At 44.3% G+C, this 42,749-nt stretch carries 40 protein-coding genes; 31 read left to right on the forward strand and 9 right to left on the reverse strand.

The features are described from left to right. Positions 1 to 351: 351 nt before the first annotated feature. Complete coding sequence (locus M3205_RS16515; protein WP_251170935.1) at positions 352 to 768, reverse strand: VanZ family protein; 417 nt, start codon at positions 766 to 768, stop codon at positions 352 to 354. Between the two features lie 143 nt (positions 769 to 911). Between M3205_RS16515 and M3205_RS16520 the strand changes: the two genes are divergently transcribed. The 7 genes from M3205_RS16520 (at position 912) to M3205_RS16550 (ending at position 7,801) form a co-directional block, all read left to right on the forward strand. Then, positions 912 to 1,796, forward strand: coding sequence for a M23 family metallopeptidase (locus M3205_RS16520; protein ID WP_251170936.1), 885 nt, complete (start codon positions 912 to 914; stop codon positions 1,794 to 1,796). Between the two features lie 143 nt (positions 1,797 to 1,939). Further along, positions 1,940 to 2,545 carry a pyroglutamyl-peptidase I gene (locus M3205_RS16525; RefSeq protein ID WP_251170937.1) on the forward strand — a complete coding sequence of 202 codons (606 nt, stop codon included), beginning with the start codon at positions 1,940 to 1,942 and terminating at the stop codon, positions 2,543 to 2,545. Positions 2,546 to 2,751: 206 nt separating this feature from the next. Beyond that, entirely contained in the window at positions 2,752 to 3,024 is a 273-nt protein-coding gene (locus M3205_RS16530) for a hypothetical protein (protein ID WP_396105907.1), read from the forward strand. A 138-nt stretch (positions 3,025 to 3,162) separates the two neighbouring features. Next, positions 3,163 to 3,465 (forward strand): DUF4212 domain-containing protein, encoded by a 303-nt coding sequence (locus tag M3205_RS16535; RefSeq protein WP_251170938.1) that lies wholly within the window; start codon positions 3,163 to 3,165, stop codon positions 3,463 to 3,465. 93 nt (positions 3,466 to 3,558) lie between these two features. Further along, positions 3,559 to 5,229 carry a sodium:solute symporter family protein gene (locus M3205_RS16540; RefSeq protein WP_251170939.1) on the forward strand — a complete coding sequence of 557 codons (1,671 nt, stop codon included), beginning with the start codon at positions 3,559 to 3,561 and terminating at the stop codon, positions 5,227 to 5,229. A gap of 46 nt (positions 5,230 to 5,275) precedes the next feature. Further along, positions 5,276 to 7,117 carry a DUF294 nucleotidyltransferase-like domain-containing protein gene (locus M3205_RS16545; RefSeq protein ID WP_251170940.1) on the forward strand — a complete coding sequence of 614 codons (1,842 nt, stop codon included), beginning with the start codon at positions 5,276 to 5,278 and terminating at the stop codon, positions 7,115 to 7,117. An 18-nt stretch (positions 7,118 to 7,135) separates the two neighbouring features. Beyond that, on the forward strand, positions 7,136 to 7,801 hold the full coding sequence (locus tag M3205_RS16550) for a 3'-5' exonuclease (RefSeq protein WP_251170941.1): 666 nt from the start codon (positions 7,136 to 7,138) through the stop codon (positions 7,799 to 7,801). A gap of 89 nt (positions 7,802 to 7,890) precedes the next feature. On the opposite strand, the gene M3205_RS16555 is transcribed toward M3205_RS16550, so the two are convergent. After that, complete coding sequence (locus M3205_RS16555; protein ID WP_251170942.1) at positions 7,891 to 8,523, reverse strand: LysM peptidoglycan-binding domain-containing protein; 633 nt, start codon at positions 8,521 to 8,523, stop codon at positions 7,891 to 7,893. 687 nt (positions 8,524 to 9,210) lie between these two features. On the opposite strand from M3205_RS16555, the gene spoIIID reads away from it, so the two are divergent. From spoIIID to M3205_RS16590, 7 genes are all read left to right on the forward strand, one after another. Then, complete coding sequence (gene spoIIID / locus M3205_RS16560; protein ID WP_009332173.1) at positions 9,211 to 9,483, forward strand: sporulation transcriptional regulator SpoIIID; 273 nt, start codon at positions 9,211 to 9,213, stop codon at positions 9,481 to 9,483. Between the two features lie 519 nt (positions 9,484 to 10,002). Continuing rightward, entirely contained in the window at positions 10,003 to 11,004 is a 1,002-nt protein-coding gene (mreB, locus tag M3205_RS16565; protein WP_061793486.1) for a rod shape-determining protein, read from the forward strand. 198 nt (positions 11,005 to 11,202) lie between these two features. Continuing rightward, complete coding sequence (locus M3205_RS16570) at positions 11,203 to 12,042, forward strand: flagellar hook-basal body protein (RefSeq protein WP_251170944.1); 840 nt, start codon at positions 11,203 to 11,205, stop codon at positions 12,040 to 12,042. 34 nt (positions 12,043 to 12,076) lie between these two features. After that, positions 12,077 to 12,904, forward strand: a complete 828-nt coding sequence (locus M3205_RS16575; RefSeq protein ID WP_251170945.1) for a flagellar hook-basal body protein — start codon at positions 12,077 to 12,079, stop codon at positions 12,902 to 12,904. A gap of 18 nt (positions 12,905 to 12,922) precedes the next feature. After that, complete coding sequence (locus M3205_RS16580; RefSeq protein WP_251170946.1) at positions 12,923 to 13,192, forward strand: DNA-directed RNA polymerase subunit beta; 270 nt, start codon at positions 12,923 to 12,925, stop codon at positions 13,190 to 13,192. Positions 13,193 to 13,315: 123 nt separating this feature from the next. Continuing rightward, positions 13,316 to 13,744, forward strand: a complete 429-nt coding sequence (gene fabZ / locus M3205_RS16585; protein WP_251170947.1) for a 3-hydroxyacyl-ACP dehydratase FabZ — start codon at positions 13,316 to 13,318, stop codon at positions 13,742 to 13,744. A gap of 134 nt (positions 13,745 to 13,878) precedes the next feature. Then, positions 13,879 to 14,163, forward strand: coding sequence for a hypothetical protein (locus M3205_RS16590; RefSeq protein WP_251170948.1), 285 nt, complete (start codon positions 13,879 to 13,881; stop codon positions 14,161 to 14,163). A gap of 25 nt (positions 14,164 to 14,188) precedes the next feature. Here M3205_RS16590 and M3205_RS16595 read toward each other — a convergent pair whose 3' ends face one another. After that, positions 14,189 to 14,647: a YwpF-like family protein gene (locus M3205_RS16595; RefSeq protein WP_251170949.1), complete on the reverse strand. Its 459-nt coding sequence runs from the start codon at positions 14,645 to 14,647 to the stop codon at positions 14,189 to 14,191. A gap of 266 nt (positions 14,648 to 14,913) precedes the next feature. Here M3205_RS16595 and ssb point away from each other — a divergent pair, with 266 nt between their 5' ends. Both ssb and M3205_RS16605 read left to right on the forward strand, forming a co-directional pair. After that, positions 14,914 to 15,282 (forward strand): single-stranded DNA-binding protein, encoded by a 369-nt coding sequence (gene ssb, locus M3205_RS16600; RefSeq protein ID WP_251170950.1) that lies wholly within the window; start codon positions 14,914 to 14,916, stop codon positions 15,280 to 15,282. A gap of 5 nt (positions 15,283 to 15,287) precedes the next feature. Further along, positions 15,288 to 15,479, forward strand: a complete 192-nt coding sequence (locus tag M3205_RS16605) for a hypothetical protein (RefSeq protein ID WP_251170971.1) — start codon at positions 15,288 to 15,290, stop codon at positions 15,477 to 15,479. Positions 15,480 to 15,627: 148 nt separating this feature from the next. On the opposite strand, the gene M3205_RS16610 is transcribed toward M3205_RS16605, so the two are convergent. Then, positions 15,628 to 16,029, reverse strand: a complete 402-nt coding sequence (locus M3205_RS16610) for a helix-turn-helix domain-containing protein (protein WP_251170951.1) — start codon at positions 16,027 to 16,029, stop codon at positions 15,628 to 15,630. 203 nt (positions 16,030 to 16,232) lie between these two features. Here M3205_RS16610 and M3205_RS16615 point away from each other — a divergent pair, with 203 nt between their 5' ends. Next, a complete protein-coding gene (locus M3205_RS16615) occupies positions 16,233 to 16,619 on the forward strand; it encodes a hypothetical protein (protein WP_251170952.1) in 387 nt (128 codons plus the stop codon). Positions 16,620 to 16,626: 7 nt separating this feature from the next. Here the strand turns inward: M3205_RS16615 and M3205_RS16620 are convergent, their stop codons facing one another. Both M3205_RS16620 and M3205_RS16625 read right to left on the reverse strand, forming a co-directional pair. Further along, entirely contained in the window at positions 16,627 to 19,446 is a 2,820-nt protein-coding gene (locus M3205_RS16620) for a DEAD/DEAH box helicase (RefSeq protein ID WP_251170953.1), read from the reverse strand. Then, entirely contained in the window at positions 19,439 to 21,058 is a 1,620-nt protein-coding gene (locus M3205_RS16625; protein WP_251170954.1) for an SWIM zinc finger family protein, read from the reverse strand. Before M3205_RS16625 ends, M3205_RS16620 begins: the two co-directional genes overlap by 8 nt. A gap of 243 nt (positions 21,059 to 21,301) precedes the next feature. On the opposite strand from M3205_RS16625, the gene M3205_RS16630 reads away from it, so the two are divergent. Next, positions 21,302 to 22,531 (forward strand): MFS transporter, encoded by a 1,230-nt coding sequence (locus M3205_RS16630; RefSeq protein WP_251170955.1) that lies wholly within the window; start codon positions 21,302 to 21,304, stop codon positions 22,529 to 22,531. Positions 22,532 to 22,829: 298 nt separating this feature from the next. On the opposite strand, the gene M3205_RS16635 is transcribed toward M3205_RS16630, so the two are convergent. Next, entirely contained in the window at positions 22,830 to 24,353 is a 1,524-nt protein-coding gene (locus M3205_RS16635) for an alpha/beta hydrolase (RefSeq protein WP_251170972.1), read from the reverse strand. A gap of 166 nt (positions 24,354 to 24,519) precedes the next feature. Next, complete coding sequence (locus M3205_RS16640; protein ID WP_251170956.1) at positions 24,520 to 25,095, reverse strand: transposase; 576 nt, start codon at positions 25,093 to 25,095, stop codon at positions 24,520 to 24,522. A gap of 190 nt (positions 25,096 to 25,285) precedes the next feature. Here M3205_RS16640 and yhfZ point away from each other — a divergent pair, with 190 nt between their 5' ends. The 10 genes from yhfZ (at position 25,286) to M3205_RS16690 (ending at position 34,592) form a co-directional block, all read left to right on the forward strand. Then, positions 25,286 to 26,218, forward strand: coding sequence for a GntR family transcriptional regulator YhfZ (gene yhfZ, locus M3205_RS16645; RefSeq protein ID WP_251170957.1), 933 nt, complete (start codon positions 25,286 to 25,288; stop codon positions 26,216 to 26,218). A gap of 68 nt (positions 26,219 to 26,286) precedes the next feature. Then, complete coding sequence (locus M3205_RS16650; RefSeq protein WP_251170958.1) at positions 26,287 to 26,661, forward strand: PRD domain-containing protein; 375 nt, start codon at positions 26,287 to 26,289, stop codon at positions 26,659 to 26,661. 1 nt (position 26,662) lies between these two features. Further along, entirely contained in the window at positions 26,663 to 27,022 is a 360-nt protein-coding gene (locus M3205_RS16655; RefSeq protein ID WP_061792828.1) for a DUF2620 domain-containing protein, read from the forward strand. Between the two features lie 27 nt (positions 27,023 to 27,049). Then, the gene (locus tag M3205_RS16660) at positions 27,050 to 28,342 is read left to right on the forward strand and encodes a YhfT family protein (RefSeq protein ID WP_251170959.1); all 1,293 of its coding nucleotides are present in this window, start codon (positions 27,050 to 27,052) and stop codon (positions 28,340 to 28,342) included. 27 nt (positions 28,343 to 28,369) lie between these two features. After that, positions 28,370 to 29,287: a phosphotriesterase family protein gene (locus M3205_RS16665; RefSeq protein ID WP_251170960.1), complete on the forward strand. Its 918-nt coding sequence runs from the start codon at positions 28,370 to 28,372 to the stop codon at positions 29,285 to 29,287. Then, the gene (locus tag M3205_RS16670) at positions 29,287 to 30,429 is read left to right on the forward strand and encodes an aminotransferase class V-fold PLP-dependent enzyme (RefSeq protein ID WP_251170961.1); all 1,143 of its coding nucleotides are present in this window, start codon (positions 29,287 to 29,289) and stop codon (positions 30,427 to 30,429) included. Before M3205_RS16665 ends, M3205_RS16670 begins: the two co-directional genes overlap by 1 nt. A 27-nt stretch (positions 30,430 to 30,456) precedes the next feature. Then, complete coding sequence (locus M3205_RS16675; protein WP_251170962.1) at positions 30,457 to 31,617, forward strand: YhfX family PLP-dependent enzyme; 1,161 nt, start codon at positions 30,457 to 30,459, stop codon at positions 31,615 to 31,617. Between the two features lie 2 nt (positions 31,618 to 31,619). Continuing rightward, a complete protein-coding gene (locus M3205_RS16680; RefSeq protein ID WP_251170963.1) occupies positions 31,620 to 32,813 on the forward strand; it encodes a phosphopentomutase in 1,194 nt (397 codons plus the stop codon). A gap of 406 nt (positions 32,814 to 33,219) precedes the next feature. Then, positions 33,220 to 33,837 (forward strand): cell wall hydrolase, encoded by a 618-nt coding sequence (locus tag M3205_RS16685; protein WP_251170964.1) that lies wholly within the window; start codon positions 33,220 to 33,222, stop codon positions 33,835 to 33,837. Between the two features lie 200 nt (positions 33,838 to 34,037). Continuing rightward, on the forward strand, positions 34,038 to 34,592 hold the full coding sequence (locus M3205_RS16690) for a LysM peptidoglycan-binding domain-containing protein (protein ID WP_251170965.1): 555 nt from the start codon (positions 34,038 to 34,040) through the stop codon (positions 34,590 to 34,592). 131 nt (positions 34,593 to 34,723) lie between these two features. Here the strand turns inward: M3205_RS16690 and M3205_RS16695 are convergent, their stop codons facing one another. Continuing rightward, positions 34,724 to 35,197 (reverse strand): hypothetical protein, encoded by a 474-nt coding sequence (locus M3205_RS16695; RefSeq protein WP_251170966.1) that lies wholly within the window; start codon positions 35,195 to 35,197, stop codon positions 34,724 to 34,726. Between the two features lie 283 nt (positions 35,198 to 35,480). Between M3205_RS16695 and M3205_RS16700 the strand changes: the two genes are divergently transcribed. From M3205_RS16700 to M3205_RS25820, 3 genes are all read left to right on the forward strand, one after another. Next, positions 35,481 to 38,261, forward strand: coding sequence for a DUF6359 domain-containing protein (locus M3205_RS16700; protein ID WP_251170967.1), 2,781 nt, complete (start codon positions 35,481 to 35,483; stop codon positions 38,259 to 38,261). A gap of 61 nt (positions 38,262 to 38,322) precedes the next feature. After that, complete coding sequence (locus tag M3205_RS16705; RefSeq protein ID WP_251170968.1) at positions 38,323 to 40,302, forward strand: bifunctional metallophosphatase/5'-nucleotidase; 1,980 nt, start codon at positions 38,323 to 38,325, stop codon at positions 40,300 to 40,302. Positions 40,303 to 40,567: 265 nt separating this feature from the next. Next, positions 40,568 to 42,613, forward strand: coding sequence for a sigma-54 interaction domain-containing protein (locus tag M3205_RS25820; protein WP_251170969.1), 2,046 nt, complete (start codon positions 40,568 to 40,570; stop codon positions 42,611 to 42,613). Positions 42,614 to 42,749 lie beyond the last annotated feature (136 nt).

The raw sequence follows: 42,749 nt of genomic DNA on the forward strand, positions 1-42,749 counted from the left end.
GGTAACTTAATTGTATCAGAAGTGGTCCTTATTTTTCTCAAAAACAATCAAAGCCGGTGACATTTTACTCGTCGTAAAATGTCACCGGCTTTTTCATTTCAGAGGTGGGTTTTGTCCCAGCCTCTTTCTGTATGTATTGGCTGGTATGATCTGCTGAGTTGATCTTCGCTGTGGGCACTTGATCCCCGAAAATACTAACGTATTTCCTTCGTGTGGTGTTCTTTCGAGGAAGCCTATACAATGTCCTGCGGGAGGAGAGGGAGCCGGGAGACCCCACAGGCGAAGCAGAGGAGCTCTGTTCCTCCCTGCTGGTTCGGCTGCGTGGCTGCAGCGGAAATCAACGGGCACAATTCAAAGACGCCTTATTAACAACAAAAAATCTCCAAGCTTTTTAAACTTCCCATAAAAAAGAGCCCTGCTGATAAAATACCAGCACACCGCCACACCAGTAATATCCTTAATAACGTCAATCACAGTCGCAGAACGGTACGGTACAAATGACTGGTGTATCTCATCAAAAATCCCGTAGAAGCACGCCAAAACAGCCAAAAGAATATTCACTCCTGGTGTCAGCTTAACGGCAGTCAACACTGCCAGTACAAGCAGAACATACAAAATACCAAATTCAATCAGATGCATTGACTCTTTTATAAACCGGTCCACCGCCAAATCCGGCAGCTCCACCACAGCATCAGCAGGCATGCTGGACAGGATCCAAATTAGCACCATATATAGGAAAGGCAGCACGCGTATTATCCACTTAACCATACTTCAGTAACTCCTTTAAAAATATTTTCTCAGATCATGCATAATCCAAAAACGTTTGTCGAAAAATAAGCCCAAAAAATTTTTTTTGAGAAATGTATATAATCCTCTCAATCTGTTCAGACTGATTGCTGAGGTGATGATAAATGAGAGAGGAAGAAAAGAAACGATCTTCTCAAGATTCCAGCTTTAAACGCTTTATGAAAAAGCGGTGGGCATTCCCAGCTATCTACATTGCAAGTGCAGCCATCATTCTAACCGGTGTTCTTTGGTACCAGACTAGCGACAACGCTACAGACACTGACAGCTACGATTACGAAGCCACTGATATTACCGGCAAAAAGTACGACGAGCCAGCATTGGAAGTTAACCGTGCAATGGAAAACTTCGTAATGCCTGTCAAAGACCCAGACTCAGCTGTCATTCAAAAACAATTCTATGACTATGACGGCAAGGCGGAAGAACAGGAAGCTGCTCTAGTATTTTACAATAACACATACCATCCGAACACAGGTATTGATATTGCCACTAAGGATGGGGAAACATTTGATGTCCTTGCTGCATTAAGCGGAAAAGTTACCAAGGTAGAAGAAGATTCACTATTGGGCAATGTCATTGAAGTGGAGCATGACAAAGGAATTGTAACACAATATCAATCTGTTACAGAGATGAATGTTAAGGTTGGCGACCAGGTAGAACAAGGTGATGTCCTTGCAAAGGCAGGCGAAAGCTTGTTTAATGAAGAAGCAGGCGTACATGTACACTTTGAAATCCGTAAAGACGGAACACCGGTCAATCCGCTAGATTTCTTCAATAAGCCGCTAAGCTCTTTACAGGAGCTAGATACTGCTGACAAAGCAGATGCAGAGGAAAACAGCGGTGCAACTGAAGAAAACGATGAGGCTGCTCCATCTGAGGACAAGTCTTCCGAAGAATCCGCAGATGAAGATGCCGGAAATACGGACGAAGACGAAGGTCAAACTGACGACCAAGTTGAAGAAGACACTGCAACTGAATCAACTGACGCATAATAATAGAGAGTCTGCCGAAATGGCAGGCTCTTTTTTGGGTGACAGGCACCACCCGAATTTTGTCGAACTGATACTTTTAGACAATTCTATCTTCATCCTGTATAATATTTCGATAAACGAAGTGCTATACAGGGGGAGAAGACATGAAGAAGCTGCTGTTAACAGGTTTTGAACCTTTTCTTGATTTTCCGATCAATCCTACAGAAAAGATTGTGAATGCATTGCATGGCAAAACGATTGGAAACTATGAAATTATAGGACTTCTGCTGCCGGTGGATTTCAATCTCGCACCACAGAAAATAGTAGAGGAAGTGGCCGGTAAAAAGCCGGATGCAGTGATTTCTCTTGGGCTGGCTGCCGGACGGACAGGGATTACTCCTGAGAGAATCGCGATCAATTGCCAGGATGGTGAGCCGGATAATAGCGGAGTCGCACCTGAAGACAAACTGATAGAGGAAAATGGCCCTGATGGCTATTTTTCCACCCTGCCGATCCGGCGGATGGTTAATAGACTTAAGGAAGCAGGATACCCTGCATCCATCTCAAACACAGCGGGGACTTATCTATGCAACAATATAATGTATTCCGTGCTGCACCTGTTAAAATCGACAAACACTGAATTACCGGCGGGCTTTGTGCACATACCTGCATCCCATGCACTGGCGGCTGCAAGTAAAAGAAGCATGGCAAGCTGGTCAGATGCCGATCTGCTGGAGGCAATTACGCTGATCATTATAGAATTGGACTAAGGAGCCGGAGGGGCTCTTTTTTTCTGGGCATTTTTCATTATTACTATAGTGTTTTCCTCTAATACCCTAAAGCCTTCTCCAGCTATTTTTACTGAAAAAACCTTATATATCAAAGTCCTTCAAAAATATTTATATTTTTTCACGGCATGTACTTGACCTGAAAATGATTTTTGTACATAATAAAGTATGAATTTTCTTAAAATTAAATGAAATCAGAAAACATTACACCCATTTTAAAACTCAATGCGGAAAGCAGCGGAAAAATGACAGCGCTTTCTAAAAAGGGGGATACCGAATTGCTTCCGTTACTGGCTATGATGATCATTACAGGAACTTGCCTTTTTCTTGCTTTAAGGAAGAAAAGGCCAATCTTCCTGGCAGTCCCATTTCTATCAATTTTTGCTTACTTCCTCGTTCAAATCATTCTTGTTCCCGCACCTTTCATGGAAACAGTCAAATTTATTTTCAGTTTAAGGTAATGGTTTTATCCGGGTCCGGATAATGGGTCCGGTGAAATAGCAGCGATTCGGCTGCATACATCACAATGAAGGAGTGGTTTTGGACCAAATCGTCAGTATTTGAATGCAGATTTATTATTTTTACCGGGGGTGGAGTTTTTGAAGAAAATCGATAAAAAAGTAGCGGATAGTTATTTCCGTGAAAAGACTCGCAATATGATCATTTATTTTGCTATTGGCTTTCTTGCCTCTTTCGGCGTAGTCTTCTTTGCAGAACCATTAAGCGATATTACCATTAACGGATTCCCATTCCATTACTTTATGGGCGCACAGGGAGCTGTACTGACATTTATCATTCTGCTGTTTGTTAATGCAAAAATGGGAGATGCGATTGACCGGAAATATGGAATTGACGAAAGCAAAAATGAACAAATCAGTTCAGGGAAAGTTCTTGATCATTAATTAACGGAAAATGAGCGGCTGTTCAGGCTTCCGCTATTCAGAGAAATAAAAGGGGCTTCATAAAAAAATCAATCGAAAAAAAGGGGGATGTTCTTGGATACACAGTTTTTGGTCTCATTAGCCATCATTTTAGCTACATTTGCTTTATATATCGGCATAGCCATTTACAATAAAGCCAAAGAGACGTCTGAGTTCTATGTTGCCGGCCGCGGAGTGCCGCCTATCTTTAATGGAATGGCGATTGGTGCTGACTGGATGAGTGCCGCTTCCTTTATCGGGATGGCGGGAACCATCATGCTTCTGGGCTATGACGGCCTTGCCTATATTATGGGCTGGACGGGCGGGTATCTGCTCTTAACCTTCCTGCTGGCACCACAGCTGAGGAAGTACGGCCGCTACACAGTTCCGGAATTCATCGGCGACCGGTTTGACAGCCACACAGCACGGGTGATTGCAGCCATATGTACAATTATCATCAGTTTCACCTATTCGATTGGCCAGCTTTCCGGTTCGGGAGTGGTAATTGGCCGCCTGTTTGAAATTGATGCAAAGCTTGGAACCATGATTGGTGTCGTTCTGATTGCCTTTTATGCAGCATTCGGAGGCATGAAGGGTATAACATGGACACAGGTTGCTCAGTATGTCATTTTAATTATTGCTTACTTAATTCCGGTCATTTTCATGGCGTTGCAATTAACAGGGAACCCTCTGCCGTGGATTTCCTATGGTGATATTGTCGGGAAAATGGGCGAGCTTGACCGTGAATTGGGAATATCTGAATACTTTGCGCCATTTACCAATGGAACAAAGTGGCAGTTCCTTGCCCTAATGTTTACCCTGATGGCTGGTACTGCAGGCCTTCCGCACGTTATTGTCCGTTTCTATACGGTATCAACGATGAAGGCTGCCCGCTGGTCTGGGGCATGGGCATTGCTGTTCATCGGCTTGCTTTATCTGTCTGCACCTGCATACGCAGCATTCTCCCGTTTTATTTTAATGACACAGGTTGCCGGCAGCAAAATTACAGAACTGCCTGCCTGGACGAAGACATGGGTGGATACAGGTAAGCTGCAGGTAGCGGATGGCAATGGAGATGGAATCCTTCAATGGCAGGAACTCATTATCTCGAATGATATTGTGGTTATGGCGACACCGGAAATTGCCAATCTTGGCATGTTTGTCATCGGGCTTGTGGCAGCAGGGGCAATGGCTGCTGCATTATCAACGGCCGGAGGTCTGATGATTTCGATTTCTTCCGCATTTGCTCATGATATTTTTTACCGGGTGCTGAAACCAAATTCAACTGAAAAGACTCGCCTTTCCGTTGCCCGCTGGTCCATCGTCATCGCCACTCTTTTAGCTGGTGTGATCGCGCTTAACCCGCCGGGAGCCATTACACAAATTGTCGCTTGGGCATTTGCGCTTGCAACAGGGACATTCTTCCCGGCACTCGTTCTCGGTGTTTGGTGGAAGCGATCAAATTCACAGGGCGTTATTGCCGGCCTGCTGGTCGGTTTAGGTGTTACGCTGGCGTACATCTTTGCAGCAAAATATGGAGGCTTTACTATTCTGGGAATTATTGATACAGGTGCCGGTGTGTTTGGTGCTGCAGCTGCATTTGCAGCTAATATCATAGTTTCTCTCATGACAGCCGCTCCTTCGCAAAAAATTCAGGAGGAAGTTATGGATCTTCGCTATCCGGAGCAAATGGTATATAAAAATGGTGAAGTATGGATGAACGATGATGGATCAAAATCTGTATAACTTATACAATTTGGAGGCTGTGCGGTTTCACCCCTTTTTTCATGGGGTGGAAACTGACACGGCCCTTTCACTTCTGACCATGTGTGAAGTACGCCACTACAAAAAGAATGATATGATCCTGAAAAAAAATAAACCGCGAGAAGGCCTTCTGCTCCTTTTAGAGGGTCTTTCAGAGGTATTAGTGAAAAACGACCACAGCGGGAGGGAGGAAGTGCTCGAAGTGGTCCAAACAGGAGAGCTGATTGGTTTTTCCAGCCTTGCTGATTTTCTGGGTTTCTCCAAACCAACTTCTGCAGAGCTTGTTGAGGTCAAAGCCTCCAGTGAGGTAAGAGCGATCTTCATTCCGTTTGAAGTGGTGAGAAAAAGATGGGATGATCCTGCAGTTCATGATTATCTGCTGACTCAGGTAGCCGTCAGATTGAAGGATGTATACACGTCACTTGCAGAACAGGTCAAGCTTGCGAAAGATTATGGGGAAAACGAGGCATTCATGATCAGGGTACAGGATGTCATGAGCAGTGAGGCAGCCACTGTCAGTCCTGAAGTAACCATTCAGGAGGCTGCGCGGCTCATGCAAAAAAGAAAGATTAGCTCGGTCCTCGTTACAGAAAAGGACAGCTTAAAAGGAATTATTACGGAAAGAGACATTGTAGAGTGGGTGGCAGCCGAAGGGACCGATATTACTGCTCCGGCGAGCAATATTATGACAGCGGGTCCAGTCACGGTATCCAGGTTTGCTTATTATTATGACGCCCTTTCGCTGATTCTTTTCAAAGGAATCAAACATCTGCCGGTAATGGAAGATTCAAAGGTCGCCGGGATTGTGACCTTATCAGATTTGCTGAGAAAGAAAAATGAAAATGTGATAAAGACAGTTCAAAAAATCGAAACAGCTGATCGGAACAGCCTTCCGCAAGTGAAAACCGGCATCTATGAGATACTTGATTCCTTAATAAGAGATCGTGTTCCTATATTAAAAACACTTGAAATCATAACAAAGCTATACAATCGCCTTGCATGCAGAGTTATATCACTATCAATTTCCGAACTGAGGGAAAAGGGCTTACAGCAGCCATGCGAATTCTCTTTCTATCATATGGGCGCAAGCGGCCGGGAAGAGCAGTTCATACTCACAGATCAGGATCATTTCCTGGTTTATGAAAGCCAATCGGAGGAAGCCGACGTTTTTTTTGAAGAGCTGGGCAAAAGGGTCACTTCTAACATGGAAAGTGCCGGTTATGCACGATGCAAAGGGCTTATGATGTGCAGTGAGGAGAAATGGAGGGGGTCGCTGGCAGTATGGCAGGAGCGGCTGCGAACCTGGATGCTTCAATCCACTAATGACAATTTATTGTTAGCACAAAACTTTTTCTCCTACCGGTTCATTGCGGGGAGTGAAGGGCTGCATGAAAAATTTGAAGCAATGACTCAGGAGCAGATGAAAAGATCCAGGATTTTTTTATACCGTCTGGCACAGCTTGAAAGGGAACATCCCGTTCCCACGCTGGATCAGCCGCTCCGTTCCTTATTTAAACTGCAGCGCAAAAGCATGGATATGAAAAAAGAAGTTTTATTTCCTTATCATCATAGCCTGCAGATACTCTCTTTAATGAATGGGAAACTATCAGGCACACCGCTTGAAAAAATAGATTTTCTGCAGGAAAGGCAGGTATTTTCAAAGGAGTTTGCACACGATTTGAGAGGATCAGTAAGCACTATACTTACGTTGTATGTCACCCAGCGCTGGCAGCAGGAAAAGAGCGGTGCCTCACCATCTTCCGTTATCTCTTTTTCCAGAATGTTTACCCGTGAAAAAGAAGAATTGATTCTAAGCTTAAAGACATTAAAGGATTTACAGAGCCAGGCAATGGCAAGATTCACATTATAGCTTTAAAAGGAGGCTGGTATGTTTTTTCTCAGAAAAAACGTGTCATGTTCATTAAGATACGAAAGTATTCCATTATCCACTCCCTTTGAAGATTTGAATTTTATAGTCTTTGATACGGAAACAACAGGATTTCAGGTTTCTGCGGCAGACCGGATCATTGAAATTGGCGCCGTCCCGGTAAAAGGATTTCAAGTGCAGGAAAAGGACCTTTTTCAGACATATGTTAACCCAAAACGACAAATTTCTCGGGAAATAAAAGAACTCACCTCTATTACCGATGAGCTGGTCAAAGATGCTCCGAAGGCTTTAGAAGCTATTCAGAGCTTTTTTGAGTATGTCGAATCAAGGGAGGCTGTATGCCTGATAGGGCACTATGTTAGCTTCGATGCCTTGGCTATTAAAAGTGAATGTAAACGGGAGAAGCATGCGTTAAAAAATTTCCTGACCATTGATACTCTGGATCTGATTGGCTTTATAGCTCCATCCTTTGATATGCGCGACCTTGAACGGTATGCCATGGCATTTGGCACCCGCATATATGACCGGCATCGCGCCGCTGGTGATGCTTTGACGACTGCTTATCTATTTGTTGAACTGCTTTATCAATTTCAGCAGAGGGGACATAGAACCTGGGGTGAGTTGATTAAAGCCACTGACAGTCAAATGAGATCACTGCATTATTAAGCATCAGATTTACGTGGTTGGAATGTTGATGAGCGGGTGGGTGATGTGGTTAACGAAGAAAAGCCGGCTAAATCCGGCTTTCCATTCATTTATTGAATATTGATCAGAGCGTCGTCCTTGTAAACCACAAGGATTTCTTTTCCTGCCATTTTTTGATAAGACGTTGCTGTCCCATAGGGTACCTTCAATGTAAAATAATCATCCCCGTTTTTAAATTCGACGGTAAAATTGTCTGCAGCCCCTGTGATGATAGCCTTCGTTCTGGAAATATCACCTTTAATGATTAATTTTTGATTGATGAGGACCATGTCCTTTTTTAACTTGTTCAATGTTTTCAGTTCATTGACAGTCATGCGGTAGCGCTTTGCTATTCCCCAAAGTGTATCGCCAGGCACCACTGTATAAACGGCTGTCTCAAAGGAATCATCTGTATGTCGTTCAATTCGAACCTCTAATTTCTGGCCAGGATGGATCTTGTCAGTCTTTAAGTTGTTAACCGCTTTCAATTCTTTAACAGTCATATCATGTTCTCTGGAGATTTTGTATAAAGTATCCCCCTGCTTTACTTTATAAAATCCTGTCAAAGCATGGGCTTCTTTTGCTGAAGCGCTAAAACAGGATGACGCAATTACTGCCGCAAATACAGTACTGGCTGCCGTCATTCCTCTAGCTTTCATCTTCTTCCTTTTTTCATTTTGAATTCTTTCCTTACGTGTTTTCATTCTATACTCATCCTTTATATGGAATATTGTGGTTTTATAACCAATTAAATGAATTGTTTTCCGAGAAAATAGTACGGCAAAAAGATCCGCTTCACAATAGGGAGGAGTTCCCGGCTCTTTTCCCTTGTTTTCGAAAATCTATATAGTTCATTGAACTCTGTATTTTCTAGATATATGCATTTTCATGATAAAAATGAAACGGTTTGTTGTTTTCACGATGTATGAACAGACAATGAAGGATTTTGTCAAATCTGCGGGGAAAGTCCTGAATCTTGTGCGTAGAACATTTAAAATTAGGAAAGTTGTCTCAGGTCTTTAGGTTGCTTGTTTCTCGAATACCCTATAGATATTTTTAAAAAATTCTTATTTTGGCTTCCAGATGTCCTATTTTCAAAAAATTTAAACAAAACCTTGTCCTTATTGCGTTTTTCGTGCATATTCCCTCAACCAAGCTAATAAACTGTTACAAACCTTACAAAGAGAATGTATGAGGTGAGGGATCGTTTTACTAAACTAATGAATATGTTGAGGACATGTTTAATTATCGCAAACTGAAAACAAGATTTTCAGGCGCATGTACGATTAAATTCAATTAATCAGAAATCCATGCGGAATACAGTTGAAATCCAGACAGAAAGCGAGTCTCATTTCACGCTTCTCACATCCAAATTGGGGAGGGCGAGTGGTGTGCACGATTACATCAAAGAGAGAACTATCAAGATTGGAAAGTATATCGTGGAGACGAAAAAAACGGTTCGCGTCATCGCGAAGGAGTTTGGCGTATCCAAAAGTACAGTCCATAAAGACTTGACAGAAAGACTGCCTGAAATCAATCCTGAACTGGCAAACGAAGTGAAGGAAATCCTGGATTATCATAAATCGATCCGCCATCTGCGCGGGGGTGAAGCCACTAAAATGAAGTATAAAAAAGAAGAAATGGAAGAAGAGCCAGTTAAATGAAATGAAACAAATGGCGCCGATAAGGGCGTCAAAGGCTAACGACTGCCATTTTTAGAAGTGTCACGGCTAATTTTCAAAGCTTTACATGAAACCTCAATTGCGGCTCCGGGGGCTAAAAGCTCATAAGCTGTTTCCATAGCCTGAAACCTTGGCTTTGCTCTATGGATTTAAGCCCCTTTACAAGTCGCCTGCATCCTTTTCCCCATTTCGACAAAAACCCGCAAAAAGTCTCACAAATTCTGTCAAAATGTTACTGCTTTCACATGGAATGTGATAAAATATAAAATTAGGATAGAACTTGGTTCGTAAAGACTAGGACTCCTAAAGAGACGCCGGGCAAAATCATTTCTTTTATTAAAGAACTGATTTTTTTGCGTGGCTTGAACTGCTGTTACGAATAATAATCTGATCATCTAACTAAAAATTAATAAGCGAAGTTCGTTTTAAGAATGCCTAAATAGAGAGAGCCTTCAAAGGTGCGGACAGAAGCTGGCCATGTTGCAAGGAGGAAAAAGAGAAATGTTTGCTAGGGATATTGGGATTGATTTAGGAACAGCCAACGTGCTTATCCACGTTAAAGGCCGTGGTATTGTGCTGAATGAACCATCGGTGGTAGCAATTGACCGAAATACAAACAAGGTGCTGGCCGTAGGAGAAGAGGCACGCCGCATGGTCGGCCGTACACCGGGTAACATCGTGGCAATCCGACCGTTAAAAGACGGGGTTATTGCCGATTTTGATGTAACAGAAGCGATGCTGAAGCACTTTATCAACAAATTAAATGTTAAAGGCTTCTTATCAAAGCCTCGCATTCTGATCTGCTGCCCGACAAATGTGACAGGTGTTGAACAGAAAGCGATCAGGGAAGCGGCTGAAAAAAGCGGCGGCAAAAAGATTTACCTCGAAGAAGAGCCAAAGGTTGCAGCCATCGGAGCTGGCATGGACATCTTCCAGCCGAGCGGTAACATGGTTGTCGACATCGGCGGAGGTACAACAGATGTCGCGGTTCTATCAATGGGCGATATTGTGACGTCTTCATCCATAAAAATGGCCGGAGATAAGTTTGATAACGAAATTCTTCAATACATCAAAAAAGAGTACAAGCTTTTAATCGGCGAAAGAACAGCTGAGAACATTAAAGTAACGATTGGGACTGTGTTCCCTGGCGGCAAAAATGAAGAAATGGAAATCCGCGGCCGCGACATGGTGTCAGGTCTTCCAAGAACCATTACAGTCCGGTCCGAGGAAGTTCAGGGTGCTTTGGCAGAATCCGTTGATGTCATCGTCCAGGCTGCTAAAAGCGTGCTGGAACGCACACCGCCTGAATTGTCTGCAGACATCATTGACCGCGGGGTAATTCTAACAGGAGGCGGCGCGCTTCTTCACGGAATCGACCAGCTTCTGGCGGAAGAGCTGAAAGTCCCTGTCTTAATTGCCGAGAATCCGATGGATTGCGTAGCTGTTGGAACTGGCATCATGCTTGATAATATTGATAAGCTTCCGAAGAAGAAGCTTGTATAAAGAACGGACCTGCCAAATTGGCGGGTTTTTCTTTTTGGGTCAACTGAAAGTAAACTTTTTACCATTTCTGCCGATGAAAAAAAGGTACAGCTTTTTTCAAAATTTGACTACATTCTTCAAATTTTTAATGTTTATTGTCGGAAAGTTTTCTATAATATAGCTAGAAAAGATTGTTCGGAAAAAATAGAGGTGAAACAGATGTTTAGAGGTTTCTACACAGCTGCTTCCGGAATGCTTGCACAGCAGCGGAGAACGGAAGTACTGACAAATAATATGGCGAATGCCAATACACCCGGCTTTAAAGCAGATCAGACAAGCCTGAGAGCTTTTCCGGAAATGCTTCTCAAACGCATGGGCGAGCAGACCGTGCCGACTGAAAATGGATTAAATCTTCCTTTTAATAATGAAGTCGGCAGACTGACTACGGGGGTTTATATGCAGGAGACACTTCCGTCCTTCATGCAGGGAGATATGAAGGAAACAGGCCTAGGTACTGACCTGGCATTGCTGGATCTTAATTTGCCGATTAATCCGGAAACAGGCTTAAGAGGGACTGTTTTTTATACCGCAGCTGGAACAGATGGCGAGCCGCGTTATACGAGGAATGGGAATTTCACCGTCGATGCCGGGGGCTATTTAACGACAGCAGGCGGATTATATATTTTAGATGATGCAGGTGAGCGGATTCAGCTCTCCAGTGACCGTTTTACAGTAAGCGAAGATGGTGTGATTACCGGTGAAGCAGGTGAAACAGCCAGACTAGGCATTACTTTTGCCCAAAATCCCGAAAGCATGAGAAAAGAAGGCGACGGACTTTTTGCAGCGACAGAAGAGAGCATCCTCGAAAATGCCTATAATGCGCAGAATGTCCAATTCAAGCTACAGCAGGGTTTTTTGGAGCGATCCAATGTGGATGCTTCCCGTACAATGACAGATATGATGGCAGCCTACCGCTCTTTTGAAGCAAACCAAAAGGTTCTGCAGGCATATGACCGAAGTATGGAGAAAGCCGCAAATGAAATCGGGCGGATCGGGTAATGAACTGCAGCAGACCCGCTAAGGGGGAAAAACAATGAATCGTACGATGATCACGGCAACAAATACTCTGGCCCAGCTGCAGAAGCAGATGGATATTGTCAGCCATAATATGGCCAATATTGATACAGCTGGCTTTAAAAGACGGGAAGCCAATTTCACTGATCTGCTTTTTCAGCAGTTCAATAATCAGCGAAATCCGGCTGCAGAGGCAGGAAGGCTGACACCGGCAGGCATCAGGCAGGGCGTGGGCGCAAAGCTGGCACAGTCCCAAATCGTCATGCAGCAGGGATCATTAAAGGCAACAGACAGGGCGCTTGACTTTGCATTCACAAAGGAAGGCCAGTATTTCCGAGTGCTGGAGCAGACAGAAGACGGAGCAGCAGTGCGTTTTACCAGAGCGGGCGCTTTTTATTTAACACCAATTTCAGATAATGAGACCATGCTTGTGACAGCTGACGGACTTCCGGTTCTTGATGAAAATAATAATTCGATTATAATAAATGGACAGGCTAAAAATTTTAAAGTAACTGATACAGGGAGCCTCTTGGCAGAAGCAGCCAATGGTGGCATCCAGGAATTCAATCTTGGAGTGGTCCTGATCAACAAGCCTCAATTCCTGGAGCAAAAAGGCGAAAATCTTCTTGGCCTGCCGGAAGGGATAGACGGCGAGGGGGTTTTTACAGAGCTGAACGGTGCACTTCGCGGACAGATTGGAATGGCCCAGGGTTCCCTCGAACAGTCCAATGTGGATTTGTCCAAGGAAATGGCAGAATTGATCAACCTCCAGCGGGCTTATCAGTTTCAGTCCAGATCTGTCTCCATGGCTGATCAAATGATGGGACTGGTCAATGGAATACGTTAGACAAAAAGGGGAAATAAAATGTCAGTAAACAACAGTAATCAAGAAGCAGTCAAGACGCGTGAACAACTGAAAAGTGAACGCAGCAAAGATGAGTCACCGCGTAAAGGGCGGGTTCGCATCCGTCTCATTCCGATCTGGCTTCGGATTATTATTGTCGTGCTTTTAATTTTCCTGAGCGTTACGGCAGGAGCCGCGGTCGGGTATGGTGTCATTGGCGGCGGCGAAGTAAAGGATATTTTTTCAAAGTCCACCTGGACGCATATTGTGGATTTGGTGGAAAAAGAATAGAGATGAAAAGGAGGGCAGCAAACCCTTCTTTTTTTGTTGGCCCTTTGCGTATCACCAATTTTTTAGTAAAATGAATATAAGCTATTAGTATCTGGTACTAAATAATGCATGGGAGCGATACATATGAAATTAAATGTAGAAGAAATCAAAGAAATCATCCCTCACCGATATCCATTCCTGTTTGTGGATTCCATTGAAGAACTTGAGCCTGGAAAACGGGCTGTCGGCAAAAAGAATGTTAGTGCCAACGAGGAAGTGTTCAATGGGCATTTCCCTAATTACAATGTATTTCCGGGATGTCTGACGCTTGAAGCCTGTGCGCAGACAGGTGCTGTGGCGCTGTTGTCACTGGATGAGTATAAAGGTAAACTCGCCTTTTTTGCCGGTGTGGAGAAATGCCGCTGGAAACGCCAGGTGCGGCCGGGCGATACACTCCTCATGGAGGTAGAACTTCTTTCCGTCCGCAGAGGAATCGGAAAAGGCAAAGCTCGTGCGACCGTGGATGGCGAAGTCGTGATGGAAGCGGAAATTATGTTTGCGATTGAAAGATAATTATTGAGAATCCCGTACACAATGTGCGGGATTTTTTCTGTAAAAAAAGATGCAAGTTGTTTCGGTTTTTGGGAAATATAAAGGAAGACCAATACAGCAGGTCGACAATACACCTTTTGAAAGGAGCTTTTACGATGAATAAAAAGCTTTTAACACTTATCGGAGGATCCGTTCTTTCCGCCATGCTACTGGCAGGCTGTGCCACTGACGACCAGGAGCCGCCGCCGGAGGATGATACAATCACTGAGGAAAATGGTGATGTGGAAAATGGAGATGTGAATGATCTGAATGAAAATACAGATGATAACGACATCAATACAGATGACGACGGCGACTTGATGGAAGACCAAAACGATCCGGGCGAAGACGCTGTGGAAGATAAGCTTGATATGCAGGATGAAGATAATATTGATAGGTAATAGTTAAGATTAAGAAAAACTCCCGTCATGACTGAGCGGGAGTTTCTTTATTTTCCTTTTTAGCAGTGGCCAGGCGCGGCTTGCTATGCATCTTATCCTTGAATTCATCGAGAAGATTGTCGCCGATATAGCCCTGGGCCAAGAGGTCCTGAAGCAGCAATTCGGCGTAATCATTTTTCGTTCTTTTAAGTGATCCCTCAAAAAGGATGCTGATATGGTTTTCCAGTTCGCTGATAGAGGTAATTTTAGTTTGGAATGCGGCTGGATCGTTTTCTTTTTTGGTAATAACAACTTGGATGGTCAGCTCGTCCTCATCATCAGCGCGCTTTTTGAAGTACTCAAGATAGGATTTATCAACAAATGCCTCCAGAAGCCAGTTGCTCTTTTCATCTTCTTTATTGATAATCAATCCATCATCCAATTCAATATCAATCAGGCCATTTTCTTCCACCAATTGCAGAGAAACAAGTTTAAATGTTTTCATGGCTTACCTCCATCTCTAAAATAAGTTGTCTATAAAAAATTATAACACAGCCCAAACTGAAAGCGAATTTGACAATTTGTCGAATTTTCTTTTTATTAAGGGCGAAAATCGTATTTTCGAGGTCGTTTTTTGCTGAACAGGGACGAAAAATTAAATTTTAAGGGTGTTTTTGCTGAAAAAGCACTTTGAAAAACACATTTTCGCTTTTTTACATAGGAGAGAAGTTCCGGCTATGATTAGGCTATCAAAGAGAGGAGATGAATAGCATGATCAATCAAGTGACCCTAGTTGGACGGCTGACTAAGGATCCTGAGCTGAAAAGGACACAGGAGGGAATTCCGGTAACAAATGTGACACTGGCCGTTAACCGCCAGTACCGGAACCACAATGGTGAAATCGATGCAGACTTTGTGCAGTGCACCTTATGGAAGAAAACGGCCGAAAATACATCGCAGTATTGCCGGAAAGGAACCCTGGTTGGAGTAACCGGGCGGATTCAGACAAGGCATTATGATAATCAGGATAAGAAGCGCATTTATGTAACTGAGGTGGTAGCGGAATCCGTCCGCTTTCTTGAACGGAAGAAGACAGAGGACATTCCTGTGACTGTAACCAAGGAGGAGCTTCCGTTTTGAATGAAGTGTCTGAAAGAGAAAAGGCAATGGAATTTATGCTTGAAAGCCTCATCAAAATGCTCGGAAAATCAAACCACAGAGTCGATGACCTGAACAAACGAGTCCTCCAGCTTGAATCACTCCTCCGTGAAACGGTCATGCAAAACAGCCATGCACAAAAGCGGCAAACACCTAAACGCTTAACCATCATGAACTGACGGCATCCCCCAACCAGCTGTCCACACATATTCCTTCCCTATAGAAAATCAATCATATCCCCAAAACTTCCCCGAATTGGAACCCGGTACACTTGTGCCGGGTTATTTTTTTATGGTGACAGGTACCGCCCGAATTTTGTCGAATATCCTAGAATTCCTTCAATGCATGAATGTTGTTCTTGATCATTCTCACAGCAAGCGCTTTTTTCTTTTCGTTAAAGGTGTAGATGTCCAGAAGGGCTTTTTTCAGGTCCGGATAATGGCTGATGATTTCCCTAATCAGTTCCATGTCTTTATCGTCAGGATTTTCTTTTAAAATGGTCTTGTCCGCCGCTGAGTAAGGGGATTGGCTCGTCAATTCATCAGTCAATAAGGTCTTGTCCACTTTATATACTTCTGCCATTTGTATGAGGGTTTGGTAAGTGGGGGTGACCTTGCCTGTTTCATATTTGCTGATGGTTGAGCGATCCACTTTCAGCATTTCTGCCGCAAAATTCTGAGTCCATTTTCGATCCGTTCTTAACTTTTTCAGTATTTCAGGTAAAGACATCCTTTTCACCGCCAATTGCTTTCTTTCTTTTAACTTAGCGGGAATAAAGTGTAAAAAGGCCGTTTGTGAACGTTGGTCACTCCATTGTAAGTGATTGATATTCACGAACAATAAATATTGCTGAATAGGTATTAAGAACCAGGGAGGATTTTCACGGAATATGTCGAATATATTTTTTGAAAATAATGAAAGGAGGGGATTTAGTGGGTAAAGGAGATAAAGCCGGGTACCTGTATTTTCAAACAGAAAATAAAAGTCTAAAGACCAATCATCAGCCAAGCTTTTTTGATGCGCTTCAGCTCATTAAGCTCCAGAATAGCAAATCCTATCAAAGAATTCCTCTTAGAAGCCGTACTTCACTTATGTTCAACGACAAGGATAGAACTCTTCACTATAAATTTAATTTCTTATTAAGCCAGGTGGCAATTATCTCAGGGGATAAGAAACCTACATACGAGCTGCTGTCCTGTTTTATTATAAAGGAAGGCAGCAAAGTCACGTTTCTGACGCAAAAACCTAATAAGCCGGAATATGCGAAAATAAAAGAACAGCCTTCAAGACTTTATGCATATCAAAGACTTGAAGACTGAACCAACTTTATGTCAGGTGAACCAGGTCCCGCAGCTCATCTGTTGAAAGCTCGGTAATCCAGTTCTCGCTCGTAATAATCTGGTCATTAAGGGACTGCTTTTTTTCAAGCATAGCATCGATTTTTTCCTCGAGTGTGCCGGTAGCAATCATTTTATGCACATGAACAAAGCGTTTTTGCCCAATCCGGTAGGCCCGGTCGGTCGCCTGATTTTCCACGGCGGGATTCCACCAGCGGTCATAATGGATGACATGGTTTGCTGCCGTCAGATTCAAACCGGTTCCGCCGGCTTTAAGCGACAGCAGGAATACAGGGAACTCATGATTCTGAAAACGGCTGATCATAGAATCCCGTTCGTTCTTTGGCACGCTTCCGTTTAAAAACGGCACGTCGAATCCGAATTGTTTTTTCAGCAGGCGGGCGATCATATTCCCCATTTCGATATATTGGGTAAAAATCAGGCAGCTTTCGCCCTGTTCGTGAACAGCACCGACAAGTTCGCTTAATTTCTCAAGCTTTACAGAACGCTCAAGGACATGCTTAGGCTTCTCTTCCTTTAAATAAAGGGCGGGATGGTTGCACAGCTGTTTTAAACGGCTTAATAACTGCAAGATCAGCCCTTTGCGTTCAAAGCCGGAAAGCTTATCGATCTGTGCGAATGTATCCTGAACTAGCTGCTCATATAAGGAAGCCTGCTCAGCAGTCAGCGGACAATATTCCTTCTGCTCAAGCTTATCGGGCAGGTTAAGGGCCACATCCTCATCCTTCTTCGTGCGGCGGAGCAGGAAGGGGCGGATATAGGCCTGCAGCTGCTTCACTTTATTTTTGTCTTCATCCTTCTCAATGGGAAGAACATAGCGCTTCTGGAACTGTCCGAGACTGCCGAGATAGCCATGGTTCGTAAAATCAAAAATGGACCAAAGCTCGGTCAAGCGGTTTTCCATCGGTGTTCCGGTGAGAGCAATATGGTGCTTGCCCTTTAACTTCCGGACAGCCCTCGATTGCTTTGTCTGCGCATTTTTAATGTTCTGGGCTTCATCAATCGAAATGGAGCTCCACTCGATTGCTTCAAAATCCTCCAGATCCATATGGGTGAGTCCGTAGGAGGTCAGCACAATATCAGACCCCATTACTTTTTCAGAAAAGCTTTCGCCCTTCAGGCGGTTGGATCCGTAATGGAGATATACGCTCATGCTAGGGGCAAAGCGCTCGATTTCCTTCTGCCAGTTGCCGAGAACAGATGTAGGGCAGACGATGAGAGATGGGCCGCTGTCTTCATCCTTTTTAACTTTTAAAAGATAAGAGATCAGCTGAATCGTTTTTCCAAGACCCATATCATCTGCCAGAATGGCGCCAAACCCATAGCGGCGCAAAAACAGCAGCCAGCTCATCCCAAGCTTCTGGTAAGGGCGGAGGTCACCCTTAAAGCTTGCAGGGACCTCTTCAAGCGGAAGGTTTTTAATATCCCGCAGCTGCTTCACCATCTGTTTCCATTGGCGGTTAAGCTCAATCTGAATCCGGGCAAATGTTTTAGGATTATCCAGCTCATCTTCCTGTGAGCTCCCGTCAGCCATAAGCTCCTGCTCGATCAAATCACGGACATGCAAACCTTCTTTTTCCGCTTTCTTCATTAAATCCTGGATATGGCGGACAAAGTGTGGATCCAGCTTAATCCACCGCCCGCGAACGTAGACGAGCCGTCTTTTCTCCTCTACCATGCCCCGGAATTCTTCCTCTGTTAAGTCAACGCCATTCATGCTGAAGCGCCAATCATAATCGAGCATCGACTGAAGACCGACAAATGAGGGGCGATGGCCTCCGGTTCCTTTCACTTTTGCTTTTACCTTCAGGCTTGCATTCTTCATAGCCTGCCACCACGATGGAAGCAGAATTTCAACGCCAAGAGCCAGCATGGTTTCGCTTGCCTCCGTCAGAAAAGTCCAGGCTTCATCCTCTGTCAGCATAGTCGAAATCTCGCCGGGCTTGCCTTCAAGCCAGGGGAAAAGCTCCAGCCAGCGCTGGATCTCTTTTTCAATAGAATCTTCATAATCATGCCATTCATCCGGATAATTCGAATAGTCCTTGTAATCGACAAATACATCCGGGGTGTTCTTTCCCCGCAGAAAAATCGTCAAATCCCAGCTTGTATCGATATCCCCGGGCTCTTCCAGCTTAAGTCCGATCGAGAAAGGAGCTTCATTTGCTTTGACCCCGATCCATTCCTGCCAGCTTTCTTCATCAAAATAAGCTGCAAGGTCACGTGGTGAGAGATGCTCACTCCGCAAGGCTTCAAGCTTCTCGCCGAACTGTGATTTCGCGTCCTGGTTTTGATTCATATAGCCATCAAGGGAGTGGTGAAATAAATCCCCGATAAATTCCCTGACTGGAGAGTCTTCTACTGTCTGCTCCCAAAAGTTTGTGCCGAATTCGGCGATCACACTTTCCGGCAGTGCCCAACGGAATTGACCTTGTTCCCAGGCTGCAAAATCCGGCATCCATTCCTGGTCCACGATCGAATCATAAAGAGCATGGGAGGAGGCCAGCAGAACTTCGGCCGTTTCATCCCAGCTCCAATCAATCAAGCGGTTGAATTGCTCTGCCGCAAACAGAGTGACCAGCTGCCATCCACTTACAGAGATGCCTTTAATTCCGTCTGTCTCTTCAGCATCAAGCATGGTTCCAAAAAAGCTTTCCCTGTGATGGATAAAAAGAAGCTGCATCCATTCCTTCGGAGAAAGCAGGCGACCTTCTTCATCAACAGCAAAAATCAGGTAGCGGTCATTGTTTATTGTTTTCACTTTCACATGAAGAAATCTCGTTTTAAGCATCGATTAGCTTACCCCTTTTGCATTCTTCCTGAAAAGCGCGGAGACGTTTCGTTTTTTCAAGCAGCAATTCAAGAAAAAGCTGCCAGTCGTCTTGGCGTTTCAGCTTGTTATACAGAGTGCGAAGCTTTTTCATTTTCCGGACAGCCTCGCGGTAATGATCTCTGTTTTTCATATTAATGTGGCCCGTGATGGATTGATGATATAGCGGCAGGAGGATGGACGGCTCCTTTTTGCTGATTTCCCTGATCCGGTCCTTGCCAAGAGAATCAAGATCAAAGCCAATGAACGCCTGCAGGTCCGCCCATTTCATGAATTCGCCTTTTTCAAAAAGCAAATATTCATAGTCATTATAGCTGTACGGCAGCGTCTCCATCAGTGCCTTCTCATACAAATCCATTTTACTGCTTTCCAGGCAATAAGGAGAAATCGCCTTGATGGACATCCGGGTAAAATCCATGCAGGCGTAATAGTCATCAATTTCCTTCAGATAATCACGTAATTTATGGATAAATGCTTCTGCATACGGGCCCATCCTATTCCAGTCCTTATTGGCTGAAAAGTAATCGAGCCAGTAAAGTATATAAGGTGTCATTAAGACATTCGGCACATTGAGAATACGAAGTGCCTGTTCATCATTGCGTTCAAGAATCTGAAGATGCACAAAGCCTGCCACTGACGGCATGTTTGCCTCTTCTTTGACCAAGGGTTCCAGCCTTTCGATCTCTGTTTCACGCCACTCTTTCTTTTTAAAAAAATGCGTCCATAACAGTCGATATAAATGGGTCCGTTCATACTCCATCCCAAAGGAACTGTTGATCAATCCGGCAGAATCATCCTTTAGCTTTTCGATAAATTGATCGAACGCGAAGGGGAGAGAGTGCACCGACAATTTATTCATGATCTCGACGGAATCTTCCATAAGGGACTGATAGAGATGGCGGTAGTAGCGATCAATCAATTCCTCGCCATGGCCGTACTTTCTGCTCAGTGCCATCAGCTTTTTAAAAGAAAAAACATAGCCGATCAGAAGGTAGAGCAGCTTCCATTCCTGTTCTACCGGTGCTCCCGCTTTCATGCGGCGCAGATACACATGGAAAAGCTCAGGCAGGACATAAGGACGGGGTTCTCCCTGTTTTTCCAGCAGTTCGGTAAAGCTTTCCTCAAATCCGTCAATCCATCCGTCATAGCCTGTATTCTTCTTCTGGCCGGAGGATTTCAGCAGATCCTTCGCTCTTTGAAGTCCCCAATTCTTGGCGGTCTGCTTTTCCTTGATCGGCTTCCGCCATTCTTCAATCCACATGGACACACTTCTGGCTTTAGAAAGAAGCTGCAGAAACACAGCAGTCTGATGCCGGCAAAAACCTTCGGCAGGACAGGAACACTCACTCAAATGGATAAACTCCAAATCCAGTTCAACCTTTGCGGGAGTCACGTCCTGTACGGTCGCCGACACCTTATCACCGTCAAAGCGCAGCTGATACACAAGCCCCTGCCGAAAAAGCATCAGCCCCTTCTGCACCAGGCGCACATCCTCATCATTCTCAGCCCGAAGAAGCCCCTTCAGCTCATTCGCTGCAAACTCCAAAGGCTCCAAAAACCGCTCCGGAATCATCCTTTCTACCCCCTTGTTGGTGACAGGCACCACCCGAATTTTGTCGAATTTATTTAGAACAGGGCTCCCGCAAAACGGGTTAGTCGACCCTGTAAAGTACATTCCTTTATTATAACATTTTGGACAGTTGGAATGAAGGTGTGCGCTGTTTCGGAAAAAGTGAGGGAAGTTTTGAAAGGAAATCGGGCGGGGGGAATTTTCGATTCCTTTTAAAGGAAATGGTATGATGAATTTAACGCTTTAATGGAACAGGGTGAAAAAATGACTGCTGTACAAGCTCGACAACTGGAAACAAGTAAATATTCGCTGCAGGATGCAGGGTTCAAAAAAATGATGATTGCAATGACAAGTGCCTCCATTTTAGTATTCGCCAATTTATACTTTGTGCAGCCGATTATGCCGCTGTTGGCAGATTCATTTGACGTAACATCAGCAGCAGCCGGTTTATCACTGTCTGTTACTGTAGTTTCTATGATTTTAGGATTATTATTTTTCGGATTTCTGTCTGATCGAATCGGGCGGGTTTCCATTATGAATTCCACACTTGTCTGCACCATGATTCCACTGGTGCTATTGCCAATTGTGCCTAATTTTGAAACCTTTCTGGTGCTTCGCTTCCTGCAGGTCTTTTGTATAGCGGGCCTGCCCGCAGCAGCCATCGCCTATTTAGGGGAGGAACTCGAACCAGGCAGCATCAGCCTCGGCATCACCATGTATATTGCAGCGAATGCTATTGGCGGAATGGCCGGCCGCATCTTCGTCGGGTATATTGCAGATATGGCCAGCTGGCAGACTTCTGTCTACTGCCTGTTTGGATTTTCCATTTTACTATTCATCATTTATTTTATAACTCTGCCAAAATCTCATTATTTTAGTCCTAGTAAAAGATCTGTACAAAATGACTTGTCAGGAATGGCTTCACACCTGAAAAATACGAAGCTTTTCCCTGCATTCGCGATGGGGATTCTCCTCCAATTCTCGTTTACAGGAGTATGGACGTACCTGCCTTTTTATCTCGAACAGGACCCCTTTAATCTCTCTGTGAAAAATATTTCTTTTACCTACCTGGCGTACAGCTTTGGTATAGCGGGCTCCATTCTGGGTGGAAGGTTATCCTCTTATTTCAGGCAAACCACATTGGTATCGTTTGGAACTGTCATTTTAATAGGAGGGACCTTGCTTACAAATGTGCATTCTTTATCGGTAATTGTGATAGGCCTATGCCTGACCTGTCTGGGGTTCTTTGTGGCGCATTCACTAATGGCGGCTATTGTAAATGAGCGCGCTGCCCATCACAAATCCGGTGCCTCGAGCCTCTATCTTGTAAGCTATTATCTTGGAGTCGCAACCGGTGGGACGCTTGCCGGCCTGGTATGGCAGACTGGTGGTTGGACGGGGATTACCATGGTTTCCTTTGGACTGCTTCCGGTAGTGATGTGGCTGATGGCGGGCAGCAGGAAAGTTCTTCGCTAATGGGGGAATTCGTCCAGTGGGAACCCTAATTTGGTCTCCGGAGTCCAAACATAAGCACGATAGCAAGTAGAGACTTACTTATTTACAAAAATAATATTGAATAACCCCAATCTATAGCGATCGGGGCATCTTTTTTCTGAAAAAATTACTTTGATAGCCTCTAATGTGTAGCTAAAATCAGTTTCTGTGCGGATAGGTTCAATTTCTGTGCGCATAAATTTGTTTCTGTGCGTATAACCCAAATTTCTGTGCGGATAGAAATTTTTCTATGCATTCACTGGTGCTTCAGATACCACCTTTAACGAGGATCCCGCTCCTCCCCAGTCTTCAAATCAACAACCTTCACAGGGTTATCCGGTGCACCCACCGTTTTGCTCCCAGGGGCTGCATTGCCGTTTTCCACCCAGTCAACAAGCAGGTCAAATGATTGATGAGCATAAGGCAGAAGCGGCTGAAGTTCTTGATCAGGATCCGTGCCGGGGTTCCAGACAAGGCTGTCAACATGGTTCCCATTCTCAACCGTATACATTCTGTGCAGATCCTGCTTTCCGGCCTTCTTAACCAGCCTTTCATATCCCTTTGCATGGATCTCCGGGAAAATCAGCGAGTCCAGTGACCCCGTAAAAGAGATCAGCGGCACATCGATATCTCCGGTATTGGCCACGGCCTTAATATTATTCTTCACTTCCTTCGGTCGGGTCACATACTTGTAATCTTCAAAAATATGATCAAAGGATCGGTCTCTCACGCCATCTACGAAGTTCAGGTAATTGCTCCATTCCGTCCGTCCAGGTGCTTCCGGGTCGAAATGGTCCCGGTAGATATTCAGCGAGACGAACCAATAAACCTGATCATGGTAGGCCCACAGTTTTTCAGATCCCTTAGGCAAGCCTGCTTTGTATAGCTCTTTTACCGCCTTTTTCTGTTTTTTGCCGCTTCCATACAAAGCTTCCTCTGCATGATTCACAACAGTGGTCAGGGAACTGATCAAATTATCCTTTTTCTCCGTCCATAAAACGCCTTCCCAATCGACTCCTCCATCAAAAAGGCGGGGTTCGCCGGTTTTCTCAGGACCGTCATTTTCAAGGGCATAGCGCACGACGTAGCCGCCATTGGAAATTCCCATCGCATATGTAGGAACCTTATGGTCTTCAGATATTAAATCACTTGCCGGGTCAGCCGAGCCTGGATCAATAAGTCGATCCGAATAATGGCTGACCAAGTACTGCTGTGCGGCTTTTGTAACCTGGCGGAAACGCTGATGCCATTCAGCAACACTATCATCCTCATCAGCCAATGCATTCTTTACTTTTGCCAATGGATCAGCCGGATCCTCCTCGCCCTGGGTGCCTTTGTCAGTTGCCGCAAACGCATATCCTTTCTCCAGTACATAATCGCTGAAAAGCAGGTCGGTTGACGTTTCATTTCGCGTAGCGGGTATCCCCGAAACAACCAGGCGACCATTCCAGTGATCCGGAACCCTAATGACAAACTGGGCATCTTCAAAAATACCATTTACCTGAGTCCCCGTTACAGAAGCAGGCTTGTACAATTGGTGCCAGCCGGTTCCTTCTGCTGCATTACCCCATAGATACGGAGCCAGGCCGATATTGCCGTAAAGGGTTGCCTGCTCATACTGAAGGGGATTCTTAGTAGTGAGCCAATTGTCACCAGCTCCGTCGAAGTACTGTTCTGTTACTGAATGAGCGCCAGGAATGATTACCTGGTTCATGAGCGAAGTCGGCTCAGCAAAGCCTTCTCCCGGAAAAAATGAAAAACTTAAAGCAGAAGCAAGTGATAACGCAATAAGCTTATTTTTCAGTTAAATCCACTCCCATTTGACAAAATTTATTACAGTTCTATTCTACTTTTACTAATTATGGGAATCATGGGCCTTAATGATTAATTATTTGAATTTTCTGTCCATATAGGGTGACAGGTACCTATACCAGTTATAGACCACTAATCCCTATTCCTATGGTGACAAACTAAATATTGAGTTGTTCAATTTTAAGGTCTTTTACCATCCACCTGCAGTAATTTTGTCTTTGCATCTTTTCGTCAATTCCGGAAAAGAGGTCTGTTATGGAGTTGAAGTTAAGGTAATCAGGAGTTTGCTGCTGTGGGTAATAATAGAAGGGGAAGCTTGACCAGCGGTAATTTTGGGGAGCATCCGTAATATTTGCTTCAACAGGATTTAAGTGAATATAGCGGCTAACCTCCAGAAGCCCATAGAGGTCATAAATAGGCTTACTGAAGAATCGTTTCTCAAATAAATGTCCCTGTACTTGATATCTTTTATTGTAATAATCAGCGTAGTATTTATTAACGTTTCTCATTACCCTGGAAAGTGAGGAATCTTGAGTTTTTATCATGAGATGATAGTGGTTTGACATTAGACAGTAGCTGGCAATTTCGAAGCTGGAAGAACGATGAGTATAGTGAAGGATATTTAAAAATGAGATAAAGTCTAAATCGTCTTCAAACAAGTTAGCCCTCCAATTACCACGGCTAACCACATGGTGGTAATGATCGGGACTCCAAATTCTTTTCGGGCGTGTCATTCTATATTCTCCTTTCATAATTCTCCTTATAAGTATTCTCTCCTTGGAGGAAGAATTCCTTTAATTCGACAAAATTCGGGTGGTGCCTGTCACCGTTTTTAGAAAACTCTTGAAATAACCCCCCATACCAGCTAAACTAATAATATACAGTTTTTCGTATATTGAATAGAAGGTAAAGAGGTTGTGCGATATGAGCCGTATTTGGGAAAGTTTATATTCAAAGAATGGGCTGGCTGCGAAGTTTATTGCGAAGGAGCTTATTCAGTTTTCGGAGGGGGAGAGAATCCCCCGGGTGAGTGATTTTACTGACAAACTATCCCTGGGTCGAGGGACTGTGCAGGGGGCATTGAGAGTGCTGGAGGATCTGCATGCCATCTCGCTTGAATCCAGAGGGCATTTGGGAACGTTTCTGAAAAAGAGGGATATCAACCTGCTGTATGAGATTGCAGGCATCGGACCGTTGATGGGTGTTATGCCGCTGCCCTATTCCCGGAAGTATGAGGGATTGGCGACTGGCATTGTCGAGGGCTTTGAGGAAATCAACAAAAAGTCCGGCCTCGCTTATATGAGAGGAGCCCGAAGGCGGGTCGAATCATTAAAAACCAGGCGCTATGATTTTGCGATCATGTCCCAGCTGGCGGCAGAAGAGGCCGTACAGGAGTTTGACGGACTGGAAATACTCCATACTCTTGGACCGGAGACTTATGTCACGTCCCATAAAGTCTTTTTTTCAGATAGCAAAAACAGACAAATCAAAGATGGCATGAAAATTGGAATCGACTATTCATCCGCTGACCAGGCCAATATCACCCTCCTTGAATGTGAAGATCACAAGGTTGAACTTATAAAAGTAGACTATATGCAACTTTACATTATGCTGAAAAACGGCACTATTGATGCGGCGGTTTGGAATGCGGATGAAGCGAGAGCACTTAAAACGTTTGCCTCCTCCGATTTTAAGTCGAAAAGAGCAAAGGAACTGGCCGTAAAAGCAACCACAGCAGCCATTGTCATAGAAAGTGAAAGAATAAATATCAGGGAACAAATCCAGCTCCTCCAGTTCAATAAAGTGGAAGAGGTCCAAAGGCTTGTAGAGGAAGGGAAAAAATATCCGCACTATTAAGAAGCTAAAGTTCTAGTTTCTTAGCAGCATTAATATACTAAATACTGTATTTTGGAGGGGTTAAAGCTATGGATCTTAACCAACTGCAAGAAAGAATGGATATCCTAATAAGCTCGTCTGTTGTCAGCACAAAAGCAGCTGATATAACGACACTGGCTTTTATACATCTGCAGTCGCACTTGAAAAAGGATGCCATTGACGGGGCGGAAATGCTTTTCACCCATTTGCCGACAGCTCTGACAAGAATTGAAGAGGAGGAACAGGTTGAAGCTCCCCATCCTGCCCTGCTGGATGAAGTCAAACAGTCACCGGAAGCATCCACAGCATTGAAGGAAATCGATTTTGTACAGCAGCAATGGAAGAATCAGCTCCCCCAAGAGGAAATCGATTTTCTGCTCATCCATTACACAAATGTACTGCAAATCAACAAAGGAGGAAATTAAGATGAAAATTGTAGTTGGCGGACAGGTGGATAAAAAGGAGATTGAGAGTTTAATAAAGGAGATTGACAGCAGCATAACGACGATGGTCAAATCGGATCTCGAAGCGGCGATGGCCGTTAAAACGGGACAGGCAGATTATTATGTAGGAGCCTGCCATACAGGAGGCGGCGGTGCTTTAGCCATGGCGATTGCCCTTCTCGGCAAGCCGAACTGCGAGACGGTTTCCATGCCAGGGAAGAAGCCTGTTGAGGAGAAAATTGTAACCGCTGTCAGCGAAGGGAAGAAGGCATTTGGATTCACAGCTGACCACAAAGAAGCCGCAGTGCCTATGATTATCAAAGCCTTAAAGAATAAAAGCTAATCCATTTTAATTGAGGGGGAAAAAGAAATGGAAATGACATTAATTATCCTGATTGGTGCCGTTGCTGCTGTCTTGGCCAATATGAATATTGCGGTTTTCAATGATGGCCTTCGTCCAATTGTCTCGGAACACGTGGAAGGGCGAATGACAAGACGGGACTTGGCCTTCACTGCCTTTGCAATGAGCTTCGGCCTGGTAATCGGATTTGGTATACCTTTTACACTCTCGGCGAGTATCATCCTTGTTCACAGTATCCTGCTGGGAACAGACATTATCGGATTGCTGACGCCGAAAAATAAGTGGGGAACACCGCTTGCGGCTGTGATTGGCGGTGCTTATGGAGCTGGGCTGTTAATCGGGCTCGAAGGCTTTGTAAAGCTGTTCGATTATCTGCCGCTTAATTTCCTTGAAGCAATGGGAGCGGTTGGGACTCCAGTTGTCGTAACATTTATGGCATTCCCGGCACTTGCGGTTGCGATGCAGTTCAGCGTGAAAAAAGGGGTTATTACGTTTATCGTATCAGCATTGATCCGTCAGCTGGCTGTCTGGCTGAACGAAAGCGGAGTTCTGACGATTTCAGGCACGACAGTAACACTGAACCAGGAAGGAATGGCCCTTATTACAGGAATGATCTTCCTGCTTGTTTTTGCCATGAAGGAAAAAGCTGAAGAAGGCTCCTCCATCGACCTTGCTGCTGTATTTAGTGACAAAGTGGCTAAAATCAGAAAAAATGTTGTGTTCTTTATGGTTATTGGCGGCCTTATTGCCGCTGCTACAAATCTTTGGATCATGGCAGGAGATCCGATCTCTCTAAATCTATTAGCAGAGGGCAAATCAACAGATGCCGGAATTGCTGCGGCTGCACGTGCGTTAGGCTTTATCCCGCTTGTCGCCAGTACAGCAATCGCAACAGGTGTATACAGCCCGGTCGGATTCACACTCATTTTCGTCGTCGGATTTTTCTCCCCGAATGTTTGGGTAGCCTTAATCGGCGGTGTCATCATTATTTTCATTGAAGTTATGCTATTAAGCTCCATTGCGAGATTCCTTGATAAATATCCCGGTGTGCGTAATTCCGGAGAAAATATCCGCAGTGCCATGACCAAGCTTTTGGAAGTAGCGCTATTAATCGGCGGAGCGAATGCTGCCAATGCGATTGCACCAGGGTTCGGCTTCTTCTTCATTGCCGGCTTCTATTTGCTCAATGAAGCGGCTGGGCGTCCAATTGTCCGCATTGCGGTCGGCCCTGTGGGTGCCATTGCAGTCGGAATCATAGCCAATATTCTGGTTGCAATTGGAATCATGAACATACCTCAGTAATAAACAAAGAGAACGGAGCGGACAGCCATGATACAAACCGTACTTGGAAAAATTGATCCGGAAAAATTGGGGATTTGCTCGGCTCACGAGCATCTCTCCATTGATCTTTCGCGGGTAAAAAAAGATCCGGATACGATACTGGATGATGAACAGGGCATGTGTGAGGAACTGGGGGATTTTTACCGTCTCGGCGGGAGGTCGATGGTCGAAGTGACAAATGACGGCATGGGCCGGGATGCTTCCCTGCTAAAAAGGCTAAGCGAGGCAACTGGGGTTCACCTTATTACATGCACAGGCTTCTATAAAGATCCTTATATTCCGGACTTTGCCGACGGCTGGAAAGCGGAGCAGTTTGCACAGCATTTTATCAAAGAGGCAACGGAAGGAATCGGAGATACAGGCATACTACCCGGAGTCATCGGGGAAGTGGGCACAAGCAAAAATGAAATGAAGCCAATCGAACGCGATCTCTTAATAGGTGCTGCGATGGCCGGAATCGAGACTGGCCTTCCGGTAACCACCCATACAACGCTCGGAACACTCGGACTTGAACAGGTAGGGCTGCTGACGAAGCATGGCTTGCCGGCTGATCAGATTATCATCGGCCATCAAGACCTCAACCCGAATAAAGACGAAGTTCTCGCTGTTTTGGAAACAGGAGCTTATATCGCGTTTGATACGATTGGAAAAAATAACTACCGTCCAGATGAAGAAAGAGCTGACTTTCTTCTTGATTTTATAAACCGCGGATATGAAAAGCAAATTCTCCTTTCAGCTGACTTAACCCGCAAATCGCATTGGAAGAAGAATGGTGGCCCGGGCTACGGTCTTGTGCTTGAGACGTTTATTCCAAAATTGAAGAAATTCGGAGTGCCGGAAATCATCCTTCATCAATTTCTGACCGTCAATCCATCCAGAGCTTTTTCAATAAGGGAGCGATCATAATGTCCACATACAACAGAGCCCAATTAAAGTACGCAAATTCAGTTTTGCCAAGCTTATCCATACAGGAAGCACAAGAAAAACAATTCAAACTGGTCGATAGAATGAGCCGTCATTTCAAAGGCAGGCAATTTTTATCGATGGGAGACCTTGGAGTTTCTCCAACATTTAAGCGCCCGGAACAGACCTGCCTTGTGGAAAAGGTTCTGGCTGATTTTTTTGAAACAGAAGACTGTGCCCTTGTCAGGGGAGCTGGAACAGGTGCGATCCGCAATATTCTAAGCATGCTTCTGTCTCCTGGAGATGAAATGTTCATTCACACGGCCCCTGTTTATACGACGACAAAGGAAACGCTAAGAATCTTAGGGATCAAAACAGTCCAGGCAGATTACAATCATCTGGAGGAAGTGAGAACGGCCATCAGGACTAATCAAAGTCCTAAAGTTTTCTATATTCAGCATGCCCGCCAGCAGCCAGCAGATCATTACCAATTGGCCGAAGTCATTAAAGTTGTGAAAGAAGAACGCCCGGATCTTCCAATTGTCGTGGATGACAATTACTGCGCATTGAAGACAAAGGGGATTGGCGTGGAATTAGGAGCGGATTACTCCACCTTTTCCGGATTCAAGCTTCTCGGGCCGGAGGGAATTGCGGTCATTGCCGGCAAGAAAGAAGCCATCGAACGAGTCCATCACTATAACTATTCGGGCGGCGGCCAGGTTCAGGGTTACGAAGCCATGGAGCTGTTAAGGATGATGACCTTCGCACCTGTATCGCTGGCTATTCAAAACGAGCAGGTGGAAGAGCTCTGTCGCCGTCTGAATGAAGGCGCTGTGAATGGAATTCGCGCCGCCTACATGACGAATGCCCAATCCAAGAACGTCATTGTAGAGCTCGAAGATCCGATTGCCCAAAGTGTGATCAGCATCAGTGATGAGCATGGGGCAGCCACTCATCCGGTTGGAGCGGAATCGAAATATGAAATCATTCCGATGATTTACCGTGTTTCAGGCAGCTTTTTAGAAGCACAGCCTGAGCTGAAGGATTATGGACTGCGCATCAATCCGATGAAATCAGGAGCGGGCACAATCATTGGCATTCTAGAAAAAGTGATACCTCTTGCAAAAGAAGTGCAGCATCGTTGATACCCGTAAATAAAGGGGGAAACTTCCATGTTTTTAGATGTAACAAAGCGCAGAAATCCTAAGCTGATTCAATCGGGTGTCACCTTGCATCAAAGCGGGCAGATACCCCCGAATACGTACGTGATTGACCTCGATATACTCGGAGAGAATGTTGCAGCTATGGCAGAAACGGCAAAAAACCATGACTTTACGCTTTATTTTATGAGCAAGCAGCTTGGAAGGCTTCCGTTTATAGGCCGGTTTATTGCAGAGCGTGGCATCGAAAAAGCGGTCGCTGTGGAATTCGATGAAGCGAAAACACTGGCAGAAGGCGGCGTGAAAATGGGAAACGTCGGCCACCTGGTCCAGCCGGGAAAAAACCAGTGGAAGGAAGTACTGTCATGGAATCCTGAGGTCATTACCCTATTTTCCCTTGCACGTGCCAGACAGCTTTCTGAAGCGGCTGTTCAATTGGATAAGGTGCAGGATGTACTTCTCAGGGTATATGCAGAAGGCGATATGATTTACCCAGGACAGCAGGGCGGCTTCCGATTGGAAAAGTTGGATGAAGAGCTTTCCGAACTGGCTAGGCTTCCGGGTATTAACTTAGCAGGCGTCACAACCTTCCCGAACTTTCAGCTGTCTGAAGATAAGAAAAGCATGGAACCGACACCTAACCTTACAACCCTTTTAAAAGCCAAAGAGGTTCTGGAAGGAAAGGGCATTACAGTAAAACAGGTAAACGGCCCAAGTGCGACCAGCTGTGAAACCATACCGTTATTGGCAGAAGAGGGTGTAACACATGGAGAACCGGGACATGCCCTTACCGGAACGACCCCGCTGCATGCGTACCGAGATCTCCCCGAGAAACCTGCCATTGTATATGTAACGGAAGTATCCCACCAGGATCAGGATCATTATTATGTCATGGGCGGCGGCTATTACGGGCGTTCCCACTTAACCGGGTGCCTGATCGGCGACAATGAAAAAGATATATTGAAGCAGCGGGTAAAAGCAATCGAGCCCGATTCTGAAGCAATTGACTACTATGGTGCAATTAAGAAACCGGACGGATTTCAGATTTCTGAAGGAGATACAGCTGTTTTCTCTTTCCGCACCCAGGTGTTCGTCACCAGGGCTCATATTGCCCTGGTAAAAGGAATTCAAAGCGGAAAGCCGCAACTGGTTCACTTTGAGAGGAAGTGGTAAGGATGGCAAAAGCAATTCTGCTGGTGATTGATAGCTTTGGCATCGGCGCAATGGAGGATTGCGGAGAGTTCAGCCCTTCTGACTGCAGAGCCAATACCTATAAGCATATCAGGGAATCGGCTAATTTTTTAGAAATACCGACCTTATATAGGCTTGGGCTGGGAACACTTGTGGATGGGAAGGAAGCCCCTGCCAATGCGTACGGCTACTCGGCATTGGCCCATCACGGGGCAGACACATACCTCGGGCACCAGGAAATTGCCGGGAGCTGCCCGAAGCGCTCGAATAAACGACTGATGAAAGACATTCATCCAGATCTGGCCAAGGCATTAACGGAAGCAGGCTATGAGGTTGAATACCCATGGAATGACCGCCCGGTGCTATTAGTAAATGGTGCCTGTGTCATCGGGGATAATCTCGAATCTTCATTGGGAAACATCATCAATTTAACTGCTGATTTTAAAAGAATGCCTTTCCAGAAATTAAAGGAAGTCGGAAAAATTGTCCGGCAAAATGTAGACACCAGCCGGGTCATTGCGTTTGGAGGACCCTATACAACCATTGAACATATCCTGTCAGTTGTTCACGAAAAAAAACCAGGCCAGTGGGGAGTGGATGCCCCAAAGGCCAAAGTGTACGGCAAAGGCTATGAAGTCTATCACATGGGCTACGGGGTAAACATAGACGGACAATTTCCGATGATCGCTGCCCGGCATGGCCTCAAAGTCCACCGGATTGGCAAAACGGCGGATGTCCTGCATGGCGAAGGACCCGCAGAACCAATTGTCGATACTGAAAAAATATTACAAGCTGTGGAGAGTGCATATTTAGAAGAAAAAGAGGATGCCGCATTTCTGGTAAATGTACAGGAAACAGACCTGGCAGGACATGCCGAAGATACAGAATGGTATGCGAGCCTGCTCAATACAACCGATCAGTGGCTCGCAGAATTCCTGCCCAAAATGGCAGAGGAGGATCTGTTAATCACCATGGCCGACCATGGCAACGATCCGACCATCGGCCATTCCAACCATACGAGAGAATACGTCCCGATCCTCGCTGCCGGTAAGCGGGTAAAACCGGTTAACATCGGAAAGCGCAATTCGATGGCTGATGTCGGGGCAACATTCAGCGAGTTTTTTGGATTGCCTGCCACTGAGGAAGGCGAGAGTTTTTTGAAGATGATGATAGATTGAGAGAGATGCTGGAGCCGGAATGGTTTCAGTATTCTTTGTATGTTTTCGAATTTTTTCAATTGCCACGGGAAAAGCTGTCAGCAGGATAAAAAGAGGTTTTGCTTCACCAATGAGGTCGCAGCTTCAACAGACCAGCAGGAGGATGCAGTAGGAAAGATTTCAGAAATGACCCTTCAGCTGAGCAGACTTTCGAAATAGCTGGAACAGTCTGTGGAGAAGTTTAAAATATAAAATGTAGGCCGTTCTCTAGGGAGTGCGGCTTTTTCTTTTATCTGCCTGTCCCTTTGTCCTATCCGGAAAATTAAACCATTTGAACGAGTTTCCTAAGTTGTCTCTAGGGAAAATACAAAGGGTAAGGAAAGGAGGGAAGTTTGGCTCCACATAATACATAAAGAGGAGTGTCTAAATGAAATGTATAAAATGGATTACAGCCGTTGCCGCCATGGTATTTGTGCTGAGCGTCAGCCAGCCGAAAGCAGATGCAGCTGTATTTAAGAATGGCTCAGCAGGCCCGGAAGTTACATATATTCAATCAGCATTGCAAAAGCTTGGGTATTTTAATACAGACCATACAGGGTATTATGGAACGGTAACAGAGAACGCAGTAAGAAACTTTCAATATGATTTCGGTTTAGCTGCAGATGGCATCGTGGGAGTGAACACAGCAGAAATGCTTAGGAATGTGGACATGCTGGCTCATGTCGTTTATGGGGAAGCGCGCGGGGAAAGCTATGAAGGCCAGGTGGCAGTTGCCGCTGTCATTCTCAATCGTATGGAGTCAAATGAATTTCCGGATACATTCTCCAATGTGATTTTCCAAAAGAATGCCATTACAGCGGTGAATGATGGACAGTACTGGCTGCAGCCTGATGCTACAGCTTATCAGGCAGTAAAAGATGCCTTTGATGGATGGGATCCTACCGGCGGTGCTGTCTATTATTACAATCCTTATACAGCTACGGATCAATGGATATTTACTAGAACAGTCATTAAACAAATCGGCAGTCACAATTTTGCCTATTAAAATTGAGGCACCTTACCTGCACAAACGGGAAAAGGTGCCTTATCTAATTCTGTAGGAAAATTCGAACCCAAATCTGGTAATTTTTATTACGAATATATTAAAAACGTCTTAATTTGTAACAAAAAAAGTGTTTTACTGACATCTTTCTGTTATCTAAGGATGCTAATATGTTCCTATCAAGGGACATAAAAGGAGATATCATGAAGAAATTAGTAATCTATCTAATCACAGCTGTTTTTCTATCGTTTGGATTTTCCAATGTCACTTCAGCCGCAGGAAATACGTATACAGTAAAAAAGGGAGATACCCTTTGGGCCATCTCTAAAAAACATAACGTTACCGTAAACCAAATCAAATCTTGGAATAAATTATCTTCAGATACAATAAAACCAAAGCAAGTGCTTAAAGTTACTGGAGCTGCAGCACCTAAAAAGACAGCTGTAAAGGCTGCATCAACGAAGTCTTATAAAGAAATTAAAGTAAAAGCAACGGCCTACACTGCCAGCTGCAAAGGCTGCAGCGGCATTACCTATACAGGAATTAACCTGAAAAAGAACCCGAACGCCAAGGTTATTTCAGTCGATCCGAAAGTCATTCCATTAGGCTCTAAAGTTTACGTTCCAGGATATGGGGAAGCGATTGCGGGAGATAGAGGATCTGCCGTAAGAGGAAATAAAATTGATGTATTTATCCCGAACAAACAGCGTGCCCTTCAATGGGGAAGCAAGACAGTGACAATCAAAGTATATAAATAATAAAATGAGAGAATCTCCCGAGCGGAGGCTCTTTTTTTGTTTGGTAGATTGCTTTCTTAATAGGTGAACGCTGCAAATAGAAATAGTGAACCTGCAAATAGACCCTGAATTTCTGCAAATAGGGCCAGCAATCAGCAAATAGCATCCTTCCCCCCACGCAAAGGAGAGCATCTTCCCGTATGGGAGTCTCTCTTTTTAGATGGGAGGAATGCTCGCGAAATTGTGAACGCTGCAAATAGAATCAGCGAACCTGCAAATAGATCGAGCAAAAATGCAAATAGCCGCCGAACTTCTGCAAATAGACCAGCAAAAATGCAAATAGCCGCCGGACTTCTGCAAATAGACCAGCAAAAATGCAAATAGCCGCCGAACTTCTGCAAATAGAGCAGCAAAAATGCAAATAGCCCCCGAACCTCTGCAAATAGACCAGCAAAAATGCAAATAGCCCCTGAATTTCTGCAAATAGGGCCAGCAATCAGCAAATAGCCACCGGACTTCTGCAAATAGACCAGCAAAAATGCAAATAGCCGCCGAACTTCTGCAAATAGACCATCAAAAAATGCAAATAGCCCCCGAACTTCCGCAAATAGGCCAGCAATCACCAAATAAATCCTTCTCCCCACGCGAAGAAGAGAATCTACCTATATTTATAATTACCCCGCTAAAGTTTATTTACTGAGATTTGCCTGAAAAACACTTCTAGTCCAAATAGAGTGGTAACACTCTCTTCTGAAGTCCTTATTACTCATTGAGATACATGAATATTTACTCATTTTTGCATATTTACTCAATTTTTACAAATATCAGATTGTATGCCAAAAAGAAGAGTGATTTACTAGAGTGGTAGTGTATGTAAGCGTTATAAAATAAGAAATAGGAGAGGATTATATGATAGAGAAGCAGCGCATAAAGTTCATTAGCTTTATGAGTATTTGTGCATTTATTCTTAGTCTATTCAGTCCGTTTGCCATGGCTAGTGCAGAAGAATTGAAGTCTGTGGCAGAAGCGATTGCGGATAATAACGGAACAGCAACGGTTGAAGGATATATTGTGGGAACAACCGCTAATGGGCCGAAATATACCCATACTGGCCCATTTTCAGTAAATACAAATTTGGCCATTGCCGATTCCCCAAGTGAAACCGACCCCAGTAAAATACTGCCGGTTCAATTGCCGAGTAATTTTATCAGGACAGAGCTGAATTTAAAGGACAACCCGGATCACCTCGGAAAAAAGGTCCAGATTACAGGCTCTCTTGAAGCATATTTTACGGTCCCGGGTTTAAAAAGCCCAACAGCTTACACGTTTGCAGAAGATACTGGCATACCACAGGTTACAGCGGTTACAGCTTCCCCTGAAGCGGGTCCTGTTAAAGCTGGAACAGCAGTAGAACTATCGACCTCCACTGATGGTGCAGTAATTCATTATACAGTTGATGGATCAGAACCAACGGCTGAAAGCACAGTATATTCCGATCCAATCATCATTAATGAAGAAACGACAATTAAAGCGATAGCAATCAAAGACGGTTTAACAGACAGCAAGGTATCAGTATTTCAGTACATGATTGGGCTGGAGGATTTGCGCATTCATGATATTCAAGGTGCCGGCCACTATTCCCCATATGCGAACCAGCAGGTTACAGATGTTGAAGGAATTGTCACCATGGTGGTGGACAGCAGCAATTTCTACATGCAGGATCAGCAGCCTGATGAGGATGAAAAAACATCAGAAGGAATCCTCGTTTACAAAAAGGGTCACGGTGTATCAGCAGGAGATGTGGTATCCGTATCAGGACAGGTTAAAGAGTGGGTGCTTGACGGCTATGCTGAAAAGCTTGAGACAGATTTGCCTGTAACCGAAATTAATGCCTCAGCCATCAATAAATTAGCTTCAGGTCAGGAGCTTCCGGCCCCAGTCATTCTAAGTAAAGAGAACCTGCCAACTGAAGTGATCGATAACGATGGCTTTGGTGAGTTTGATCCGGAAGAGGATGGCATCGATTTTTTTGAAAGTCTGGAAGGCATGCTGGTTCAGGTGGACAACGCTAAAGTAGTTGCTCCGCAAAATTACGGTGAGCTTGTAGTTGTTCCTGGAGATGTGGATACAAACACAACGGCAGGCGGACTGCGCATTTCAGAAAACGATTTTAACCCGGAGCGAATCACTCTTGATATTGACGATGAAGACTTTGTTGCCAAAATGGGCGACAGCTTCAAAGGAAGCATCCAGGGTGTTGTCAGCTACGGCTTCAGTAACTATAAAGTATTAAGTGATGCAGACGCATTGCCAGAATTTGTTGAAGGCTCTGCAGTAAGAGAAGAGACCAGTCTTACATCAGAAGAAGACAAACTGACTATTGCTTCCTATAATGTTGAAAACTTCTCAACCAAAACGGATGCGGAAAAGGTTACAAGATTAGCAGAAGCAATTGTTGACAACATGAAACAGCCGGATATTATCGGCCTGACAGAAGTTCAGGATAATGACGGACCAACAGATAGCGGCACAACAGAAGCGGACCAAAGTGCTGCATTATTAATTGCAAAAATTAAAGAGCTTGGCGGTCCAGCCTACACATATACAGACATCGCCCCGATAGATAAACAGGATGGCGGTCAGCCTGGAGGAAACATCCGTGTCGGCTTCCTTTATAACACAGAACGGGTAACCTTAGCCCCGGGAGAAAAAGGGTCAGCAACTGATGCAGTTGATTTTGAAAACGGCAAACTGACGCTAAACCCAGGGCGTATTGATCCAACAAACGAAGCCTTTGAAAATAGCCGTAAAGCATTAGCCGCGCAGTTCGAATTCCAGGGCGAAAACGTCATTGTAGTAGCTAATCACTTTAACTCAAAAGGCGGAGATCTTCCGTTATTCGGTAAGGTGCAGCCGCCAGTCTTAAACAGTGAAATCCAGCGCATGAAAATCGCTAACGTGGTTAACGGCTTTGTAAAGGAAGTTAAAGCTGAAGACCCTGATGCGAATATCGTCCTGCTTGGGGACTTTAATGATTTTGAATTCTCTAAGCCTTTACAGGCACTGAAGGGTGCGGAACTGACGAATATGATTGAAAAAGTTCCAGCAGAAGAGCGCTATACTTACAATTATCAGGGAAATGCACAGGTACTGGATCATATTTTAGTATCCAACAATCTGGCTGAGAAAACAGAAGTTGATATTCTTCACATCAACTCAGGCTTCATGGAAGAGCACGGCCGTGCAAGTGACCATGACCCTGTCCTGATTCAGACAAGCCTAAAGCCTGCAGCCAAGCCGGAAGAGCCTAAATATGATCATATTTTCAATCTGGTAAACTATCATGCAAAGAAATTCGTGGTAGGACAACATAATGCATTAGTTGTAATGGATGCAAATTCCCGTCTCTCAGAAGGACTATGGCTGAAAAAATCAGCTGCAGTGAAAGGCGAAGGCCTAAAACATACAAAAGTCGTCATCAGCTCCGCTAACAAAGGGGCAGTTGTGGATCTGACAGGATCAGAAATTAAAGAAGTCATGATCGAAAGTGACAAAGTCGTGGAAATCCGCGGTGCTGAAAATGTGCAGAAATGGACACTTGGCAAAAAAGCGGATCCATCTCATATTATTTTCAAAGATTCAGACGGGGAGATAATGGAGTCTCCTTATGAGGATGAGAAAGCGGCATAACAGAGTAGCCGGAGTGCAGCAGCTCCGGCCTTCAATCCGAAAATGGAAAGGAGCATTTATTATGAAATTACCTATTAAAGTATTATCAACAGTAGCCTTATCAGCAGCATTAACCATCTCTACAGCCATTCCGGCAGGCCTGGTTTCAGCAAATGATACTCCAGCTTCAGATTTCACACTTTCTTTAATGCATACCAATGACACACACGCCAATATGGACAATGCCGCAAAGAAAGTGACGGCAGTAAAGGAAGTAAGAGAAGCAAATCCGGATGCCCTGCTGATTGATGCAGGAGATGTGTTTACCGGAACTTTATATTTTAATAAATTCCTAGGACAAGCTGATCTTGAATTTATGAATCTCATGGGCTATGACATGATGACTTTCGGTAATCATGAGTTCGATTTGGGTTCAAGTGCGGAAGGTCACAAAGCACTGGCTGACTTCATAAAAGGTGCACAATTCCCATTCGTCAGTTCAAATGTGAACTTCTCTGAAGATGCCAACCTGCAGGGTTTATTCAGTGATCTTATATCGAGTGACCCTGAGGATGGAAAAATATATAATGGCATCATTAAAGAAGTGAATGGCGAAAAAGTAGGATTCTTTGGATTAACGACAGCTGAAACAGCAAGCATATCCAGTCCAGGTAATGTTACCTTCGAAAATTATCTTGAAGAAGCAGAAAAGGCTGTAGCAGCATTCGAAGGCATGGGAATCAATAAAATAGTGGCTGTAACTCACATTGGCTATGATGATAATCCAAATGTGGATAATGATTTAATATTGGCTGCTCAGGTAGATGGGATTGATGTGATCGTGGGGGGACACAGCCATACGCAATTAGATGAGCCGGTGGTTGTGGCAGAAGACGAAACAGGTGCAGCAAAGGATCCTACTGTCATTGTTCAAGCCGGCCAGTACAATAATTACCTCGGAACGCTGGATGTACAATTTGACGAGGCAGGAAAAGTCGTTGGGCACGCTGGCCAGCTTATTAATATAGCGGATAAAGCAGAGGACCCTGAGGCGGCAGTGCTTCTTGAAAAGTACTCTTCCCAAATAGAAGAATTAAAGAACGAGGAAATCGGAGCAGAAACTTTGGCTGCCCTTGAGAATCCCCGTACAAGCGGAGACAACACAGGACCAAGTGTACGGAAAAATGAAACACCACTGGGCAATCTGATTACAGACGGCATGCTGGCAAAAGCAAAGCAGTATGACAGCAATGTAATCATGGCACTTCAAAATGGAGGCGGAATTCGTGCGGGTATTGACGCAGGGCCAATCACTGTTGGCGAAGTAATCACGGTTCTTCCATTTGGCAATACATTAGCCACTATGGAGGTAACGGGAGCTGAATTGAAAGAGGCCTTTGAAATCAGCGTGGGACAATATCCTGCAGAAAATGGCGGCTTCCTGCACGTGTCAGGTGCAAAAGTAAAATTCGATTCGACTAAACCTGCCGGTGAGCGGATTGTTTCGATTGAATATAGGAATGAACAGGGCACATACACTGAAATCCAGGACAATCAATCCTACACAATTGCTACGAATGCATTCACAGCCAAAGGCGGAGATGGATATACAGTCTTCGAAAAAGCATACCAGGAGGGCAGGGTAACAGATCTTGGACTCTCTGACTGGGAAAACTTTGCAGAACACCTATCGGGCCTGGGTACTATCACACCCGCAGTGGAAGGGCGCATTGTAGATGTGGACAGCCTGCCTCCTGAAACAGAGCTGGAATTCGAAAAGGAATATAATCTTACGGATGATAAAAAGAAGAAATTAGTAGTGAATAAGGTTTCCTTTATTAATGTGGAAAAAACCGCAAAAATCAAAAATGGCATCTGGCTCAAAAATTCTGCTGTCCTGCAGGGTGATGGCCTTAAAAATGTGAATGTCCGTGTAACACCTAAGAAAGAGCCAATCATCGTAGACTTTAGCGGTGCTGAAGTGAAAGAGGTCATTATTGAGAAAAGTGATTTAGTGGAGCTTCGAGGAGCGGAGAATATTAAAAAGCTTACTATCAAATAAATTCTCTGAATGGGGATAATAAAACGTCTCTTTGCTTTTTCTAATCCAAGTGAATCAAGAGCAGGACTTAGCAAACTATCTTTGCAGAGTCCTGTTCTTTTTTGTTTCCTAATACATTCTGTGATTGAGCATAAAGACAGAAACTAAAGGTTAGATCAATATGATTTTAACTTTATTCCATTCTGGATAATCAGCCGTCCTTCATGTACGCTAAGAGAAATGGAATTTCCTACTAAAATAGTATTTTTTCCAGAGGAGGACAGTTGTGAAGAAGGTTCTGATCGTTACCTATACTAAAAATACTTTGAGGGCACTGGTGGAACAGTTAAATGAAATTGGCCTGCAAGAGTATGTTGAGATAGAAGGAAGAACAGTTGATGAGCTTGATTACTCCTTTATGATGAAGTATTCTCTTGTGGTTGTATCAAGCAAAATTGTTTATACCATGGTAAAACCCTATTTGACTGAAGATATGCCGACAATCATTACAAGAAGAACTATTAATTATGGAAAAATTAGAGATCTTCTTGACATTCCAAAAGGCACTCAGGTGTATCTGGTGAGTGACATGAAGCAATCGGCGGAAGAGACGACGGGTATATTGAAGGAAGCGGGAATTGATTTGGATTTTTATCCTTATTTTTCGCAGGAAACTCCCCGTCTGGAGATTTCAATTGCCATTACAGCTGGGGAGCCGCAGCTGGTCCCAAAGCATATTGATAAGATTATTAATATTGGGAGCCGCCAAATCGATATTTCAACATTAGTAGAAATATATCATCATTTTCAAATTTCCCCCTTTTCGCCTACTACTCACTTGTCAGCCCGGTATATGCAGTCATTAGTAGATTTGACAAAAGATTTAAGTGGAGAAATTCTGCGATCCCGGATTTTGCAGAAAAGCCTGGACAGTATTGTTCAAAATATGAACGATGCTGTGCTGGTTTATAATAATTTTAATGTAATCGAACATTTCAATTTGAAAGCGGCAGAGCTTCTTGGTCTGTCTGCCGACAAACATACGATCCATAGTCTTGCTCCTTCTTACTATGAAGCAATGATGAGTATGGCCGTTGGGCAGGAGACTTTTGTGGAAATAGAGAATGTCGCTTTTTACATGCAAAAGAAACGGATTATTCTTGATGAACAGGTGTACTCGACCCTGATTGTATTCAGAAAAGTGGAGGACTATCAGAAGATTGAGTATGACTATCGTTCAAAAGCGAAGCAGAGGAACCTGGTTGCACGGCATACCTTTGATGATATTAAAACGCGAAGTGCGTCTGTCCTTGAGATGATAAAAATTGCCCGGCGGCTTGCTAAAAGTGACTCAACCATTCTTGTCCTTGGAGAAACAGGAACCGGAAAAGAGGTTCTGGCACAAGCGATTCATAATGCTTCACCAAGGACCTTCCAGCCGTTTATAGGAGTAAACTTTGCTGCAATTTCTGAGAGTCTGATGGAAAGCGAGCTGTTTGGCTATGAGCCGGGTGCATTTACAGGGGCAAGGAAAAACGGGCATATCGGTATGTTTGAACAGGCGCATAAGGGAAGTATTTTCCTGGATGAAATTGGTGATGCCTCAGCTGTCATTCAAAACAGACTTTTAAGAGTCCTTCAGGAAAGACAGATTATGAGGGTGGGAGGAGACCGGATGATTCCGCTTGATGTCCGGGTAATTGCCGCTACAAATAAAGATTTGCAGCAGCTAATAGAGGAAGGTATGTTCAGGGAAGATCTATATTTTCGGCTGAACGTCCTGCCCTTAAGACTTCTTCCGCTAAGGGAAAGGAAAAAGGATATTTCTTTATTAATCAATATTTTTGTTAAAGAATTTCAGGAAAAGCTGGGAAGAGAATCATTCGTCTTTTCGGAAGGGGCCATAAAGTGTTGTGAAGGATACCATTGGCCGGGGAATATAAGAGAGCTGCGAAACGTAGTCGAATATGCAGCTCACATCAGTGAAGATTATGTCTACAAAGAGGAACTGCCATTCTGGCAATCAGCATCCTTATCTGAGGATGAGAGCTGGAACGATCTTCACTCTCTTTATAAAATATTTCAGGAGAGAGGCTTTCTTCATGAAATTCTGATGCTTCTCGATTTTTTGAACGAAGTAACATCGGCCGGCCGCTCGGCAATGGCTGCTCATTTGCTGAAAAATGGCGTTATGCTGACAGATCAGCAGCTCCGGTACCGGCAGAAGCTTTTGAATGAGTATGACCTGATTGTAGTAGAACAAGGAAGAACGGGCAGCAGGATTACTGAAAAAGGGAAAATGTTCTTAGCGCATGAAAAAAGCAAGTGTTAGCTACACTTGCTTCAGTTTGTAGACAAAAGGGGTTCGGAATAGTCTCATTCCGGACCTCTTTTTTGAATTTTATTGGCTTTGAAGCATTTTCAGATGATGATAGACCTCTCCGAGGTCATCTTCTAGGCCATTTCTG

This window comes from Cytobacillus firmus, from assembly GCF_023715565.1.
In the GTDB taxonomy this organism is placed as follows: domain Bacteria; phylum Bacillota; class Bacilli; order Bacillales; family Cytobacillaceae; genus Cytobacillus; species Cytobacillus firmus_C.

Coding starts and splice junctions, on each gene's coding strand:
- M3205_RS16570 (WP_251170944.1), top strand. CDS start 11,203: ATGTTTAGAGGTTTCTACACAGCTGCTTCCGGAATGCTTGCACAGCAG.
- M3205_RS16580 (WP_251170946.1), top strand. CDS start 12,923: ATGTCAGTAAACAACAGTAATCAAGAAGCAGTCAAGACGCGTGAACAA.
- M3205_RS16650 (WP_251170958.1), top strand. CDS start 26,287: ATGGATCTTAACCAACTGCAAGAAAGAATGGATATCCTAATAAGCTCG.
- M3205_RS16555 (WP_251170942.1), bottom strand. CDS start 8,523: ATGAAAACACGTAAGGAAAGAATTCAAAATGAAAAAAGGAAGAAGATG.
- M3205_RS16550 (WP_251170941.1), top strand. CDS start 7,136: ATGTTTTTTCTCAGAAAAAACGTGTCATGTTCATTAAGATACGAAAGT.
- M3205_RS16690 (WP_251170965.1), top strand. CDS start 34,038: ATGAAGAAATTAGTAATCTATCTAATCACAGCTGTTTTTCTATCGTTT.
- M3205_RS16530 (WP_396105907.1), top strand. CDS start 2,752: ATGAAATCAGAAAACATTACACCCATTTTAAAACTCAATGCGGAAAGC.
- fabZ (WP_251170947.1), top strand. CDS start 13,316: ATGAAATTAAATGTAGAAGAAATCAAAGAAATCATCCCTCACCGATAT.
- M3205_RS16685 (WP_251170964.1), top strand. CDS start 33,220: ATGAAATGTATAAAATGGATTACAGCCGTTGCCGCCATGGTATTTGTG.
- M3205_RS16610 (WP_251170951.1), bottom strand. CDS start 16,029: ATGTCTTTACCTGAAATACTGAAAAAGTTAAGAACGGATCGAAAATGG.
- M3205_RS16520 (WP_251170936.1), top strand. CDS start 912: ATGAGAGAGGAAGAAAAGAAACGATCTTCTCAAGATTCCAGCTTTAAA.
- mreB (WP_061793486.1), top strand. CDS start 10,003: ATGTTTGCTAGGGATATTGGGATTGATTTAGGAACAGCCAACGTGCTT.
- M3205_RS16675 (WP_251170962.1), top strand. CDS start 30,457: ATGTTTTTAGATGTAACAAAGCGCAGAAATCCTAAGCTGATTCAATCG.
- M3205_RS16620 (WP_251170953.1), bottom strand. CDS start 19,446: ATGCTTAAAACGAGATTTCTTCATGTGAAAGTGAAAACAATAAACAAT.
- ssb (WP_251170950.1), top strand. CDS start 14,914: ATGATCAATCAAGTGACCCTAGTTGGACGGCTGACTAAGGATCCTGAG.
- M3205_RS16625 (WP_251170954.1), bottom strand. CDS start 21,058: ATGATTCCGGAGCGGTTTTTGGAGCCTTTGGAGTTTGCAGCGAATGAG.
- M3205_RS16525 (WP_251170937.1), top strand. CDS start 1,940: ATGAAGAAGCTGCTGTTAACAGGTTTTGAACCTTTTCTTGATTTTCCG.
- M3205_RS16665 (WP_251170960.1), top strand. CDS start 28,370: ATGATACAAACCGTACTTGGAAAAATTGATCCGGAAAAATTGGGGATT.
- M3205_RS16660 (WP_251170959.1), top strand. CDS start 27,050: ATGGAAATGACATTAATTATCCTGATTGGTGCCGTTGCTGCTGTCTTG.
- M3205_RS16590 (WP_251170948.1), top strand. CDS start 13,879: ATGAATAAAAAGCTTTTAACACTTATCGGAGGATCCGTTCTTTCCGCC.
- M3205_RS16655 (WP_061792828.1), top strand. CDS start 26,663: ATGAAAATTGTAGTTGGCGGACAGGTGGATAAAAAGGAGATTGAGAGT.
- M3205_RS16515 (WP_251170935.1), bottom strand. CDS start 768: ATGGTTAAGTGGATAATACGCGTGCTGCCTTTCCTATATATGGTGCTA.
- M3205_RS16575 (WP_251170945.1), top strand. CDS start 12,077: ATGAATCGTACGATGATCACGGCAACAAATACTCTGGCCCAGCTGCAG.
- M3205_RS16630 (WP_251170955.1), top strand. CDS start 21,302: ATGGAACAGGGTGAAAAAATGACTGCTGTACAAGCTCGACAACTGGAA.
- M3205_RS16595 (WP_251170949.1), bottom strand. CDS start 14,647: ATGAAAACATTTAAACTTGTTTCTCTGCAATTGGTGGAAGAAAATGGC.
- yhfZ (WP_251170957.1), top strand. CDS start 25,286: ATGAGCCGTATTTGGGAAAGTTTATATTCAAAGAATGGGCTGGCTGCG.
- M3205_RS16680 (WP_251170963.1), top strand. CDS start 31,620: ATGGCAAAAGCAATTCTGCTGGTGATTGATAGCTTTGGCATCGGCGCA.
- M3205_RS16705 (WP_251170968.1), top strand. CDS start 38,323: ATGAAATTACCTATTAAAGTATTATCAACAGTAGCCTTATCAGCAGCA.
- M3205_RS16700 (WP_251170967.1), top strand. CDS start 35,481: ATGATAGAGAAGCAGCGCATAAAGTTCATTAGCTTTATGAGTATTTGT.
- M3205_RS16670 (WP_251170961.1), top strand. CDS start 29,287: ATGTCCACATACAACAGAGCCCAATTAAAGTACGCAAATTCAGTTTTG.
- M3205_RS16640 (WP_251170956.1), bottom strand. CDS start 25,095: ATGACACGCCCGAAAAGAATTTGGAGTCCCGATCATTACCACCATGTG.